Source organism: Paenibacillus sp. S-12, from assembly GCF_030363895.1.
Lineage (GTDB): Bacteria > Bacillota > Bacilli > Paenibacillales > Paenibacillaceae > Paenibacillus_B > Paenibacillus_B alvei.
Window position 1 is genome coordinate 288,357 of the sequence record NZ_JASIUF010000022.1, and the last position, 57,671, is coordinate 346,027.

A 57,671-nucleotide genomic window follows, 5' to 3' on the forward strand; every position below is an offset into this window, starting at 1 on the left:
CGCGATCCCGATTATTATTTGACCAATACAGCATTATATCGAGATTGGGTTGAATTTCGGGTCAATGCGGTGAACAGCTTCTTGAATGAGTTGATGAACGGAAAAGGCGGGGTTCGAGAAGCCAGATGCGATATTCTCGTGGCAACCTGGTCCTTAGCGATAGACGCAGGCCCTGACTCTGTTGCCAAGCTGCGCGAGCTGCAAGGTCTCGATGCCGCCGCGATGATTACAGCCGTCCATCCTGATCTGCATTTCCTGCAGACGCATTGGCCGGATTGGATGAAGCCCCAGAGCAAGCTGCCGCCGCAGTATATTCGCAGCTATCAAAATTTTGTGGATCAGATTCGAGCCGTCCACCCGGACATCCCGCTAGGAGTTCAGGCCGATATTGGCTCCACGCTCTCAATGGTGAAGGATCGGAACTGGTATCTTGAATTTGGCGAAGTAGCCCAGGATATGGGGTTCTCTACTTGGACCGCTTACGAATATCACCTCGGCAAATATATGTACGATGAAGCCCCTGTCCCTACTGCGGTCAGCAGACCCGAGCGCGACAAGGCCGTCGTATCCTTTCAAAAGCGGATTGATGAGGCTTCTGCGAAGCGTCCGGGCAGTGTGAGCATCGTGACGGGCAAGGGAGAGCTTCCTCTTCCCCCGGAAACCATTACCGTGGACGGAAATAGGCTGATTATTCACTCTGACAGGCTGCCACTGACAGAATTCTGTCTGCGGCTTCAGCATATCGCCGACACGCCTGCCTATTGGCTGTATAACAAGGATAACCCCGCCAATGTTATGAAGGGCGTTACAATTATAACAGTGCCTGAATAGAAAAAAAGCAATCAACCGGCTCCCGCGTTCTTATTGGGATAGTTGATTGCTTTTCGCATTTTTCTTGATACAATCTCTTGGGTTACAGACGAATCGCGATATTTTCTTATGTGAGAGAACGATCTGCGTGATCCCCTTCCTCTTCTACATACTCTAAAATATCGCCGGGCTGGCATTCTAAGATGCTGCATAAGGCATCCAATGTCGAGAAGCGAATCGCTTTCGCCTTGTTCGTTTTTAATATCGAAAGATTGGCCATCGTAATATCTAATCTTCTGGAGAGCTCGGTAGAGCTCATCTTTCGCTTGGCCATCATTACATCCAGATTAACTCGAATTGCCACAATGATAACCCCACTTTATATCGTTTGATCGTTTTCTTCTTTGATTCTTGTCGCCTCCTCAAATAGCTGAGCCAAGGTCAGGCTCAAAAAACCAATAGCGAGTGCAAGGAATGACACAACCACCATCGGAACGATGGTCAGTGCATCCAAAAACATGTCGTACACATACAACAAAAATATAGAACACCCATTGAACAAAAGAATTTCCTCATTGTAGAGATTGAATTATCGTTTGTCAATAAATATTAGCTTTAAAACAATAACACAAGCACGTTCGTTAACATTAAGAAGGCCCGTAATTGAAACTTGCATCGTGTCAGTGTCCGTTCAAATGAAGCGACCTCTTTAAAAAATGATATAACTTCGCGGCGGCCAAACTCATTCGATGCGGCTGCACTCTGCAAAGCATGCCGGTCAGCATATCGACCGAGGCTCCTTCCATTGTGCGCACCACTGTGCCTAATGGCGCAGAATCTATCATGATCTCCGGCACGAAGGCAATGCCTAGCCCGCTTTGCACATAATGCTTCAGTGCACCCATGCTCCCAATCTCCATCGTGTCTATGCCGATCTGCCCCATGTCCTGCAGGATAAAATCGAGCTTCTTCCGATAGGGACAAGCATCTGCGGTTATCAATAGGCGATTTCCCTCCAAGTCTGCTGGCTGAATGATGTCATGCGATGCTAGCGGATGATGTTCTGGCAGCAGCATGGCAAATGTTTCAAGAAAGAGTGGCTCAAAATGCAGATCGGTGCCTACCTCAGGCGACGAGCATATCGCAAAATCGAGATCGCTGTGAAGCAATTGCTCTACCAATGCAGGGGTGCTGGCGATCTCAACAGCGATACGAATTTGTGGATGGTCGCCCATGAATTCCGCTAATCTGTAGGGCAAGCGACTGCTTGCTGTAGGTTCTGTTACGCCGATTCGAACAGATCCGGCTTCTCCGTTACTCATATCCGCGATATTGCTTTGCAGTTGCTCTATACGGTGTACGATTTCCAGACTTTGCTCGTAGAACAGCCTGCCTGCTTCTGTCAGATGAATCGCCTTCCCGCGATCAAAAAGCTGTGCGCCGATTTCCTTCTCCAGCTTCTGTATTTGCATCGTGATCGTCGATTGTGCATAGTTCATTTCCTCTGCCGCTCGGATAAAGCTGCCTGATTTTACGATACATTGGAATGTTTTTAAGGTTTTGATGTCCACCAGGAATCCCTACTCATCAATTCATTTTAATTGAACAATATCTTTATTACATTCAATTATACAAATACATACGAGCTCAGTACAATGAATATGAACAGATAAAGAAAGGGAACGGGAGGGCGTAAGCATGGACTTGAAGCATAAGGTAGCATTGGTGACAGGCGGGGGTACTGGAATTGGCAGGGCGACCGCGATCGAATTATCAAAGCGGGGGGCATTCGTAGCGATCAACTATTCCCGATCCGCAGCCGATGCGGAAGAAACGGTACGGAGCATTCAAGCCAACGGCGGTCGCGCCATGGCTGTTCAAGCAGATATTTCACGGGATCACGAAGTTAAGATGATGGTGAACCAGATCGTGCATGCCTTCGGCACGATTGACGTGCTTGTAAACAATGCGGGCATTACGAAGCATATACCGATAGAGGATCTGGATGCCGCAACGGATGCGGTATGGGATGAGCTTTTTAACGTTAATGTAAAAGGGATGTTCTATTGTGCTCGGGCCGTTGCTCCTTACATGAAGCAGACGCAGAATGGCGCAATCGTCAACGTTGGCAGTATTGCCGGACAGACAGGGCTCGGTTCCTCGCTCCCCTACGCGGTATCCAAGTCGGCTGTCCATGGACTGACCAAATCGCTGGCACGCGCACTAGCGCCTGCCATTCGAGTCAATTGTGTCGCGCCCGGTGCAGTAGCGACCAGATGGTGGCGCGGACAGGAGGAGCGAATGCAGCAGCTCGCCCCGAATCTATTGCTGCAGCACCTCTCAACATCGGAGGATATCGCACAATTCATTTGCTCCGTCCTAGAACAGGAAGCCATGACGGGACAAATCATCACGGTAGACAGTGGGCAAACCCTATAGCCCGAAAATCGGGGCCTAAGTTCTGACGATCAAGCGAATATACTACAGTAAGGTAACCAATCCTCCTGCACCTCTTCTGCGGGAGGATATTTGTCTATCATGTCTAACTTGCGGTTATCCTCCGTCAATATCGTATAGTGTGAGTGAGTTAGGCTTTCTCATTTACAAGATGAACAGGAGTGATCACATTGGATATCCAGTGGAAAACAGCCGAAATTGGCAAATGGGCTCGTTCAGGCATCATTTATTTCACCTCCAAGATGGAGATGCTCGAGGATGTTCCCTGCAAAATGTACAAGCTGCTCAGACAGCACAGCTTAACCCACCATTGTCACGACTATTTTCAAATTTGGTATGTGGCAAAGGGGAATTTCCAACATACTGTCAGCAATCGACGATTCGATATTGGAAAGGGTGATATATTTGTAATTTCCCCATTCACCGTGCACCGGATTGAAATACCTCCCGATCAAGACATTGAAGTCTATGGCTGCGAGTTTATGCCTTCTTTTATTAACGAACGCTTTGAAGAAAAACCGGTGGCTCCTCTCTTTTTTGACGTTGCCTACCTGGAATATTTCCTTCGCCGGGATGACAGCATGCAATCGAAGATTACGCTCGGACACGTTGCGGAGATTCGCGTACTCAACGTACTCAAGGAAATGCTCGCTGAATATCAACGGCGTTCTCCTTTTTTTCAATTGGTGTTGAAATCCCATTTACTTCTTCTCCTCTCCATTCTCGTAAGAGAAATTAACAAAGACGTTGTGCAAGCAGGATTTGAGAAGGAGGAGAAATACAGATCGATTATGACAGGGGTTATTGATTATATCCATTCCGCCTATCACGAGGATTTGCATTTGAATACTCTGTGTTCCTTGTCGAATTTGTCGCGGTCTACCTTTTGCAGTGTATTCAAGACGTGGACGGGCAAGACGTTCAATCGTTACCTGGCAGACCTTCGCATGTTCCATGCTCTTACCATGCTGAAGCAGCCCGAATTGTCCGTTACGGATGTCTGCTATGCGATCGGATTCAACGAACTGTCCTACTTCTGCCGCATGTTCAAGAAATACACCGGCATTTCCCCTACCTCCTACCGCAAGCAAGCGATCCAGCAAGAGCCATGCACGCATACGATAATCCCACTTTTACACACAAATTTGAAATAAAATAAAGCGCATACATGCTACCATGGGGATACTTCACACGAATAAGGAGGGAATTGACGACTACTTTGAATACACGGTATTGCTTATCACAAGTAGACTGCCTTCGAATCTAAAACTGTATAATCGGTGTCGATAATACCCATTTCTGAGTGTTGAGGGGGAATAAGCATGAAAAGAAAGCCAATGAAGTGGTGCCTTGCACTGATTGTTGCGTTCTCCTTGCTTGCTGGCTGCTCCGGGGGAAGCACATCCGGTGAAGGAGGATCGACTGGCAATTCGGACTCCAAAGATAAGGTAGAGCTCAGCTTCTGGTATGGGTGGACCGGGCCGGAGGCCGCTGCACTGGAAAAGCTGATTGCCAAGTGGAATGCCTCCAACTCTGATATTCAGGTAAAAGGGCTGTCTCAAAGCGACTATCAGAAGCAGCTCACTGCAATTACAGGCGGCAATCCTCCCGATATCGCCTCTCAATTTGGGCAAAATGTCGTGCCTTGGGGGCTTCGTGGCGCGATGATGCCGCTTGACGATTATATTTCCAAGGACAGTGTCGATCTGAAAGACTTTGTTCCTGCCGCGCTCAGCATCTCGCAACATGAGGGCAAAACCTATGCCTTTCCCATTGCCATGCACGTCACGATGCTGTTCTATAATAAGGATATCTTAAAGGAAGCCGGCTTTAATGGCCCGCCAGAGACGATTAGTCAGCTCAAGGCGTATATTAAGGCACTCAGTATCGTGGAGAATGGAGGACGGCTGCAGCGGCTTGGACTATGGCCGGGAATGGACACGTACACCTTCGCCAATGCGTACAACGGTTCGTTCTATGATGAAGCTGCAAAGCAGGTTACACCCGACAACCCTGGTGTCAAATCAGCTCTCGAACTGTCCAAGGGCATTTGGGATCAATACGGCTCAGCTAATCTGGATCGCTTCTCTTCCGGTCTCGGACAATATATGTCCGCCCAAAATCCATTCTTCTCCGGCAAGTACGCGATGACGATCGACGGCGAATGGCTGCCGACCTTCATTAAGCAGTTCGCTCCGAATTTGAACTACGGTATTGCTCCCATTCCATATGATGAAAAGCATTCTGAGCGGAAGAACCCCGGCAATGTCACGACGAGCGTGTTCTATATTCCGAAGGGTGTAAAGCACCCAGACGCTTCATGGAAGTTCCTGAAATGGATGACGGAGCCGCAGCAGATGGCCGAGTTCACCGCTGCGATTGGGAACCTGCCAACGAGACTGTCCGCGCTGAAGGATCCGGTCTATCATGACGTACCTGGATTCAAAGAGTTCCTAGACTACTCTACAAGCAAAAACCTGCATTCCTTCCCCGCTACTTCCTTCGCCAATGAGTACATTGCCGAGTTCGCAGTACAGGTTGACGCAATTTTAAGGGGAACTGTCAGTATGGAGGAAGGTTTGAAGAAGGTGAAAGACAAGATTCAGCCACTCGTCAAATAGAAGCCGTTGGGAGGGTACTTATGATGAACATCTCCCCAGTCGTTGTCCCGCAACAAAAGAAAACAGGCTGGACGAAGAAAGAGCGGCATGTCTTCTTTCTCGGTCTGGCATTTGCGTCGCCTTGGATTATTGGTTTTCTAGCCTTTACTGTCTATCCATTCTTCGGCTCCTTGTACTTCAGTCTGACCGAGTATGATCTGTTCCGTTCCCCGCAGTGGGTTGGCCTGCGCAACTATGAGCACATTTTCGCAGACGAGAGCTTTTATCGTTCACTTGGCAATACACTGTTCATGACCTTTATATCCGTACCCATCACGCTCATTGTATCCCTAATGATCGCGCTGCTTCTGAACACGAAGGTGAAGGGAATTAATTATTACCGGACGATCTTTTACTTGCCGTCTGTCATTCCGATCGTTGCCAGCGCCCTCTTGTGGACGTGGATGCTGAACCCTGATTTCGGCTTAATGAACACGATTCTGCGCTCCCTAGGCCTTCCCGACCCCGCTTGGCTGCTGGATCCGCAATATACGAAGCCTTCTTTAATTTTAATGAGCTTATGGGGAACCGGGGCAGGGGCCCTCATCTTCCTCGCTGCCCTTCAGGGCGTTCCAAAGCAGTATTACGAAGCGGCTCAAGTCGATGGAGCCAACTGGTGGCATCGATTTTGGAACATTACGATTCCGGGACTCTCGCCGATCATCTTGTTCCAGCTCATTATGGGGTTGATAGGATCGTTTCAGATTTTTACAGAATCGTACATTCTGGCTGGGGGGAAGGTAGATGGGGGGAAATCGCTCGGCGGGCCAGATCAATCCTTGCTGTTCTATGCGGTCAATTTGTATCAGGAAGCATTCGTTTACTTGAAAATGGGCTACGCCTCTGCCCTTGCCTGGATTCTATTCATCATCGTACTGCTCATTACATTCGTACTCTTGAAGACCTCGGCACGATGGGTCTATTACGGAGGTGACTAATATAGCCTCGAAGCTTCGGAAATCCATTTTGTCGCATGCCGTGCTGATTCTGTTTTCCATTTTGTTTCTGTTTCCGTTCTTATGGCTGGTCATGACCTCGTTGAAAACGCCAGACGAGATTTTCCAGCTTCCGCCCAGTCTCTTGCCCGACACCTTTCAATGGTCCAACTATGCTGCAGCGTTGGAGACAATCCCTTTCGCCCGCTATATGACGAATACACTCCTCATCTGCGCCATTAATATTGTCGGACAATTATTCGCCGCGCCGCTCGTCGCCTATTCGATATCCAGAATTCCATGGAAAGGGCGCGGTATCATCTTCTCCATCGTTGTCGCCACCATGATTTTGCCCGCTCAGGTGCAGCTTATCCCGCAATACATCATTTTCACGAAGCTTGGGTGGGTAAACACGATATTGCCGCTGACGATCGGCGCCTTCTTCGGGGCTCCCTTCTTTATCTTCCTTCTGCGCCAATTTCTCATGGGGGTACCCACAGAGTTATCCGAGGCCGCCAAGATAGATGGTGCTTCTGAAATCCGGATTTATATCCGCATCATTTTGCCGATTTTGAAGCCTGCGCTCGTGACGGTAGCCTTATTCTCCTTCGTCTGGTCGTATGTAGATTTTATGGGGCCGCTTATTTATTTGAATGATTCAGCAAAATGGACCATTACGCTCGGCCTGCAGGGCTTCCAGCAAGACCACGGCGCACAGTGGGAGAAGCTTATGGCTGCCTCCACCATTATGACGCTGCCGATGATCGCTCTCTATTTCTTCGGACAGAAGTATTTCATGCAGTCTGGATCGGCCTTGACCGGGTTTAAATGAAAGAGGGGGAGATTGGAATGAATCGCAATCATTAACTAAATAGCAGATAGGCTGAGAGGCTGCCCTTCGAATCGTACATGAATCGTTGGGGCAGCCAATTCAGCTTGGTCTTTATTTGGTTTCATTCGCTAACAACTGATCCCTCACCTCAGTCAAGGCGAAGCCTAGCAGGTTGGTGCCCCGCCATTTCATCGGGTTCTCCACGTCAGGATGATCCTTCGCCATGCCAATCCCCCATATCCGATCAACGGGGCTCGCTTCTACCAAAATACGCTGCTTAGTGCCTTTTATAAATGCACACAGCCCCTCGTTTTGCGAAAACTTTGCAAGATTGCCCCGCTTCACGATATCATAGCATTCACGATTCCATACGTCGTTATCAAAGCGTTTTACGGCCCGCCCGAAGGCTTTCATTTGTTTCGGGTGCTTCGCATTCATAATGGCTTCCAGCATCTCGTCATCGCCGAACAGCCGCGCTTTTTCTGCCATCATGTACTGCTCAGTACAGCGATATTTATGGCCGTCTATCGTAAAGCTAGAGTTCCACCACTGGCTGAAGCAGCTCTGATTGATGCTTCCATCTGCTGGAGGCGTATGTCCCCAGAAAAATAAGTATTTGATCTTCTTCCCCGCCTGATGCGCTTTCTGCAAATCTTCCAGATTATAAATCATACTATCACCTCCATTAGTTCCTCTCCCCATTGTACTATAACGGAGTGAATTCCCCTTCCTTTCTATCCTGGTTACAATGCACCCCAAGCTTGAACTCCTTTATTTTCATTTCTACAAAACGCTGGAAGTTGTATTGTTTCTTGAGTTTAAACAGCATAATGGCTTGCTCGAAATCCTCTAATGCCGCTTGATGCTGATGTAAAAAATAGTGATTCAACCCTTTTTCATAATACAGTTCACCAAAAAGATAGAGAGAATTATATTTCAAGCATTGTTCAATTCCTTGGCTGCAATAGTGTATACAGGCGTGATAATCATGATTTCTCGATAATGAGCGTGCAAGCGCGTAGATGTTTTTGATAGGAAGTGTCCTGTCTTCGATATAGTAATGCCGATGAATGTGGCGGTATGTCCATTTCAAAATGCGGAGTGCCTTGCGATTCTGACCGGATTCAGATAATAAAATGCTGATGCTATTCATAATCGTAAGTTCCTGTTCCGAACAAAACTTCAAACATTTGCACGTTTTTCTTAACGCCGTTTTGAGCAGCATGAAGCTGAAATGAAAGTCCTTATAAGAGTAGTAATGTGATATGGCTTTTGCCCAAAGGAGGAATTGTTGATCTTCGGGTGCTTTAAAAAGATGGCTTTCTTCGTCCAGTATCTTTATGACTTGATCGAAATCATTTTCTTGAATAAACGAGTGGACAATAAATTTAATATTATTTTTATAGGGTATATTGGAATCATTGTGACTATCAAACAAATATTTCACATTGACTCTTAGTTTTTTTGACAATAAATACAAAATAAAGCCAGACGGCATTTCTCTGCCATTTTCAATGTTGCTGATATGAGGCTGCGTACAAATTCCTTTCGCCAACGCCTGTTGACTCAATCCTCGCCTTAGGCGCAATTCTTTAATAATTTTCCCGATTTCGCTTGCATTCAACGTATACACCACATGATCTCCCCTTTGCCGACTTCACTTGGTATCTAAGATGTGGAGAAGATAAGTTTGACATCCCGCCGCAAGAATTGCATTGCCCCCAATTCTATTTTCGGAAGATAGAGTCACATTTTAATGGATTTTCGGTAATGATTTTTATACTTTTCGACTGATGCAGTACAGTTTCCGGTCGGATTCACATGATTGGAACACAATATAACTATCCTTATTTATCGCTCGGATTCGAACCGTGTTATCGTTGAGTTAGCAACAGTGAATAACAAAAAGGTAGGACGAAAGGAGGAGGAGAATGCGGAAGATAGCGAGCGCCTTTTTGGTTTTTGCATTGTTTTTCGGTTATCAGCAAGCAGCTTTGTCCGGCGCCGACTCATCGCCCACGGTCGCAAAAGGGGACTTGCGGGGCGACCATCATCTGATTGGAGGGCACTAGGCACTAGACAGTAGGTACTGATCTTCTAAACAAAAAGGAGGACACATGAAATGCTTGAAAAAAACAAGAAAAAACTAATCGCTGGCGCGCTGGCCCTAAGTATGGTTCCAGCATGGGCTTTGCCGGCCATGGCTGCGGATCTCGCTCCGGTACAGAGCGTTGCCATTTCATCTTCCGAAATTGCGGTTCCGTTTGCAGAATCATATATCGATACGGTATATCTGAGAATCAAAGAGAGAGATAGACAGGCAAAGATGACGAACCAGCCTATTAATATGCAGGAACAAATATTGGATAGCTGGTTCCTGGCTAGATACTGGATTCTGAAAGATCAATCCTCCCACCAATCCAACCGGTTTATTTCCTGGTTCAAGGACAACCTGGCAAGTTCCAGAGGCTATGACAGCGTTGCCGAGCAAATGGGATTAAAAATCGAAGCGGTTAATGATATGAATGTATCCAATATTCAGTACACATCAAATACAGGGGATACGATATATCGCGGCACTTCGGAATTGACGAATTATACTTCCTCAACACAGAAAATGAAAACAGACAGCTTCCAAAAGGATTACACAAAATCCCAAGCCATTTCCGTCACGAACGGCTTGCAGCTAGGATTTAAAGTGGCTGCCAAAGGCGTAGTCGCTTTGGCAGGGGCCGATTTTGAAACGAGCGTAACCTATAACTTATCCACTACCAAGACGGAAACGTATACGGAATCGGATAAATATACCGTTCCTTCCCAAGAAGTCACGCTTCCGCCAGGTCATAAAGCGGTCGTCACGCATGATCTGAGAAAGATGGTATACTCCGGAACGCACGATCTGAAGGGTGATTTGAAAATCACCTTCGACGATAAAGAATTGGTTCAAAAATTCTATTACCCGAACTATAAAACAATCACGTTAGATGACGCACGCAATACAATCAATGCGATAAGCCAATGGAACGGCTGGCCGAAAATAGACTTATACCAAATGATGGGTCCTCGCAATTATTTAAAGAATGGAACGACGTTGTACATCGATACCCCGGTGCAGTTCACTTTTAATGGAGCTACTCCTTATTATCGAGCTGACTTCAAAGAATATGACAAGGACGGCAATTTGGTCCAATCCAAAATGATTGCGGAGTTTGAGTAATCCTTGGTGCCTCCCCCTCGTTTAAATATAACAGCACCTAGATGGCCTGACATCCACCTCTCTCGCAAAGTAAAGTGAGAGAGGATTTTCATGTTATAGAGTCGATTTCAGGCTGCTCCTTTCCCCAATGTAACTGCAACTTGTCAAGATTATCCTCTCTATACTGAACCTTCATGCCCTTTCTTCGATCTGTCCGTGTTAAAATGACATCAATTACATGCATAACTTCGTATATCTTATACAATTGGCATATTCCAGTCAGCGTATAACGCTTTAAACAGCAAAGGAGAGAAAATCATGACAGACGCAGCAACTTGGAAAAACGGGGCTGACGGACATACATTCATCGCTTCCTTCAGCGGCGGGAAGGACAGCACGTTGGCACTGTATAAAGCCATGCAAGCCGGCGAAGCGGCAGGATTGATCGTCATGCTGGAAGAAGAAGGCAAGCGCTCTCGTTCCCACGGTATGCCCCCCGAGTTGATTCGGGCTCAAGCAGAAGCCATTGGATTGCCCGTGTTAGCGGGTGCGGCGAGCTGGACAGACTATGAGACTGTCTTTATGGGTCTGTTAGCGGAAGCGAAGAGTCGCGGAGCCGAAGTATTAGTAACCGGAGACCTGGATGTGCCCGAACACGGCTGCTGGCATGACCGAGTGACGAAAAATGCAGGGCTAGGCTTAGGAATGCCGCTATGGGGGATGGATCACCTGGAAGCTGTACAGGAGTTTATTAACCTTGGCTTCGTTACCATTCTGGTGACTGTAAATCTGTCAAAGGGCATGCAGGAAGAAGATTTAGGGCGAGTGCTGACTCATGAGTTCGTGGACGAGCTTCTCGCACGCGGCATCGATCCATGCGGCGAAGGCGGAGAGTTCCATACAACGGTAATTGATGGTCCAATTTTCAAGCAACCCATTCCGGTTCGAAAATGCGAGATCGTGAGGGATGGGGATTACGCCTTCTTGCCTTTAGAGCTACAAAACACTTAGGGGCAGCTATAACTGATGAAACGCTAAAAAGCACAGTTCTTAGCCATTCACTAGGTTCTGTGCTTTTTCTATCCTTGATCACCCCTTATTCTCGAAGACCGTCTCTACAACCTGCAGCGCTGAAGCAGCTCGCGGCCAGCCTGCATAATACGCCAGATGCGTTATCGTTTCCACGATTTCCTCCTGCTGCAGTCCATTCTCTACCGATAGGCGCAAATGATAAGGAAGCTGTTCTGTCAATCCGCCCGCAACTAACGCAGAAATCGTGACTAGACTCCGATCCCGCAGCGACAATTGCTCTCGTCGCCACAAGTCCCCGAACAACACATTCTCTGAGTAATCAATAAATGCCGGTGCTAATTTCCTTAACGACTCGCTTGCATGTGGTTTAATTGCTCGATGCGCCATGCCCAGCATCCCCCTTTTTCTGACGATCCAGCATTTGAGCAATGCCGTTGCCGAACGACCAATCATCGAATTCATTATCGACAAGCACGACAAATACATCCTCTTTCCTTATGCTCACCGTATTTGACAGCTCCTTCGCCAGCATCGCATAAAAGCCTATTTTCTGCTGTTCCGTCCTCCCTGATTTAAGTGTGATTTGTATATAGAGCAAGCCTTCGCTCCGTTCAACATTCAAGTAGTTCTTGCTAAAGAAAAATTCCCCCGCCCGATGCGCATGGAAAACTTGAAAATAATCATCTTCCGGCACTTTGAAGTGTTTAATCAAAGCGTACATGATTGTCTTACTGATTTGTTCAAGTTGACAGGTGTCGTATTGCCCCTCCATGTAACTGACCCGAATGAATGGCATGTTCGATCAACTCCTTCTCTGAGATGCCTCCATTGTACGCCTGGGAAAATCATTTGTATAATTGAATAAAATCATAATCTTGTTCGATTATTTCGATAGAGGTGTCAGCCAGTGGATCTCAAAGAACTAACCGCGTTCAAAACCATACTTGAAGAAGGGACATTTTCCCGAGCAGCCGAGAAATTAAATTACGCCCAATCAACAATTACAAGTCAAATTCAACGTTTGGAAAAAGAGCTGGGCATACCCTTGTTCAACAGAGGCTGGGATGCGGAATTGACCCATGCCGGCCACATGCTGGCAGCGGAAATCGACAGTCTCATACAGCATTGGAACTATGTTGCGGAACAAGCGAAGGCATTGCAGCATGACGAAATTGGATCCATGCGGATAGGAGGCATTGACTCCATGATGGAGACGATTTTTCCGAACGCCTTGCGGAGATTCCGGGAGCATAAGCCGAACATGCACTATCATGTCGTGACGGGAAATACCGATTTCCTTTCGCATTCCATCCTGCAAAAAGAGCTGGACTTTGCCATCTGCGGCGAGCCGTCGGACGCATCTCCCTTCTATTTTCAGCCGCTGTATCACGAGAAGATCACTTTCATAGCAGATAAAAGGCATCCATTGTGTACACAGCAAACCATTCCATTGGATGAGCTTCTTCATTACCCGATCATAGCTGGGGGGCCAACCTGCTTGTATTCTTTGCGTCTAGCAAAGCATTTTGCCAGATTCGAATCGTCGCCCAACCTAAACACCATAAGTCAAATATCCTCGATTCCTCACTTTGTGAAGAACACTTCTTCCGTGGGGGTTGTATTGGATACGACATCGCTGATAAAGGAAGTCGCAGCAATTGACGTCAACATGGCCGAGCCCCTCATTCAAATCGGTATCCTGCAAAAAAGAGGCGGCCAGGAGTATACGCAGAGATCCTCTGTTCATTTGCTCATGAAAATCATCAGAGAAGAAATTGAAGGAAGAAGTAAGAAAGGGTAGGTTATTTCATTGGAATAAAAAAAGCACCCGCTGTTGACCATGCAGATGCTCTCGTTTCACAATTATTGGTTATCCTTGAGCGAGCAGCTCTTTGAGCTGCTTGATTTGTTTGCGCTCTCCTGCAATCACAAGCGTCATATTGGGCGTAAGCCGTACCTCAGGATCAGGATTGATATACTGCTTTCCTTTTTCTATAGCAGCCAGGATCGTCGCTCCCGTGCGCTGACGGATTTGCAGCTCAGCAATGGATTTATTAATGCATGGAAAGGACTGTCCCACCTTGCACCATTCAATGACCAGTTCATCAAGCTCCACCTGGATGGTATCCAACGCCTTGGGCTTATAGCTCATGCCGCCGATAATAGAAGCAAGCTGCCTTGCTTCTTCGTCCTCCAGTGTCACTTGGGAAATGCTCATCTCTGGATCATTATCTTCAAAATGATAGACTTCCCTTCTGCCATCATCATGAATAACGACGACTACCTTATCTCCCGAAACGGTCTCCATCTGATACTTTTTTCCGATTCCCGGCAGTTCGGATTCCCTTATCGTTGCCATATGGCCATCTCCCTTCAATCCTATTTATTTTCGATGTTTGCTTTCTCTTTGGTGCTGCTCCATTTAAATATCCGGTTCAGTCCACCATACACGGATTTCGACTCTTTTGCCAGTAGCGGTCCAACAATCGCCAGCACGAGAACATACAGAGCGGAAAAGGGCTTCAACAAGGGCATCAATCCAGCTGAAATACCGAGGTTCGCGACAATAATCGTGAACTCTCCGCGAGCCATGATCGTAAGTCCAATATTCGTTGATGCTTTATAGGTTAGTCCTGCCTGACGCCCTGCCATCCAGCCTGCAACCATATTGGATACCACCGTGAGCAGCACAGCTCCTATCGCCATCCAAGCAGCATCGCCCAGCGTCAGCGGATCAATGCTAAGACCGAAGCTGAAGAAAAAAATGGCGCCAAAGAAGTCACGGAATGGCACAACCAGATGCTCAATTCGCTTGCTGTGCTCGGTCTCGGACAAAGCAAGTCCAAATAAGAGCGCGCCGATCGCTTCGGCTACATGTAGCGTCTCCGAGAACCCCGCAATGAAAAATAGCAAGGAAAACACAACTATAATAAATATTTCACTTGAGGTGATGTTCAACAGCTTATTTAATAAAGGCGGTCCTACTCTTGCGATAATGAAAAATACAAGCATATACCCCATTGAAATACCTACGGAAAGCAGCACTCCCCCAACAGAAGTTGCCCCTCCAAGCAGAAGGCCCGACATGACGGATAGAAACACGGCCAAGAAGAGATCGTCGAACAAAATCATGCCCAATATTAACTCTGTCTCGGAGTTGCCTGTGCGCCTGAGATCAACCAACACCTTGGCTACGATGGCAGTGGAGGATACAGACATCATTCCTGCAACGATTAACGTTTCATACAGCGGAAAATGAACCAAGAAGCCGTATACCATTGCCAGCAAAAAATTCAATACAACATATACGGTACCGCCAAATACAATATTGCGGCCTGACTTAATCAGCTTCGAGACCGAGAACTCCAGCCCAATGTAGAAGAGTAGGAACAGAACCCCCATGCGTCCGAGAAAGGATATAATGGACTGACTTTCCACAAAGGTTAAGTCGAACAAGCCGATCACGGGAGCGTGCGGGCCGACTAACATACCGAGAACGATGAGAAATGGAATGATCGAGAATTTGAGTTTACCCGCAAGCAGCGAAGCGGCGGTAACTAACAGCAAGGCGGTTCCAACCTGAAAAATCATATGATCCATATGGCGGCTATCTCCCTCTTTCAAGATCCTGTAGTCTTATCCTGCGCAACAATATTCCTTGCTATCCAAATCCAAACAATATGACACCTGTCATCTCGATTTCTTTACAGCTGTGAATGTTCCGCCGCCCCTCTTCCCCACTACAATAAAGCTGCATGATGATATGAGGGAAGGATGAGTACATGTGGAACAACGTCAGGAGAGAATCCGTCTGCTCGATATATTGCGGGGATTCGCGATTCTGGGCACATTGGGGACAAATATTTGGATATTTGCACATCTAGGAGATTTATCTTATCTCACTACGTATGCTTATACGGGCTGGTGGAAGCTTGATGATCTGCTCCGTATGATCGTATTATTTTTCGTAAATGGCAAGATGCTCGGCTTATTAACGATCATGTTCGGAGTAGGCATGGAAATGAAATACCGGCAAGCGAAGCGTACAGGCAAGGCCTGGCCGGGCGTGTATATGTGGGTTCTTCTTATTTTGCTATTGGAGGGCTTGCTTCATTTCGTGCTCGTCATGGAGTATGACATCTTAATGAGCTACGGCATAACAGGCATGATTGCCGCCTTCATTATTCGAGGTGGAGATCGCGCCATATCCATCACGATGAAAGTGATTGGCAGCGTACATGTCATCGTAATATTAGGCATGCTTCTGCTTGGGTTAATGGGCGCCAATATGTCACTGGGGAACTTTGACCAGGTGGTCGCCCTTTACCGAGACGGTTCATGGCTGGATCAAGTCCAATACCGACTGTCTCATTTTGTACAGCTTCGATTTGAACCCCTTTTTGTCATCCCATTGAATGTATTTCTATTTTTGCTTGGCGTTCGCCTTATGCGCTCCGGAGTGTTCGCTCCAGATGGGAATGGGCAGCGTCAACGTAACAAGCTTCTGAAGCTGAGCCTCTACGCCGGGGTGCCATTGAACCTGCTTATCTTCATACCCGGCGGCATTTTCGATATGCCTGTCCGCTATTTATTTGCCCCATTTCTATCACTTGGGTATATAGCCATTATTGGTAAAATGATACAATATAATAAATGGGATCGGCTGTGGCGTCTGTTTGAGAACACAGGGAAGATGTCGTTAAGCTGCTATGTGATGCAAAATGTGATTGCATCTATGCTCTGTTATGGCTGGGGCCTAGCATTTGGCGGCAAGTTGAATTCTTTCATCATTATCGCAATTTGGATTGAGATTTCCGTATTCCAGCTATGGTTTGCTTCAAGGTGGCTGCGGGTCTTCAAGCTTGGCCCTATGGAGTCTGTCCGCAAGCGTGCGGTAGGCACTTTTCAATCCAGGTGAATCTGGAGGCTATCGATGAAGATCTACCCAAGAGATCAGATCAAACATTTTCTGCTCATAGATGTAATTGCGATCGTATATTTGTGCTACTTCGTCCTAAGCACGCGTTCCGATCTTGGTCTCTTGGGATCCCTTATGATCCTAAGCGTATTTTTGATTTCCTTCTATATTGCATTATGGCATCGGAATATATATCTGCTAGCAGCTGTTGTATCTGGTCTCGGTACGATTGCGGTACTCAGTATCTATATTGACCCCAATCTTCTCATGTTCGGATTTATATTTGCCGATCTGCTGGGCAGATCGAAGTCCAAATGGCAAATCGGCGTCGGAACTGCAGCCATAGCCCTTGCGCTAGTTGCAGGATGGGGAGGAATAGGTAATTTTATTGCCAATCATATCATGTATCTCCCCATTATGATTATCCAGATGCTCCTGCCCTCTATTTTATACATAAGAGCGAGAGCCGCCAGCCTACAAGGTCAACTGGACGCTGCCAATGAACAGCTTGAACACTATGTCCTGCAGGAGGAAAGACACCGCATCGCGCGCGATCTCCATGATACGCTGGGGCAAACCTTAACGATGATCAAATTGAAAAGCGAACTTGCTGCCAGATGGGTAGATAAAGACCCTGTGCAGGCCAAGGAAGAGCTGAAGGACATCATGGACACATCGCGAATTGCCTTGAAGCAAGTGCGGGAACTCGTTTCCGAAATGAAGTTCATATCACTATCGAGCGAACTGGCGCACTCGCGCAAGCTGCTGCATACGGCTGGCATTGAGCTTGAAATTGTAGAGCAGGGGACTCCCCCACTGCTGTCCAGTGTCGAGGAGACGATGATGGCTCTCTCTGTGCGGGAAGCAGTTACAAATATGATTAAGCATAGCCAGGCTCAGCACTGCACGATACGGCTTCAGGCAGCAGATAGCAGATATACCATATGCATAACGGATGACGGTATCGGGCTGAATCAAAAAGAAGGCGGGAATGGCATTCTGTCAATGAAGGAGCGAATGCAGGCGCTGAACGGCACTCTTACTGTAGAATGCTCGTCTACCGGAGGGACTGCGGTTACAATGATGCTCCCCCTTTATCAACTTAGAAAGGAGAGTGCTGCTACATGATCCGTGTTGTGATTGCTGAGGATCAGCAGATGCTGCGTGGTGCCTTTGCCTCATTGCTGAAGTTTGAAGACGATATTGAAGTATTGGCGGAAGTGGCGGACGGAAAGCAGGCATGGGAAGCCATTCAGCAGCATAAGCCAGACGTATGCGTGGTGGATATTGAAATGCCGCACATGAACGGCTTAGAGTTGGCAATGCAGATCAGAAACGCCAACCTTCCCTGCAAAATCATGATCGTTACGACCTTTGCCCGGCCTGGTTATTTGCAAAAGGCAATGAATGCCCAAGTGAATGCCTATCTGCTTAAAGATGAACCGATCGACTATCTGATTGAGTCCATTCGCAGAGTGATGGCCGGAGAACGGGTAATCAGTACTGATCTGGCTGCGGTACTCTTTATGAACAATGAGAATCCATTAAGCGAGAGAGAAGCTGAGATGCTGCGGCTTACGAAGGAAGGCATGACGACTAGTGAAATCAGCAAATCCCTCTTCCTGACGATTGGAACGGTACGAAATTATCTGTCTTCTGCTATTCAAAAGCTGGATGCCGAGTCGAGGCAGCAGGCCGCGGCCATTGCCGAGGAGAAGGGATGGCTTTGAACCATCCCTACAGAAATTGTCCGACAGGGAGATCAAGATTGATCGTTGTGTGGCGCAGCATCTTCTTGTGGGCAATTGCCTTTGCTGAAAACAGGCGCATCAGCACGACGACCTGCAACGAGTCGCTTGTTAACGCCCCTTCATCACGAGAGCCAATGAGGCTCACGTCGGGCACAGCCGGCCAGGAGCCGGCACGATGGTAGAAATCTGTCAGCGATGGATTGCAGGTAAATATGCCGAGATCCACGCCGCTCTGCTCCATCCACCGGGTGGCGGCAGCGACCGTTTTGAGCCCACATCCCAGACCGCGATAATCAGGGTCAGTCGCTACGCAGCTAAGCCCTGATAGAACGAACCTCTCTCCCTTATGCTCGATCGCTTTGGTGATAACTCCTGTATAGCTGACTAATTTTCCATCTGCATAGGCATAGAAGGAACGCGCATTCAGCGCTTCATCATGGGCGGTCGGAATCGTATCCTCCGGCAATCCATCCTCCTCCGGCCATACGCGATTAAGTAAGACGGCAATCTCTTGCCGCAGGGTTGCAGGTGCCAGATTATAATTTATTGATAGTACGGTAATAGTCAATATCAGTTCTCTCTTTCACGTTTCGACGCAGGAAACGAAAATTAGGAGCAACCCGTTTCTGTCACTTCTACTGTTATTTATAGAATCATTTTTACTCAATCTATCAATATGATAGATATTATTTTAGTTTTTTGATTACTTTATAAACAATAAAAACAAATAACGCTGCTGCTAAATACGGCAGAACTAGAGTAATTATCCCCATTAGACAACCTTCTCCTCTGACCATAACGATGCACTTACCAGTCTCTTTCGAGAATTTCATCCTAAAGATCACACCCATGCTGGGCGTACAATTAAAAAGGGATATCCTCTTTTTATGGAAGCTATTCCCTTTTGTTTACTTTATATCTTGACTCCACTCTTGATAGTGAGTAGGCTCTTTATAGGTACCAGTATACGAACCATATGAGTCTCCAGAAGGCCAGCCAACCCCGGTTATTTTAAAACTACCATAATCTCTAAATCCTGTGAAATAATAGTTTCTAGTGATGTAAGGAGAACCTTCAGATGGGCCAGTCCAAGTTTCTTCTTTGGAATATGTTCTCGATTCTTCTTCGGTTACGCTAGCATCTAATTTGCTAGAAGCTCCTGATGGTATAGATACTCCTCCACTCCAAGATACACTTCTTGTTGTCTTTTTTGTAACTGAACTTGATAATTTTTTTGATGCTCCACGTGCTACATAAATAATTAATTGCGCCTGATCGGGATTATTATGTGTTATTACTCTTAACAACTGATCAGTCAAAGCTTGTGTCATACCAAGCGGAAGGTGTAAATCTTTCTGTTTGTGGAGAAGCATATACAACATTGTGAATCGTTACGTCTCCACCCCCGTTTGCTTGTGCTTGTCTAGCAATCGTTTTCAATTCTTCTTGAGAAACCTTACCGACCACATTATCAGACAACTTGATGCTTACTCCATCAACCTGAACACTGTAAGCAACATGATTTTTTGGTGTACTTTCTTGAGCGGATGAGACTGCAGCAAACAAAGAAAATACTAGACATAAAGACAATGAGAGACCCAAAAATCTTTTTCACATACCTACCTTCATAGGTGTTTTTTCTTAAATACGTAACATAACACATTAAAGGGGATTATTATTTTATTTTTTCATAGTTCATACTATTTTTAGGAAGGAGGTAAAATGATATGAAGTATTCAACGATAGGATTAGTTTTATTTTTGTGTAGTGCTACTTTATTTACTCTGGAACGAATTGCAGCAAAAATCGCTGCTTCAATTGCAGTAATAGGACAGGTAAACGGCTATGATACTACTCCAACTTATGCAGATATTACAGATAACAAGCTGGTTCTGAGTTCATTAATACTGTCTATTATCTTCTTTGCTTTATCCTTTAAAGAAAAAAAATGATGTTTGGGCTTGCTATTATGCAATTACACTGTCGCGGAAGAAATTGATGCAACTGCAGGTGTTTGACAAAGTTCCGCTAGCAAAATATCATTTGCTGTGTATACTTAAACACATTCGCTATAAGTTTATTCGTTAGGCGGTAGGAGATCCCATATCCTGCCGTTTTTTCATTAATGGAGAACTAATCGGCTCAAAATTTGATTCGTTTACCTCAAGCCTTGCTTTGCCTACAGTTTCCGTAAGATTCTACTTCACGATGAGCACCCTTACTCTTGGCTAATGGAGGTGCTTGTCAGTCCATTTGAGACTTTCACTCTAAAGAAAAACGCCCAAGATGGGTGTACAACAAATGACCCACACAAAGAATGTGTGAGCCACCATCACATATACGATTTACAACTTCACTGCAAATACCTCATATGGCTTCATCGTAAACGCAGTAACGTCTATTTCAGCGCGGTCGTAGTTGCTCATAATGATCTCGGATACCTTACCATCTACAGCGATTCCATGCTCCTGCTTGGACATGTTCGCTGCCACGAGCCATTTCTCGCCTTCATAGATGCGGTAGTATGCAAATACCTCTTCCGGTGTATGCTCGATCAGTTCGAAGTCGCCCCATACGATAATCGGGTTCTCTTGGCGCAGCTTGATTAAGCGCTGATACGTATAGAAGATCGAATTCGGATTCTCCAGATTACGCTTCACGTTGATCGTCTTGTAGTTGTCATTCACGTGCAGCCAAGGCGTACCCGTTGTAAAGCCTCCGTTCGCACTGTCATCCCATTGGATTGGCGTACGGGCATTGTCTCTTCCTTTTGCATTGATCGAGGCGATAATGTCCTCTGCCGCGTATCCCTTGGACAAACGGTCATTGTACATATTGATGGATTCAATATCCTCTACCTCGTCGATGCTCGACACAGGGCGGTTCGTCATGCCAATCTCTTCCCCTTGATAAATGTATGGCGTACCCTTCATCATATGGAGAAGAACAGCGAACATTTTCGCGCTTTGCTCATGGTATTCCTTGTCATTGCCCCATCTGGACACGATGCGCGGCAAGTCATGATTGTTCCAGAACAAGCTGTTCCAGCCTTGATCGCCAAGCGAGGTCTGCCACTTCGCAAGAACCCGTTTTAAGTCTGCAATTTTCAACGGCTTCAGATCCCATTTATCCTTGCCTTCCTGCTGATCCAATCCCACGTGCTCGAATTGGAACACCATAGACAGCTCGTTCCGTGCCGGATCGGAATACAGCTTCGCGATTTCCGGCGTCGCCCCCCATGTTTCCCCTACCGTCAGAACGTCGTGGGAGCCGAACGTTTTCTGGTTCATTTCCTGCAAATACTCATGCAGCTTCGGTCCGTTGCCCGTAATTTCTTGATCCGGAATTTTGCCGATGAGGTCGATAACGTCCATGCGGAAGCCGCCGACGCCCTTATCCAGCCAGAAGTTCATCATGTCGTACACTTCCTGGCGAACCTTCGGATTCTCCCAGTTCAGGTCTGGCTGACGCTTGCTGAATAGATGCAAGAAATACTGTCCGCTTGCTTCATCAAACTCCCATGCCGGGCCGCTAAAGGTAGAGCCTAGTCCATTCGGCACGCCGCCGTTCACTGGATCGCGCCAAATATAGTAATCGCGGTACTCATTGTCTTTGCCTTTTTTCGCTTCAACGAACCATTTATGCTCGTCAGAGGTATGGTTCACGACAAGATCCATAATGATCTTGATGCCGGCCTCATTGGCCTTGGCAATTAACTCGTCCATATCATCCATTGTACCGAACTCATCCATAATATCTTGATAATCGCTAATGTCATAGCCATTGTCATCGTTCGGCGATTTATATACAGGAGACAGCCAGATTGCGGTAATGCCGAGCAGCTTCAAATAATCGATTCGATTAATGATCCCTCTCAAATCGCCAATTCCATCTCCATCACTGTCCTGAAAGCTGCGCGGATAAATTTGATAGATAACGGCCGTCTGCCACCATTTCACGTCTTTTTCTTGTTTCATTGTTTCACTCATCGGATACCTATCCTTTCGGGTTCTAATGTGAAGCTGTCAGATTCTAACGTAAACGTTTACGTAATGCGTAAAAATCATCTATATTACGTCCGTGTGCAAATACATATATTTTAAAATGCTTACTTTTGTTCCAACGACTTGACTGATTTGCGTACCACTAACTCATGCGGTATCACTTCGGACTCAATCTTAATCCTATGCTGAATCGCATCAATTAATTTCCGGCAGCCTTCTCTCCCCATGTCATACAAGGGCTGCGCGACTGTCGTAAGCGGAGGAATTGACATACGCGACACCTTAGAGTTATCGTATCCGACCACGGATACCTTCTCTGGAACCTCAATACCATGCTCAAAGCATGTCGATATAATTCCTAGTGCAGCCTCGTCGCTTGCGCAGAACACTGCGGTAATATCCGCTTCCTCTTCTAGGAACTCCTGCATGGCCTTTTTGCCGGATTCGAAGCTAAAGTTCCCGGGCTTAATCAGGTTCAAATCCACCTTGATCCCCTGATCTCGCAATGCTTGCGTATACCCATCGATTCTCGGCGCTCCGGATATCGGATCTCTAGGATTTGCCCCGGCCATCCCGATCTTCCGGTGTCCATGCTCAATCAGATACTGAACCGCGGTATATGCCGCTCGGAAATCATCCACTTTAAGATATGGCGCATCATCCCGATCCGTCTTGGTAGAAAGCAAAACAAAAGGAATTTCGAGTGATGTCATAGCGTCGATTGCAGCCTCTTGCAGCTCGATGGAAACGATAATGAGCCCGTCTACTCTGCGCTCTCCCATCAATTTCAAGCAATCCTGAATTCGGGAACCATTGCTGCCGGCATGGGTCAGGATTACGCTGTAACCATGCGCATACGAAATATCCTCAATCCCTCTGATAATATCGCCATAAAAAGAGGTTGCTACATCTGGCATAATGATACCTATCGTATTGGTCGACTTCTGCACCAAGCTTCTCGCATTTTCATTTTTCCGATATCCCAATTCCTTGGCAACGGCGATAACCTTCTTCTCCGTCTCTTCGTTATATCCGCCAAGATTATTGATGACTCTCGATACGGTCGCGGTAGAGACACCGGCAACTCGTGCAATATCTTTAATCGTAGCTGCCATCTAACCACCTCTCGTAAGTAAACGTTTTTGAATAATTTGCTTAAACAGGAGCAGTGCTGATCCTGTTTGTTAGTTAAACGTTTACGTAATCAATATTAGATCCTAGTTATTGCTATGTCAATGTATTTTTGAAGCGTTTTCAATTGTTGTCGACTAGATACTTCTATATGGCACAGTGGTCGTGTGTCGATCTTGATAATTAAGCGCACTTTCTCATACGGCAAACATCGTCCTTGCTACCGGAAAAGTTCGCAAAATGTTCACTTATGTGAAGATGTCTGCTTTTTCTATAATGATGAGGTCGAAAAGAAAGGATGATCACATTGCCGATAACAAAAAAAGAACAAGTCTACTTTGGGCTGATGATGTGCTCCGGGATGGTTGTATGCATGACCTTTTATAACCTATACCTGCACGGCTTGCTCAATACATTATCTTGGCGAAGCATACTAGCCCAACTTATTTTGGCCCTCTTCATTGCGTTCACATTGGAATCCTTTATTGTGGGACCTGTAGCGAAGAAAATTGCTTTTTCCTTCCCCTATGACAAGTCCAAGAAACTGAACGTAGTCGTATCCGTTGCCTTCTTTATGGTGAGTGGAATGGTTCTTTGCATGTCCTTGTACGGGTTGATAACAGCCTATCTTGCGAGCAGCCGCATGGAAGGATCCTTGCTTGAAAATTACTTCTCATTTGTCGTGAAAAATTTCATTTTCGCGTTTCCGCTTCAGCTCCTAATCATAGGGCCGATCGTTCGGTTCCTCTTTCAGCGTTTCGTCAAACATAAAGGACTGCCGGAAATGGTAAAAGGCTAATTAACAGGTTCAAGCGGTGAACTAAGGCGTTATTACAACCCTCTTCGTTCACCGCTGATGATCTTGCATCCGCTTGTTCATCTATACAAGGAATTCAGCCATGATCTGCTCGATATCGAATGGAGTGACTCCTTCGTCTACAGAGAAAATCGTATCTGCTTGATCTGCCGTTGCAACAAGTTCCCCTCTTGCTTGGGCATGGAGCATGAACAGATCGTACAGATTCGGCTTTTGCAACGTAGTCATCGCTTTGCCCATCAAGACCATTCCGCTTTGATTCCCTTCTACATTGTTATAGTAGCTCGGGTGTCTTGTCAGCGAGAGATCGGTCCAAATGACGGTGCGCTCTATCAAATCCAAGATGACAGGGATTGCAATCTGTGTATCGGCGGTGACGTCGATTTTATTGGAGACTGTCGCCGGCTCGAAAATCTCGCCGGAACCGGGCTTTTTGCGCATCATCCAGCCTACGAAGCACTCCGGCAAGTCGCAATACGGCTGCATCGTAAAGGAATGAAGTGAAGCGACAATATAACGACCGCCATAATCCACAATGGATGGAATATGCAGATCGATAAATTCACAGGCTCCCTGTGGAGCGGCTACGATGTCGCCGCTGTGCACAGCTCGGTACTTTGACGATCGCAAATTCGTGTATGAAATATGCTCAACATACTGCCAATTGCGATCGTACATGACAGCAGAGAGATCAATATCTACACGGCCTGTAGGATTTCCATTCACCGTACCTTCCTTCCACCAGTTGAAGAAGCGAACGGTATCCCCTGCTTCCATCGGCACACGGCTTCCCCGAATGATCGTACGCAGCGCCTTGCTTGCCGAACGCTGGGAGAACGGCACGTTATAGCGCTTCATGCGTTCATCAACATATGTTTTTCCGAGCACTGGAAGTGCCGAGAATCGCTCCCTAAGCGTCTGATCGCACAGTCGCACAATGTCTTGGCATATCGCCTCGCCAATCTCCGGCAGCGTATTGGGAATCGCTACAGCCTTGGCAACATTCCCTTTCGGGAAAAAGGTACGGAGCTCCTTAGGCTCGTTACGATGAGTAAAATGGGACTTTACTTGCATAAGCACGGGCGTTGATACCTGATTGGCGATTTCACCGAATGCCAGCACTACGTACTCCGCCTGCTCCGCAATGCGAAGCATGTGATCCAGTCTTCTGGCAAACTCGCCTGGGCGCTTCATCAACAGATCGATCAGCGTCCACATATTCTGATATTGGAAAGCGAGCTCCACGCTCCCGTTAAAGGTGGTGAAGGGCTTGTTATTGCGCAAAATATCAAAGGCATCCTTGCATTTTGTAAACTGCTGCTTATATTCAGATGGATGCAAAATCTCGCCTAATCGAATCCAGCGCTGCTTATATTTCAGCATATCCTCGGTAATCGCTCCACATTGTTCCAGCAGGCCAAGCAACAGCCGTCTCTCCGGCCGCTTGAACTTGCGGAAGCGCGTAGGCTCAGCAAGGCTAACGTCGCCAGCCGACCAAGCAACAGCGAGGCGCAGGACATCGGTAGCGGTCTTGAAGTACGGTCGGATCAGATTCATGTTTGCCTTATCATGCTTCATTAAGGAGGCGGCTACAAAGCCCACGTTTTCCTTACATGGAATCTCGGCAGGCAGAATGTCCTCCAGTTCATCGATATCCGCATGTTCGACAACTGCATCGATATCTTCTTTATCCGTCTCGGAAATTGACCCCTTGACCTGAATAAGATGGCGTAGCATCGTATGGAAGTCCGACTTGTTGCCTAAATCAATCATCTTAAGATTGACCTTATCCAGCATTGGCGGGCGATCTGCTGCCTTATTCTCCGGCACTTCCAAGGTCAGATAATGATAAATGGCATTCAGGTACAACTCCACGTCATCTTCCTGCATCACCTGCTCTGGAAAATCCGGATACATTGGTTTGTATGTTACGTGAGCACCTACCATCACCTTAAGATCTGTGATCAGCCCCTGATAAAACGCATGGAACTGCTCCTTGGACAAGGTACGGACGGCGTTTATTAATGGCTTCGATAACGTATATCCAAGCTGCTCTATGTTCTTCAATGCCGTAGCCAAATGGGCTTTAGAGATTCGATTACCTCCCTGCCCATGGTTCACAATCAGCTTATTCGCTCTACGCAGATAGATGGTGTTCATCATCATAAAGACTCCAGGAAAGCCATACCCCTAGTTTCAATGGAAGATTCAATAGAAGGAAGGAATATGATAGCCTGGATGCCCCCTCTCCTAATTAGCGTCTTCAGGAAAGCTGCGACCCTAATTCGCCAATGAAGTAGAAGGAAGGATCGCAATAGCCTGAAGATCAAAAGCCCAAAGCCGAGCGGCTTCAAACCTTTGATGTATCCATCTTCACATACTTCACATCACGCGAACAGGGTGAAAGTATTACGACTGCTGAAGTTTCCATTAAAGGAATAGGGACGCCGACCTCAGTTCTTCCTTTCCATAACTGCTTCCCAATTGGCAAGACAACTAACGATTGGGTTTATTGAACAAGTGAGTAAATTTTGGTAAAGTAACACCGTATAGAAAGTCGTTGTTACTTTACCAAAGGAGAATGAAAACAATGAAAACAATGAAATCAAAAATCACGTTATTTATTGCTTTCATTTGTTCGCTTATCCTCTTTATTATTGGCTTTCGGTTTATCTCCCAAAGTACTGATATGGGTATGGATAAAGCCATGTTAGTTCTGGTAAATTACCAGAATGTACAATCAGATACTACTGATATTTTTGGCTCTTTTATTCACTCTGCGATATGGTCATACAAGATTGAAGGGATTTTGTTGTTTCTTTTAGGAGTTGTAATTTTGTTCTTAGTCAACCCTTTTCGGAATAAGTGAAAGCATTTCCCTTTTTCTAACCGAACCTTAACTAAATGCCACGTACTTACCTAAAAAAGTCGCCAGCTCTCTCCATGATGTGAAAGAGCTGGCGTTTTAGATTCTAGAAAAGAACTAGAATTATTTTTTACGACTTGCACGTATTTCTTCGTTTTGGATCTAACTCGAGCACTCCATCTTCCAACTCTGATAATTTGTCTATTAATGCATCCATCCCGTGCTCTAACTTATAATCCATTTCCTCTTTGTACAGAGGAATCAGGAAATAGGTATGAACCTTATTTCCGTCCTTGGTCGGAATGACGCTGATTTCTTCTTTTAACTGATAAAATACAACCCCATTCAAGCCTGTCCCATCGGCATAAGGCTCATAGTCCTGATAATTCGGGATCGTGTGCCCATATCCCAACCAGGTATTATACTGGTGTGGAAAACGAGCCATCTGCTTCATTAATCGAATCGGCCAATAATTGTTGTCGTCCTTGAAAGCTTCTTCGGATAGCTCCCACGAAGCTGGAAGGAACATCATCACTTCCGCCCGATCGTAATTCCCATCCATTTCCGCTCGTATCTCATCTGGAATCGTCATCGGCAAATCACTCATACCGGTCGTATATAACACCCAGAATGGCTCTTCTTCCGTAGGCTCCATAACATTGACATCAATATGTACGATATCAGATATAATCTCATGAAAAACGCTACTGTTTCTCCCCGGAAATACATTTTCGAAATGGGCAACGATATCTTCCACGTATTCCATCGGTGCAGGCGGCTCATAACCACCATCATTGGCACTTTCGTCATATGTGTAAATTGTAGTGCCGTCCTTCGCTTTCTCCCCATCATTCTTGCCGCCGAATATCTTTTTTAGAAACCCCATCTTATCCCCTCGTCTCATTCGTAAATGGTAAATATTAATAACACTAGTCTACCATAGGACAGGCCCCGTCTTCATTCATCTACTCCCTGATCGCAGCTTCATTTTGGCACTTTGTAACAATCTCGACCCATATAAACGCATATAATCAAAGCCTGTTATGTTCGATAATCTCCACAAACTTCGTCGAAGCTGGAGATAAAGATACGCTTTTCAAAAAACATATACCAATGCTCCTCTTCGGGATTTCCTCCACCAATTGAACCTCATGCAGAAGACCTTTATCTAAATACTCTTGTGAAAATTCTCTCGTCACGCAAGCGATGCCTAAATTGATTTTAGCGAACTCCAGCAGCAAATGATGCGAACCCAATTCAAAATCGGGCGCGATCCGTACACCTTTCGACCCCATATAATCCTCGACATACTTTCTGGAATTGGATTTCGATTCAAGGAAAATCAACGGCAGCTTGGCGATTGTCTCAAGGCTGACAGGCCCAGATAACATTGTTTTGAATTTATCCCCGTATACGAAAATATCTTGAATGTCTGTGCACGGTCTCAACTCCAATGCAGGATCCTCCAGCGGAAAATTGCAAATGCCAATATCGACTCCGCCTGACTTAATCAGCGCACATATTTCGAGGGTCGTTCCGTTTATGATTTTAAACTTAATATTGGGATATCGATTATGGAATTCCTCCAAATAGGGAAGTAAAAAATATCTGGAGATTGTATCGCCAACACCGATTTTCAACTCGCCAGTCGTTAAATTTTTTAGCTCCAGCATCTTTTCTTCACCAACATGAATCAAATTCATGGCTGAATCTGCATACTCATATAAAAGTCTGCCTTCATTCGTTAGAAATACCCCCTTCGATGTTCGAGTGAACAACCGAGTATCTAACTCCCGTTCTAGCTGCATGATTGCTTGGCTGACGGCTGGCTGAGTCATGTAAAGATCTTGTGCTGCTTTTGAAAAACTGTTGCGTTTCGCCACCGTACAAAACACTTTATATAGATCTAACTTACTCACAGCATAAGCACTCCTTATATCTAATATTCAATATATTAATTTCACTTATATCATTAGACAGGTGTATAGTACAAATAGGAACGCCAAATCATGCAATTCACTATACGCGTCCCAAGGAGCGATTATATTGGAAAGAATGGTTGGAACAGTCGTTAGAGGCCTCCGCTGCCCTATCATTAATCAAGGGGACAGCATCGAGGATATTGTTGTAGATAGCGTGTTGAAAGCTTCCGAAGCGGAAGGCTTCCACATTCAAGATAAAGATATCGTTACCGTTACGGAATCCATCGTTGCTCGTGCGCAAGGCAACTATGCGACAATCGATCATATTGCGCAGGATGTACGCGCCAAATTCGGAGATGCAACGGTTGGGGTCATTTTCCCGATCTTGAGCCGCAATCGCTTTGCGATCTGCCTTCGCGGTATTGCAAAGGGCGCTAAAAAAGTTGTGCTCATGCTCAGCTATCCATCGGATGAGGTAGGCAACCACTTGGTGGATCTCGACCTGCTCGACGAAAAAGGAATCAACCCTTGGACGGATGTGCTGACAGAGCAGCAATTCCGTGATCTGTTTGGTTATAACAAGCATACCTTTACCGGCGTTGATTATATCGACTACTATAAATCACTGATCGAAGAGTACGGCGTGGAATGCGAAGTCATTTTCTCGAATCATCCAAAGACGATTCTGGAGTATACGAAAAACGTGCTGACTTGCGATATCCATACCCGTTTCAGAACGAAAAAGATTTTGAAGGCAAACGGCGGAGAAAACGTATATGGCCTCGACGATATCATGACTGCATCGATTGACGGCAGCGGTTGCAACGAAGCATATGGCCTGTTAGGCTCCAACAAATCCACAGAGAACAGCGTGAAGCTGTTCCCGCGCAACTGCCAGCCGATCGTGGACAATATCCAGCGCAGGCTCCAAGAAAAAACGGGCAAGCAAGTTGAAGTCATGATTTATGGCGATGGAGCGTTCAAGGATCCTGTGGGCAAGATTTGGGAGCTTGCTGACCCGGTTGTATCGCCAGCCTACACAGCAGGCCTTAACGGTACACCCAATGAAGTGAAGCTGAAATACCTTGCCGACAATAACTTTGCTCATTTAAAAGGCGAAGAGTTGAAGCAAGCGATCTCTCAATACATCAGCAACAAAGACGCGGATCTCGTAGGCGCGATGGAGGCGCAAGGCACAACCCCTCGCAGATTGACCGATCTCATCGGCTCTTTGTCCGATTTGACCTCCGGCAGCGGAGATAAAGGTACACCGATTATCTTTATTCAAGGGTATTTCGATAACTATACGAATTAAGTGGATTTGGGAATACACATATTAGAAAAAAGCCTCTCCGCCGAACTGGTGAGAGGCTTTTTTCTAAAAAAGCATAATTTATAGAAAATTTCCCTTTTTGAGTATTATGAGTAAATATTTTTTAATACACCTAAATTACTAGATACCTTATAAATTGTGGCTTAGCTCCATACTTATTCCCCTTAGCTTCTTCTAGCTAACTTTCCTTATCAACACGTATGGTGTGGTTAGCTTAACGGATTTTTCTCTACAAATTATACTTGGTATTTTTCACATATTACATTTACTACTACTCAAGGAATTTTTTCACCGATTCTTTTCCTTTTCTGTTCCCCCCCATATTCTTAATGCTAAATGTTTTTACATAAAATGCGTATGCAAATATTATAACAATGATTAAGATTCCTCTAAACCATGGACCAACAAAAATTAAAATACTACTCAAAATAATAAAAGCTCCGAATACAATCCAATTTTCCGCAGAGTGTACAAATCTACTTTTTGCTAAAATCTCGGTTACTATAATATCAATTACGAGAATAAATAGTATACTCGCAGCGAACAATGATATAAGTAAAACTTTATCAGTAATTTCTTGTGCCGTTGCAAACATTGGAATAATTAGTAATAATATCATTAAAATAAAAATACCTACCACAGTATGAATTATCGGCTCTACAATTAAGTATAATTTTGTTTTATAATATACCCTGATAAATTCTGCAAGTCCTCCGTTGCTTTTATAAGTAATTGGATCTACTTGGGTAAGCTTTAACCTTTTTATCTCTTCTCTAATTTCATTCTGTAATTTTGTTAACTGTATAATATTCGCGTCCCATTCAAATTTTCCAACCCACCCTTGTAAATCGACTAAGATTGTTACAGGTAAGTAAGGACTAGCTTTAATGACTTTAGCCTCCACTACGGATATGTCAGACCTATTATTTAAAAATCTCCTTATCTCAAAATCCAGCTCAGTATAAGCCTCAATTGCCTTATCGGTTTTCGCAATGCTATTCTTTTCATTACCGGTGATCCGTGTTTGTAAATGTTTATACAACCACAATGTAATCACTGTTAGTATGATAAGAAAGATAGCAGTTTCCGTATTGGGAAACATCAATTTTATTAAATCAATTATGTAATTCATTAAACCTCCCCCATTTAAAGGTATACCAATCGTTACGATTTTAAGTAGTCTTTGTTTCAAAATTATCCATACGACAGTTACGCTACTGTAAAAACCAAATTTCACCACGATATACCTGATTCAAACAGAAAATAAGGGCGGTTGAAATAGATTCTTACGTATTTACAGAAGAAATATAAGTTCAGGAACTTCTCCGCGTCATTATCATCAGTGATGACGGAGAGTACATGAGCAGCTATACGGTACAGGGAATATGTACGGCATTAGTCGATGATCTCAGAGTTATGCTAGGAATCAAGGGGAGTGCTCGCTCGATAATGAGTATTATGTGAAATATCTGCAGCTGCTGAAGCAACGAGGATATGTATAGATTAGTATTGAAAATGAGGATGGTACTTAGGTGCTATCCTTTTTTATGTGCCCGAGGATATCGTCGTGATCGCTAATTCAAGACAGTTGACGCATATTCTGCTGTATGAGCTGACTCACTATAAGCGCAAGGACTTATGATTCAACGCTTTGTGGATGCTGTCAGTCGGAATGCATTGGTACAATCCCATGGTGTGGTTAGCGGTAAGAAAGATGAAGGCCGACGGAAGAGGTGGCATGCGATGCGAGTGTACTTGAATCTCTGGATGAGCCCGAGGCTTCTTCCTATGGCATGACCCTGCTCATGCTGTCGCGTTTATTTTCCCGCCAAGGTACCTCATACGGGGTTAACCTATCGCATTTCGGAAACAACAAGAATGAAACGAAAGAGAATCATCATGATCGCCAAGTACAAAAAAGGATCGTACAAACTATCCGCCGTCGCAATTCTTTTAGTTGTAGCCTTGGGCGCCGTTTTGCTTACTAATGTATCGGAGAACGGGAAGAGCTCTGAGCCAGACGTTCAAGACCAAGCAGGAAGCACCAAGATCGAAATCCCCTCCATCTATCACGGACATGAATGGACGAATAGTCTGTATCGAGCACTCGATTTTAGAAAATTTGACTTTAAGGTACCTGACTATCTCCCTGAAGGTAATCAGCTTGATAATGTGTCCATAAATGAAAGTTCCTTGAAGCCTGACGATCCAGAACGTTATCTGAAATCTGTAACTATTTCTTTTGTATCTAACCCTCGTACAAAAAATGAACGCACGATGGAAGTAGAGGTGGCTGCCGCCGGCAGAGAAAATATGCTGGAGCATAACCATTTATGGGGAGCCTCTTATTCCAGACTATCAGAAAAGCTCCCTGAATACAGACAGGAACCCGCTAAGATCGGTAATGTGAAAGGCGTTTTATTCACAGATAAACGTCCATATAAGAATAGTTCAGAAACAGGAAAAAGTTTTTATTGGAATGATGATGGTGTATGGTACGCCATCAATTACTATAAAGAGTATTTGTCACAAGAAGAGCTGGCAAACTCTGGTGCAATCCTTTGTCCCCCCGCAGCAGGTTCAGCATGTACGTTATGACGGCGAGGGGAATTCATTTCCACTCTATGATGAGAAGGACTTGGCAGCAGCAAAGGACATTCTCGGCATTAAGGTGAAGCTGCCCATCCACTTCCAAGGTACTGAGTTCGAATACAGCAATACCTATTTGATGAGGGCGAATGATCGGAACATGTAAATCGGAATTCGATTTGCCGCGGACAGAATGTGGATGAATATAGGAGTGCCAATGGATAAAACAATCTATGATGGCAGTAGTGGACTCGATTTTTACCTAAGCAAAGTTCCGCTTTTCGATACGACCAAGCTCTCATTCGTTCGCAATTTTACCATTAACAATGTCGAAATTTCAGCTTATTCTGACAACGACCATGTCTACGATGAACCTCGTTTATCTAAAGACAAGTTCAAAGAAACTAAGTCAAATTCTTTACTTGTGGAAGCAGGACAATGTTCATTATTCTGCTGTTTTCAATGGCATAGACAAGGATCCAGAAGGATTCCTGAAAACATTAGTTATGGCTCCATTGCATTAAGTATATGGCTGCAATCCAAAGCCTCCCTGACCATTGATCAGGGAGGCTTCTTAATGATTTTATATTGGCGGAAAATATACTGTGATAAACCTCAAACTTACTCTCCATCGAACACGCTCAACTCTTGCTCTGATTTTTGCAAAAATACCGCCATCTTTACCCCATCTTGAACACCCTTCGCATAAAACCAGCCTTGTTGAAGAGATTGGAGTTGCTTGTGAACATCCATCCATTCCCGATGCATCTCTTCCTCCCCTATATTCCATAACTTATACGAAAAAAATTGTTCTAATTGATTTATCTTATTCTTTAACAGAAGGACATCATCTAGTTTCTCCGCATTCTCTGTAAGCATTTCAAGGCGCTGACATAGCGTGTCCTTAATCCAATCGGACATGATTTCCCCTCCATCTTAACTCAATATGTATACGCATATACGTACCACCACAAAAATAATTATATGGTACGTTGATGCGTATAGTCAAACCACATGTTTCAGCAAATAGGGAGGATAAGAAATGGGGAGAAAAGTCGTTGTAAAAATTAGTGAGCTAACTAAAAAACACGGTATATCCTTGCGCGAGTTATCTAGATTGGCAGACGTCCGCCATGCTGCGCTAAGCGAATTGTCTAATGGGAAACGATCCAATATTCATTTTGCACATATCGAAAAAATCGCCGATGCGCTGGGCATCGACGATATTCGGGAGATTATCGACTTTATTGTAGATAATGACCAGAACGAACGATAAGACAATTCCCCTCCCCCACTGATCAGTTGTTGATTCATTGCCACCTACTTCTTCTCTGTAGCAAAATAAAGTAAGGCAACGATCGGGAAAGACATTCCGATCCATAACACGGCACTCCATCCTCCCGTGGCGTATATCCATCCCCCAATTGCAGATCCGATAGCACCTCCAAAGAAGAAAATAGCCATGAAAAGCCCATTCAGGCGACTACGGAATTCTGGATTCAACGAAAAGATCGCTCGTTGTCCAAGCACCAGATTTGCGGATACACCGGCATCCAATAATATGGCTGAAATGACGAGAACGGCTACTCCGATAGGTGAACCCGTCCGAATCAGAAGCGGTAACAGAACCGAAATGACGACAGTGACAAGGGCAACCCCAGTCGCGGGTCTAGTCCAGCCGCGATCAGCCAAACGCCCTGCCACAGGCGCAGCTACTGCACCCGCAACTCCAACAAGCGCGAACAATGCGATTTCTTTTTGAGAAAAACCAAAGATCGGGCTGGATAGAAGCATTGGAGCCGTTGTCCAAAATAAGCTAAACGTCGCAAACACACATGCATGATAGGCAGCCCGACGACGTAAGATCGGGGTTGTTCGCAGCAAATGCCACATCGAACCGAGTAGAGCGGTATAGGGAGTGTCTGACGAAGGCTTTCTGGTAGGCAATACCTTCGACAGTACGATCCCCAAAATAAGAATAGCTGCAGCAGACAAAGCGAATACGGCATGCCAGCCAAAGAAGTCAGCTGCCAGACTCGATAAAGGGCGCGCGAGCATGATTCCCAGCAACAAACCACTCATGACATTGCCGACAACACGACCGCGCGAAGATTCGGATGCAAGGTATGACGCAAAAGGTACGAGCACTTGCGCAGCGACTGACCCTAAACCGATTACAAACGAAGCAGCTAAAAACGGAAACGCTTGCTTCGACACTGCCGTAATGACAAGGGCAACCGCTGTAAGAAGTAAAGATACGACAATCAACCTTTTATTCTCAACAATATCCCCCATAGGTACAACAAATAGCAACCCGACTACGTAACCAATCTGCGTTAGCGTCACGATAAAGCCAGAACTGTTTGCAGACAGCCCGATTGAAGAACTGATTACCCCGACCAAGGGCTGCGCATAGTACAGATTGGCAACAATGATACCGCATGCGGCAGCCAGAAGTACGGTTAGCCATGTCGGAATATTTTTTTGGATTGTTTGTATGTTTGAAGCAGTCATTTTAGATTCCTCCTTTTTTATAAATACTGAACGTATAGTTTATAAATTGGATAACCAAATAATATACTGAACGTATAGTTTTGTAAATAGGCGAACCCAACTTTATTTTTTATTCATAATTGATATACTGAACGTATCGTTTGTTTTTCTCGGACAAGATATATATGGATGAAAGGTGATGATTAGATGACCGGAAAAAGAGGCCGGCCGCGTAATGTAGAAGCGCAAAAGTCTATCCTTTCCGCATCTTACGATTTATTGTTGGAAAATGGCTTTGAAGCCGTAACCGTCGATAAAATTGCTGATCGCGCCCAAGTCAGCAAAGCCACGATTTATAAATGGTGGCCTAACAAGGCTGCCGTAGTTATGGATGGTTTTCTGTATGCCGCTACGGCCAGATTGCCCGTGCCTGATACGGGTTCAACATTTCAAGATATTCAAATTCACGCCACGAATTTAGCCCGGTTCTTGACGAGTCGGGAGGGAACCATCATAACGGAGTTATTAGGCGAAGGTCAGTTTGATTCAGGATTGGCGGAGGCCTATCGAGCTCGGTTTTTCCGTCCCCGTCGACTTGAGGCAAGAGGTATTTTGGAGAAAGGGGTTCAGCGCGGGGAACTGAAAAAAAATCTCGACATTGATATATGCATCGATCTCCTTTATGGGCCGATTTTCTATCGTTTGCTTGTGACAGGCGATACATTGAACGAATCCTATGTTCAGAGTTTGGTGGCTAACGCATTTGAAGGCATCCGTTCTACTTGAATCCGGCCAAAGCGCCCTACGTTCCGGCTCTGTACGCATTCCTTTAATACAAAATAGCATCTCGTGGGAACATCTTCTTATCTAAGGAGACTGTTCCTTTTTTATTGAGCACTTACCTCCCCCCTATCCATCGTGATACGATAAGTAGGCCATAATACGATGTTGCAGACGTTAAGCAAGCTGGATAACCTCCCAGGTTAAAACTAGGGACATCCTTTAGTAAAACTAGTAACTCTATTGATACAGGAGAATTGTTTTCTATTGAAGATGGAGGTTGATAGAAAATGAAGATCGTGCAAATCTCTGAGCATATCTGGGGCCTAAAAATGTGGGTACTGATCCCGTTCCATGTGTGGGTCGTTGTAGAAAAAGAAGGGGTCACCTTAGTAGATGCAGGGATGCCGACGATGGCGGACGGAATTATGAAGTTCATTGAACAGTTACATGCCGGTCCGCTGCAACGAGTCGTGCTAACGCATGGTCATCCTGATCATGTAGGATCCCTTAAGCACATTTTACGTACAAATCAGATCCCCATATTCGCTCACCGCAATGAGATCCCTTATATCGAAGGCGAACTCCCTTACCGTCCCGGGAAAAAGCCAGTCTCCACCATGGAGAAGGGAACGATGAAAATGCTGCCCGAAGATGAACACGGACAATTACAATCGATAGGAAGCTTAACGCCTTACTATACACCCGGACATTCCCCCGGGCATGTCGTATATTATCATGAACAAGATCAAGTACTGCTCGCGGGAGATTTATTTTCTTCTAAAAGCGGAAAGCTGCGCAAGCCTTTCTTTACCCCTAATATGGAGGAAGTTTTGCGAAGCAGTTCCATCGTCGGCAGGCTGCGCCCTGCTAGATTGGAAGTGTGTCATGGCAACTCCGTGTTCCATGCAGCGGATCAGTTAGAGGCATACATCGCTAAGGAATCCAAATCCATCGCTCGTGCGAAGGCGCGTCTCTAGCACGGTTCAGCTAAACACTGTCTTTCAGCAAAAAACGCGAGAGGAACTGGCGGTGACAGCCAGTTCACCGCGCTATCTAAGCGGCATGTATTAAACGTTTTAATTTGCCAAGACACCTGGAACGAAAAGCAGCACGAGTGACTGCCACTGCGTGCTGCTCTCTTCACGAAATCCGCTCCGAATGGATTAACACCTTACATATTTTCGTTTGAAGCCGATCTGTCCTTTCTCTACCGCCTTTTGAATATTCACGGATGCATTCAAGAACTTACTTTTTCCGGTATCGCGATTGACCTCCACCTGACCTACTTCCTTCGCAATCTCCACTGCCTTATCATGAAGCGGCTGGTAGGATACTCCCACAGTGTAGATAAAATTATTCATCGCATACTTCGTACGTTCCGGAGCATCATGAATCGTGTTTTTTACAAGTTCCAACATATCCGCGATTTTCGCCTCAGAGAACTCACTGTCCGGACGATTCCCGAGCATCCAGCAATAGCAGCTCCAACCTGCCGACATTTTAAGCTCCATATTGCTTGCAATCCATTTATCGGCGACTTCTTGTGCAATATCCGTTTCTGCTAAAGTTACTGCCACTACATAATCCGATAGCATATAAAAATAAGCTTGATCGATCCACCGCTCAAAATCCGCCTCAGACATTGCCTCAGGATCCGCAATCACTCCGGCAAAGTACATTGCATCGTAATTTCCTGTAGCATAGAGCTCCTCAGCTAATGGCTGATTGCGTTTTATTTTTCTATATATGGGCTTCATCTGACCCGTAGCTACTCCAAAAAGCGGCTCGTGCGCGCCATTGGATAGGTATACTTTCTTCGTGCGTTCCTTGCCAAGAGCTTCAAGCTCTTGCATGACCGTTTCTAGATTCATGAATCATACTTCCTTTGCAATGGTATGTCTTACGGAGTAAGCTCGTCTTTATTTCAATATATCATAAAGCGGCGTGGATCCAATGAGATCAGAATTAAGGCCACCTATTTGCACGAAGTTCTTCAATCTAGTCGATGAATCGTTCAGAGACGATTATATCGCCGGGATACGTGATACGATTGAAGCCTGCAAAATTCAAAATGTCACCTCCATCATCTCTCAGATGGGCAACAAGCTGGAGGGCGTGGCTCGCGAGGATCAGCGATCCGCAATGGTGGAGACACTCAAACGCTGCGCGCCGCTGCTCGAGGAAGCCGGAATCGTCTTGGAGGTGGAACCGCTCAACGGACTTGTGGATCATTACGGACATTTTCTTCAGCGCTCGGATGAATCGGTGGAAGTGATCGATCGGGTAGACAGGCCGAACGTCAAGCTCGTCTTCGACGTCTACCATCAGCAGATCACGGAAGGCAACGTCATTCGGAACGCAATCGATTATATCGACCGAATCAACCATTTCCACATCGCTGACAATCCCGGCCGCAATCAGCCAGGCACAGGCGAGCTAAATTACGTGAATATTCTGCGCGCAATTAAAGAAACCGGCTTCTCCGGATTTGTCGGGCTGAAAGGCGGCTATACGATCGACACCGACGAAGCGGTGGAGCAATTTAAGCAGAACATTGTTACACCCGTGTTCGGAAGCTTGCAGTCATAAGCATATCGGAATCGATATCGAGATTAGCAAGAATTATCGCCCGCATTAGCAATAAAAATAGGCGAATCGCTCCTTTTTCCTCCTCCTCGCTGTCTGTAACAGCAAGTTTTAGGGCCACCCTTAGCGGATGGCCCTTTACTCTGTTTATTTCTTATGACTCAAAACTTATCCTGCCGCCTTAGGTTCTATCAACATGATATGGCATTCCTTTTCGGCGAAAGGCTTATGTTCGGCTCCCCCCGGGACAATAAACATCTCGCCCTTAGAGATTTTTACCTGACCATCACGAAAAGCAATGAACATTTCCCCTTCGAGCACAATAAATACCTTATCGGCACCTTGATGCTCGTGCCATATAAAATCCCCATCAATTTTAACAAGCTTGATTTGATAGTCATTTAATTCACCAACAACTTTTGGAGACCAAAGATCGTTGAATGCAGATAGCTTCTCATTTAGATTAATAGCCTCGTAATGCATATGAATTCCTCCTTGATTTCAATGATAATCTCTCGACTTTTTAGAGTTTATGTAAGGCATTGGTTATATTTCGCAAAGCGTATTCGATAGCTAATGGGCCACCAGTAATCGCGGAACTATCCATTAAATAGACATTGCCCTTCTCTACAGCATTCAGTTTATTCCATACATTACTTTGTTTTAATTCATTCATTAATGTTTCCTTTTTTGTAATGTCACCTATAAGGAAGATATGGTCTGCTTGAACCGTTGAAATTCCTTCAAACGTATTAAATTTATTAATAGCACCTTTGAATGTATCATCTGGTGTAAGTCCCAGTCCCCTTTCTTTATCAAACGCAAGTGTATAGACAGGATTCCCTTCACCTAGAACATTAAAAGTTTTTCCATCCCAAGACAATATAAGTGCTACTGACTCTCCTTGAATCGACTTTAATGCTTCGCGCCCAGTTGTGATTTCTTTCATCATTTTATCAATTACTTTTTCCGCCTCTTCTTCTCTACCAATAATCTCGGCTACTGTACGGAGTCCATATTGCCAATTTTCATAGATGTCCTTGTATTTTAACGTAATGACTGGCGCGATTTTTTCTAGTGATTCATACATTTGTTCATGTTGTTCGGTTGCTAAAATGTAATCCGGCTCAAGAGCTAAAATTTTCTCAATACTAGGAGACACCTTATCCCCTAACTCCTCTGCTGCATCGAGCTTCCCTTGTAAATATGTTAAAGTCGATAGATACTCTTTCTCCGTAGTAGCAGCAGGCGGCTCACCTAATGCAGCTAATATTTCAGGATAAAAATACCACAACGAGGCTATTTTTTCTGGTTTTTTCTCGATAACAATTTCTTTGCCTAAGGCATCCTTAAATGTTCTTGGCCAATCCGTTGCATCTGCATGAACTGCTGATGCAGATGCACCTTCTGCAGTCGAACCTTTATTTTCAGCAGATGTTGCATTACAAGCCGCAAGTATGACTACTACTAATAGCATGGAGAGTAATAGTCCTATCCTCTTTTGCATACGAAAAGCCTCCACCAATATGTATTCTTTCGTTTGCCATTAGTATAGTAAAGTCATCTGTAGATAAGAATGGATGCCTGTTGAAATTAGCATAGATTATTGATGAACTTCGCTCGATATTCAGTAGGAGAAACACCAAATTGTTTCTTGAACACTCGACTAAAATAAAAGGGATCCGCAATCCCAACCGTCTGCGCAATTTGTTGAACAGGCGCATCACTTGTAAATAGCATTTCTTGCGCCATGTTTATACGGTATTTTAATAAATACTCTGCCGGCCCCATGCCTGCATGTCGTCTAAATACGTAAGAAAGTCGATTTCGATTAACGTTATTATGTTCTGCAAGCGATTCTATTGTCAGGCTTTGATCATAGTATTCATGAATATAATTCGATACCCGTTCAAATAAAGTAAGTGATTCACAGCTATTCTGCCTATTAATAACACATAACAAAGCTTCATTCAGTACATCGCGAAACAGCATTTCGGTCTGAAACATCGGAATGCCTCCGCGTTGATTATACACTTGCCACAGGCGCATAATTAATTCGATAAGACGAGGGGATTGTCCCGTTGATAATTCAAAATGCTGATGGGAAAAGCTTGACTCTTCTAGTTCTGAGTGACATATCCGGTATTGAACAAGGATATACTCCCAGTTGGTGTTGCCAAACAACTTTTGAGCTAGTTTCATGTTGGCACCCCCATGCACAACTTTTCCTGGCGACAGGATATAAGGCGTTCCATTAAATTGAAATTGTGTCTTCCCGGTAAGTGGAAACACGAATCCAGGAAAAGAATCTGTATAGTCAGCGTGAGGCACACCTGGACTTTTAGCATATCGATATACGCCTTCTACTTGAAAAGGAGTGTGAGCAAGATACTCTGCTAACTGATTAACGTCGATTTTCACATTGCATCCCTCATTTCAAATAGTAGTCTTTTCAGTAAATAGGGGGGTATCATTTCTATCTCCACATTATTGATAACGATTATCATTGTCAACCTGTTTGGATAATAAAAATGCCGCTACCCGGCAAACGTTCAAACAGCCGGGTAACGGCTTCCGATATGGATGTTCTCAAAAATAGGTGGACGTAAGGATCCAAAATCTCCTCTCTTACCTTCCCTCACTTCAATTTTCCGACGTCATTTATATACGGTTCCCAGCGCGGATTGTTTAAAGCGTTCAACCTACATCCTCAGGGCGCGCCACTTCGACAACTGCTTGCCACTGAATACGTTCGCGATGCTGCCCGCAATAAACAACTGTGCGGCGAAGTACGTCAGCATAATCCAAAAGCCTGACGCCGGCACGGCGCTGACGAACTTATTCCAGGCCAGAATCGAGTCCGACACGGCGAACAAAATCGCCCCGACCGACGCATGCCAGTTCCGACTCATGATCGCGGTCCAGCACATGACCGAGATGACGCCGACGTAAACGGCGACCGGCAGCCATAAATCGCTTTGACCGCTGTCCGCCATGATCCCATTGTGCAGCTGCCAACCAATAAGCCACGAGTATACGCCGATCGGCGCTACGCACAACAACGCTAACAGTGAAAATTCCCACCGCCGTATCATAGCCGCTACGTAAAGCAGATGCCCCACCATAAAAGACGACAAACCGAACATAAACCACTGATTTCCGTTCTTCAGCAGGAATGCATCCCCAGCTATGCTAAAAATCAATCCGATCACGACCAAAATCTTATACATCCTAAACTTGTCCGCAGGCTGCGAGCTGACAGCGAGCACGATGATCAGCGCCATCGGCAGCAGCTTGAAGATCCAGTTTAGTATGGTACTGTCCAAGGACAGCGTCGCCAAGTGAATCACACCCGTTACGATAATTGCAAGAACCAGCCATTTCCGAAGCATAAATCAAGTCCTCCCCATCATTGGGTATTTGCTTGCTTGAACTTCCGATTCTGACTGATACGTATGCCCTTTTTCACGCTCACATTACAGAACTAGCCTTCTAATGCGACTGTGCGCTATTGGTTTACAATCGCATGAAAAAGCCCCTGCAAGACAAAACTCACATAGGGCTTTTAAAGCGTCTGGTTCGAATTGTATCCAGCCCATCCCATGTGTCCAGAGATCCGCTAGGTTATACATATGCCAACCGAAACAAGAATTATCGAAATCATATACGGTGATTTGTCGAACTGCTACTAGTGAAATTATACCATGATTCGGAAATTATTGTCGTCGCTTGCATATATAAAAAGAAGCAGACCCTAAGGCCTGCTTCTCTGCTTTTATTTATTTTTGAAACGTAATGGTCTCACTTATACTGCCCAGCTTCACGCTGGTCTCGCTCGGTTTTGTCTCAGCAATAATCTTACCGTTACGGAAAGAATATCGTACCGCAGCCTGCTTGCGAATGGCCTCATACTCATTCTCCGCATTCAATACGATAAAGTTGGCCGGCTTGCCTGCCTCAATCCCGTATTTATCCTCAATTTGCAGCGTCGTCGCGCTGTTCTTCGTAATCATATCGATGCTGTTCACGATCTGCTCATAGCCCATAAGTTGTGAAGCATGAATACCCATATGCAGAACTTGAAGCATATTGCCTGTCCCCAGCGGATACCATGGGTCAAAAATATCATCATGACCAAAGCACACATTAAGTCCTGCTTCTTGAAGCTCTTTTACCCGTGTTAGGCCTCTACGTTTCGGATACGTATCAAATCGTCCTTGCAAATGGATGTTCACCAGTGGATTGGATACGAAATTGATCTTCGACATTTTCAGCAGACGGAACAGCTTGTACGCATATGCATCATTATAGGAGCCCATCGCCGTTGTATGGCTGGCCGTTGTACGTGCGCCGATGCCGCGTTCGTAAGCTTCCTTGGCTACTACCTCAACGAATCTCGACTGCTCATCGTCAATCTCATCGCAGTGGATATCAACGAGACGATTATATTTTTCCGCCAGATCAAATACGATTCTCATCGAATCTACGCCATACTCGCGTGTAAACTCAAAATGCGGAATGCCGCCAACCACATCGGCCCCCATTTTCATGGCTTCTTCAAGCAGTTCTACTCCATTTGGATAGGAGAGAATCCCTTCCTGTGGAAAGGCAACGAGCTGAAGATCCACATAAGAAGACATCTCTTCCTTCACTTCCAGCAGCGCCTTAAGCGCTACTAGAGTAGGGTCTGTCACATCCACATGGGTTCTCACATGCTGAATGCCCTGAGCGATTTGCCACTTAAGCGCGGTCTTTGCTCTTGTTTTGACGTCCTCTATTGAAAGAGTTTCCTTTCGCTGCGACCAGCGCTGGATGCCTTCAAATAGCGTACCGCTCTGATTCCACTCCGGCTCCCCTGCTGTTAAGGTTGTGTCCAAATGAATATGCGGCTCAATAAAAGGAGGAAGCACCAAGCTCCCGTTCACATCAATGACCTCATGTCCTTCTGTGGGAAGCGGACTTTGGGTAATCGTCTTGAATGCCCCATCCACAATCTCGATATTCCATAAACCTTCACGACCTCTAAGCTTCGCTTGTTGTATAATCACGGTTCATTCCCCTTTTCTCGTTTACGTTAAACTGTTTTTCCGGGAAACACTTCATACCTATAACATACAGCACAGCTGTACCGATCAAGCCATTAATAGGCGGGATGCCAGGGACGAACTGAGCAATCAGAATGCCGCCGAGCCAGGCCAATATCGCAATCCAATTCACGGATTTGAAGCTCATTTCTTCGAATTTCTTATAGGAGCCGCGATTCAAGATATAGAAATCCGCTAGCAGAATCGCGCCAATCGATGGCAAAATCGAGCCAAGTACCGTCAAGAAGCCTACGAAGTTATTGTACAGCCACATTGCCATAATCGTACCTACTGCTCCATTAAAGACAACAATGATATTCTTAGGCAGCTTCGTAATATTGGCAAAGCCCAGACTGGATGCATATAGCGCATTTTCATTCGTCGTCCAAATATTTAGCCCTAGCACAATAATAGCCGGTATAATCAAGCCTTGCAGAAACATGACATCTGAGATATCCGCTTTGCCATACACAATCGCGCCTACTGCTCCAAATAGAAACATCAACGAATTTCCAAGGAAAAAGGCAATGACCGTCGACACAACCGCTGAACGAGTTGTTTTTGCAAACCGTGCAAAGTCCGGTGTTAGCGTACCTCCACTAATGAAGGAACCGATACAGACGGTCAATGCTGTAGCAAGACCCATCATTTCCTTCGGCTGATAATTCATTAATCCTTGCAATCCGCCTGCTGTTGAAGTCGCTTCGAAGACCGAATAGCTTCCTAATATCGCAATTGACGGTACAGCTACGATGCCGAGTATCGCCAATGCTTTAATTCCATAAATCGCAGTCACCGTCATTAGGATTCCTGCAATCGCAATCAAGACATACACGTTCATTCCCGTTACTTTCTGAACCGGGACTGCGAACATCGCCACCCCTACACCAAACCAGCCTACCTGCGTAAAGCCTAGCAATCCTGAAGATAAATAGGAACCTTTCGTGCCAAATGCATATTTCGTTAGCAAGTGAGTCGATAACCCCGTCTTTGCCGCAATATAAGCAAGCGCTCCTGTATAGATGCCCAAGATCAGATTCCCTGCCAGTACAATTCCGATAAAAGCGCTGAACGTTAAGCCATTTCCTAACGCTCCGCCTGACCACATGCTTGCCGAGAAGAACGTAAATCCGAGCATCACGGCGAGTATTTTCCAAAATCCATTCCGATGTGCTTGTGGTACAGGTTGCAACGAGAATTCCAAGTCTACTTTTTCCATTATCCATCCTCCAGATCGTCTAGATACCGAGTATGCTCAAGCAGATGGAACAGGCGGGAATGATCGATCGCTTTCAGGAGCAATAAAAAAGGCTTATTGCCCAGTTGCCCTGACAATAAGCCGTTTACGATCACAGGTAAATAATAGGTACACGCGCATATACACACGTATCCCTATAAAGATCATACATTCCGCTGTCCTTGTCAGCCTCACGGGACTGAATTAAAGGTATCTTATTAAATTGTCACTATTATAAATCGATATATCGGTATCAACAAGTGTAAATATTGGAAGTTGCTTGAGCTGCGACGGGCAAGTCATCGATGATTGGGCAGTTCACCAGATGTACATTCGTGAATCTAAACCGTTCATTTCACGGTTTCATCAGAGGATTGTCCCGTCACTAAGTCATAGATTTTGCGAATTTTTTCGTCCAGCAGATCCAGATGCACGATTCTTGCTTCACGTATATATTCTCTCCCCTCTACATAAAGCAATAGAACAGGCGTGGTAAAAACAGAAAAGCTCCCGGCAACCGCTGGAACTTCTTCTGCATTGATCGTCGCCAGATGGATATCCGGGTATTTCATCATTAATTTCTGTACCTGCGGCTGCAATGCATGACACACACTGCACCCTGTCATGGTGATATAGAGAAACGATAATCGATGGCTCCTTATAAATTCATTTGCCGATTCGACACTCGTTAATTGCTCAAATTCTCTCATGGGTACCTCCAAGTATAGGAATCCATCATATCGCAAGGAGTGGGATGTATTGAAATCCCCTTACTTGTAATACGGTTATCCGTGATATCTATAGTACAAAATATAAGGACACCCGTTTAGGTGCCCTTTATAGTTGACAGAGGTTCAGGATGGCAAAATGCGACAGTGTAAATTCGCAATTCACCATCTCAAGGCCTTAATCCAAACTTCAGCGTTATTAGGGTTTTCCCTTTCAATCCAGCTGATCGTCCAGCATAGCCTCAATGACTTTCAATACCCTCTTTTGCTCATTTAAACTTCTGCTTCGGAGCCTATCCACAATTTCTGCAAGTGTAGAATCATTCCCCTCTCCACTCACAGGCTGGATGTAACTAAAGAACTCCGCCATCGAGAGGTTGAGCGCACTCGTAATTCTAGCCAGTACTACGACGGAACATACCTTCTCAGAACGTTCCAACTTACCAATATAAGTCTCGTGTAGCTCAGCCTTGCTTGCAAGTTCCTCCTGGCTTAGTCCGCGTAGTTTCCGAAAGTGTCGAATGCCTTCCCCTACCATCTTCATAAAATCACTCACAGCGATCACCCTAAGCAAACCATAGACTAGCCATTTGCGCGCTCCAAGATACTATAGGGTTTATTTTTAAATTATATACCCTATAGGGATTTAATTTTGATATAATAAGATTGCCCTGTTTTTTAAAAAATAAACTAAAAGGCATAAAAAGAACGCTACTTGGAACTTTACAAACTTAATCATATCAACAAGTCCCCGTATCGAATCGGATATGTGATATAAAAACAAGGAAGGAATGCGTCCTATTAGAGTGCAATGCATATTTCCCGACAGCTCAACTGCGGATGTCTATGTTTCCGAAATTGGAGAATTTCTTCGTCTCACAAAATTAGTAAACGGGATAACAATGGGAGGAATCAATTATAATGTAGTTCATACAGAGCTAATTGTAGAAAAAGAAACTTTCTATATTTCAGTGCTATTGAAGCATAGGCATGTACAATAACAAGCTCAATCTGGGGCATGCAGAGGATAAAATTAACACTTATGATGCGCCTCAGCCTACCGGATCTATCGTCAAAACGAAAAAAGAGCTGGCGTCGCCAGTTCTATCCGACAAAAGTAAATTCTGATTCTTTCCAGTCAGCCATTACATCTATTAATCTTCTAATTCGTCCTCAAAATCATCATCATCCAGCACGTAAGAACAAGAATTATTTTGAATAAAGCGTACGGCATTTAATCCTATCATTTGAGCAGCTAGGCTAGTATTGCCGTCCGGTAAAATAGGTGCGATCGAAAGATCAGCAACTTTAAGATTGGTTGTACCGAATACATCCAGCTGTCCGTTGACAACTCCATCTTGCACGCACTTCCCCATCTTGCACTGCCCGCCATAATGATAAAAATTTGAATACGATGCTCTTACGAAATCACTAAGCTGCCGTCTTTTTTCTGCCTCATCGGGTATTTGGAAAACTTCCTCCGGCGGGTACACCACAGCTTTTATCCCGCTATTATTTAATCTAGCCTCTTGAATAATGTTGTACATATTAATATATTGATCCACCAAGAAATCCAGATCGTTTGTTGCCTGTTGCAATGGGTTAAAGGAAAAGGACGGCAGTGCTTCGGGATCGCTGTGGGAGGCCATAATTGTGCCCTTACTCTGTGGGTTAAGGTCTATAAGTCCAAAACTCATGACATTGATTTGCTTATTTACATCCAGCTCCCACCCATTGCTTGCTATGTCTGAAGCTGGAACAAAGAGTGCTACGGGAGCCCCTAGAATCTGAAGGCGGCGGCCCTCCAATACATTATTCTTATTCTCAGCTGTAAATGCGCCTAAAATAATTGGTTGATTAGGGTCAGCACCGAGTACCGGTAATATTTGGGATGTTTCTACCTCGACTGCAAGTCCTGCATAGGCTTGCGTTTGCAGATTGTATCCTACATTCGGATTTTCAATTAATGGTTTAATTCCTGCGCTAAGCAAATCACTGGATTTGCCAATTCCTGATCGCTGTAAGATAAGGGAGGAGGAGAATCCTGCCGAGACGATCACGCCTTTTCGGGCAAACGCTGTTTGTGAAATACCATCTCTAACGTACTGAACCCCGCTGGCAATCATTTGACAATTCTTGTTCTTGAATAATATCTTGTTCGCTGTTGTTTTGCCAAAAATAGTCAGCTTTCTCTTTCCAATCCCAAACTCATCAGGATGAAACTCATTACCCTGCGTAACTATGCTCTCATTTAAATACCCTGTTGCAGTAGAGGAACGGGTAATTGTATTACCATCCTCCTTCTGAAGAAATTGAGATTTATAAAATGTACAGTCTCGAACTCCTGTGTTATAGTCCTCAACACGTTCTATTCCCAGTACATTAGCTGTTGCATCTGCTAGCGATTGGATAAGCCCATTAGGAGGTATATGCTGCTGTCTGACAAATATAGGCCCCCGTCTTCCTCTCTCATTCGGACTTTGTGTTAGGCCCGTATAGGTTTCATTTTGAATAAACAGGGAACGGACTTGGTCGTAGCTCCATCGGGGTTCACCTGAAAGGGCAACCCATTCATCATACAACTCTTTACTTCCCCGGACAGCATACATTTCGTTCACTTCCGAGCTTCCCCCAATAACCCTTCCATTGACCGTAACAAGCTGTCGGCCCACAGAAGATTCTAATTTAGATAGTAAATTGAAGGCAAACTTATTATCGCTAGCCTGAATAATGGCATTTAACACGCTTGGATCACTTAACTGATCCGTGCTATTTATTCCAGGCTCAAGCACAAGTACGGAAGTTTTTTTGTCATCCGTTAATTCCTTAGCGATTACCCCACCTGCTGTTCCAGCACCAATAACAATATAATCAAAAACGTCCTTTTTGCCTTTTTTCTTTTTATGTTTTTTATGCCCCATTCATTTATCCCCCCTCTTCTTGAAGTAGTATCCTTCTAGTTATTAAGATATGTGGATAAACTCTGATTGATATAGATAGAGCTCTTAATGAATGCGAACATTTTGTCTTTCGTCTTTAACTTTTTAGAAGCTTTATGCCGAAAATTACTTTGGGGGTCGAATTCTGACAGAGAACTGTCGAATAAAGAGGATTTTTAAGTCGTATCATGGCAGAAGAACTTCAAGAGAAAATAAAGCAGTTTAAGTTGTAACAGGAGCAGAATGCTTAACTAGCGGTCTGACTGACCAGATAAAATGAGGCTGTCCCAAAAGTAGATCAATCTACTTGAGGGACGGCCTCTTTGATTAGCATAATCTGCCGAATTGAACAAATTACCATTCATAAAAATTCTCTTCGATCATTTCCTCGAATGAATTGGCTAATAACTTGATCTCCCCGGTATCGTGATACCCGATGAAAACCTCTCCTGTCTGATTCATGAAAATCGGATCGCCGGATCCATCTATGGAAATGACATAACTGGTTCGTAAAACCTCTGCAAAGGGATGTCCCTTGAATTGCTCTCGGAACCCCAACGTCAAATCGACAACCGTTTCATTGCCGAGACTAGAGCCATTAGAGAATGCATGTATCGTAAGACCCGCATATGCTCCTCCAAACGTCTTGATAAAGTGTACGTAGTCCTCATGAAAGTTTACATTCAGCCGTTGCTCCGCACTAACAATTTCCTCTTGGCTTGCCGGAATGCCTACTAGTGTTTCATTATCTTCCTGATGAAGAAAAATCTTTAATCTCTCCATTAACGCATCCTTCATAGGTAATCCCCTTCTCAATAATTCCCCAGTTTAGTTCAGCAGTTGTTCCCCGTTTACAATCTCCTTTCAATCAGTAATCGCGAGCTGCATCGAACCAGCGCCCAGCCATCTCCTCCGTTATAGGCTGGCCGATCAGGTGATCGGACTGGCTAAGTTGCCATACTGCTTCGCCAAGGTCTTCTCTTTCGGTGGTTTCGATACCTTTGAGGGTATTGAAGCGCACGGTGAAAGCAGTAATGGCTGCCTCGGCATCGGCGAGGCTGCGGGCCTGCGCCAAGGATGCCTGTGCAGCATTGTAAGCTTCGTTAGCCAGTTTGGCCAGACGTTTAGGCCAAGACGAGAACGGGCGGCCATATTCGCTCTCCCACCACTCAGGCTTTCGCAATTGGCTCACTGAAGCATAGCCGGCCCATGGGCGTGTCTTGGCGCGTGTTTTCACTTGCTGCCTTAAGCGCTTGCCCGCGGCCTCTTCCACATTGTAGGCGATAAATCCTTCAAGCAACGGCCACGTGTCCAAGGAGGGCATGTCCTCTAAATCAGGCATGAAGCGCAGCTCCAAATTCGTTAACCGGGCATGACGAGCCAACAAGCCCATGTCGCAGAAGTTCCCCCACAAACTCAGTGAGTCAAGGTTGGGGAACCGGTCTAGACAGTCCAGCGAGATGGGCTGTCCCAGCGGCGTGTTTTGCAGCGTCAGGCTCGTCACCCGGTGCAATTCACCGATGTCGGGCAGGGTGAAAGGAGGATCATTCTTGCGTCGACCGGTGCGCGGCGCTAGTGTCAGAGAATACGGCATATTTCCAGTGGCCGATAAGCGTAATAGATCGCCAGACACGTTCAGGCGGAAAGATCCCTTCGGAAGCTTCAAGCTCAAGCACCCTCCGGACTGGCTCAACTCGATATGCAAGCTATGCAAAATGGACTGGCTGGCGTCCACCACCGTATCTGCAGACAGGATCGGAGCCCACGTCATCTCTTCAATGGGACGTGTCTGTGCCCAGTCCAAGAAGCCCGTGTCACTGCCTGAATAGTACAGAAATCGCGGCCAAGGCGAGCCTGCCGGCGTGGAGAAGGCATCGAATACGGTCCAATCAATTCTCGCATCTGATGCGACGTGAAGGTCTACCCTTTGCCCTAATTCCGGCGGTCCAATAGATAGGCTCCCCACACCGGGCCGAATGACAAGGTTGTGGCTGCGAGGGCCCGTCAAGTCAATGGGATAACAACCGTCTTCTCTAACAGAATCAGAAGGGTGAGCTTGGTTATGAATTGGCACTTCCGTCATCCTCTCTTCTACCCTTGATTACAAGACAACTTTGGTCTCTTGAGTTCATTTTTACCTTGTATCTTAATTTCATTATAATGATCGCTTGTCCTGAATCTACCTACTTTTTACCTGGATTCTGGAAATACAAACGATTCAATTTGCATTTCTGCCTACCGATCCGGGTTCTCTCGATCCTGAACAATAAGGTGCAAAGCGGAGTACGGTATCTTCTGCAGATGGACAAAACGGTACATAAATCAATCTGCTCTTTTTTTCATGTACCGATCTTTCTCTTTGCGTCCTTCCAAGTTACCTGAGCATTGGACAAGAACTTATATCCATAAATCAAAAAGTCCGCTAGTTAGGCGGACTTCAATGCTCCAAATCTATTTATTCTTCAATTCAATTTTAAATACATCACCCGCTTTTCCGCCAAAAACGATCATCCCACCTTCAGGCAGTACTACCGAATGATTGTTAGTAACCTTTGAGAAGTTCACAGCCATTCCATTCTTGTCGTAAACGGCAAATCCCCCACTTGCCGGAGTCTTAACGTTCATGACTCGATTGGCTGATTTTTCATCGATTTTATACCATTTCGCCTGACCACTCGATGGTATGATGATGCTTAATGAATCCTTGCCATCATAAAGGATTGGAACAGCATCTTCATTGATATAAGAGAATCCATCAATCTTTAAATACTCCGTCTGTCCTTCTTTATAAAAGTTGAGATCAAATACATCTCTTCCGGCCATAATCGGAATTTGGATAGCATTTACTGCTTGATTCTCATTAACAATTTTAGTCCCATTTGCGTATCCATGATCCATATCAACGGATATTGTCTTTGCTATCATTGGCGTGGCCAGATAAAATGCAGAAGTTATCTTTTCATCCACCCTATAATAACTTTTTCCGTTTCTATTTTCCCATACCTTTTTAGTTGTTTGTTGGAGTGGATTGGAATCCAGCTTTTGATAGGCATAGAACACCATCATGGACTGACCTAATCCTTGGTTATTCGTATAAGCGTTAAGCTTCACATATGTTCTTCCATTTGTTTGTTTGTCAAAGCTTAATGTTACACTGCCATCTTTGCTTTTGAATTGTCCATCGCCCGTATACACATATGTTTGTGCGGGTATCAACCCTCCGTTTTGTGCAGGTAAATCAATCACTCCGTTCTTAATCTCCATATTTATGGTTGAATCCCTTGTACCATACAATCCAGCATAAGAAAGCATTTCAGACGGCATGTTCACCTTCAAGGAAGGTTTAAATGTTTTCTCGGGTAGAATTTCCTTAATATGCCCCTTGTCTTTTAAGTATTCTAATAAAACTTTCGTTTCAAATGCAAGATTGAATACGGAAGACCCTCCTGAAGAAAGCACAGCCATAGAAATATTATGTTCTGGTATTGTAATCAAGGAACCGTGATAAGTAGCGACGTCTCCACCTTTGGATAATGCCGTTATTCCGTAATCATCAAACGCTGGCAAGCGAACAGTGTCCCAACCAAGACCATAGTTAAAGGCGTTCGCTTTTTCAGAAACCCATATTCCTCTTTTATATTCAGGACCTTGCATGGCTTTGGCTGATTGTTTAGATAGAACGTCCGTTCGATTACCTATTAACATATCTGCAAACTTAGTTAAGTCTTCTGCAGTTGAGTAGAGCCCGCCTGACCCAAGGGTGTTAGCATTCTCGATGGGTAAAGCCTGATCCATCGTAGGAAAGTAAGCTTTGGCTACCCTTTCTCTATCAAATTGATCAAGTGGTGTTTTCGTTGAGCTTAAATTCAGAGGCGTGCTTACATATTTCGCAAGGAATTCGGTATAGCTCATACCGCTCACTCGTTCAATCATGATTTCAAGCAGATCAAACCCATCGTTTACATAAACGGAGAATTCACCTGGATTTGAATTTAAATGTTCCGATTGTAACTTGTTCAATAATTCATCGTGGACTATTGTATCATTGTCACCTAATAAAGAACTATTCGGAAGGTGAGTACCGTAAAGCCCTGACGAATGATTCATTAACATACGAGGGGTAATCTTTTTATATCTTTCATCTGCCATTTTGAAGTCTTTGATATACGTTGTAAGTGGCTTATCAATATCAATTTTATTAGCATCAGCTAGTATCATCGCTGCAGCAGACACATGCATTTTACTTATCGAGCCTATACCAAACATAGTGTCTTTGGTGATCGGAGTTTTGGAAGCTTTATCGTTTACACCGGCGTTATCTGATAAAACAATGGATCCCTTATCCATAATGGCATACTGCACACCACTTGCACCAGAGACGGAAAGGAGCTTCGAAGCTTGCACCTTTGCCCTTTCTTTTACAGTAGCCGGATTCGTTTCAGCAAAAGCTGGGCTGACCGGAATGGCAATAAGCAAAGCGGCCATCCCTACAGAAACCATTCTCTTCATTATTCATTCCTCCTTGTAATTCGTTCTAGATTATACTTTCTGAATTCATCATACATGGAGGAAGGCTGCTGTATTCAAATACGCCCTCAAACGAAAAAAACAATCCCTAAACAACATGTTGTCTAAGGATTGTTCGTTTAAAATGGCAGGAGGACCATATTATTAAATACTTTATGTTTCGTTTCAATGGTCATATGACCACCGTACTTGTCGCAGATTCTAGCGATATTGGTTAATCCAATACCATGAAATTCAGGAGATGGTTTTTGGCTATGTAAGTGGGCAACTTCATTCTCCATATAATTCAAGATGTGAATGAGTAGAGTAGACTCGGTAGAATGTATTTTTATAAGAATGTACCTATCTTCTGCGATCGTTAACTTTTTAGAAGCTTCTATTGCGTTATCTAGCATATTTCCAATGACAACACATAAGTCATAACGGTCTATATGGATTTCTTGCGACCATAAATTAAGCTTTATATCTATTCTAATGCCATTGGCATGTCCAATATTAAGCGTATTTGTAATAAGAGCATCTATAACCAGATTCCCCGTATTAACCCGCTGATACGCTCCTTCGACTTTATTTAATGTTGTCTTAATATGTTCCATTGCAGCTGCTAACTCATTTCGCTTTATACATTCTTCAATATATAAAAACTGTTGATTCGTATCATGAATAATTCTTTTAATGGATTTGAAGCTGTGAACGACCTTTTCGTAATTCGCATCTTGATAATCCATCTGATGTTGCAGCTGAGTATGTTCTTGCATGAATTTATATTTATCAATAATCGAATCAAAAATATAGATAATCATAACGTTTAAGAAAAGAAAGCCAATAGCGGAAATAAAATAATAGACGGTCTTATAATTTAGAATATATAGGTGATATATACTCATAAGTGGAATAGCCGAAATTAATACGTAGTAACGATAATGCAAAGAGTAACTACTATGTCTTGCAAGTGGTCGTATGATCTGAATGATGGCAAACATGATGATGAAAGAGAGTAAAATAGCTTTCATGTAGACAATTTTATTAGTTTCATTTACAGGGTCAAAGCTAAACTCAACTGAATCTAGGGTATAAAAAATATAAAGAGATATACAAGTAACGAGAGACATTAAAACGCTGTAAAGCATAGAGAAAATGATCTTCGTTTTCATCTCTACTTGATAAGATTGTACGATACTAAATATCATAAGCAAGGCTAGAATCGAAGATAAAATTGGTGAGACGGGAATAACAAGATATAGGAAATCGAGCAGCCCAAAGATAATAAAGTAAATGAATCGGTTATGCTTTTTAGCTGATTTACCAAAAACCGAGTTGAAGAAAAAATTAAGTTGAACGCCCATCACAAGTACAATTGTAAAAACAACAAGTAAATTATTTTGAATCATATTATTCGATCTTCCTAATCATATATTTGGTATAAACATCTTTAACCTCTTTGATTTTAGAACGGCCTATGGGTAATTCCAATCCATTGGACATGAGAACAACTCCGCTAGCAAACTTTCTCACATGAAGTAGATTAATGATAATGGAACGGTGGATTTGCAGGAAGTTACTGTCTTTTAAAGCTAAAGCATAATCTGCAATAATTCCTTTGCTTTTATAGGTTTGATCAGTAGTAATAAAATGTAGTTTGCTCTTTATCGTTAAGCTTTTGGCAGCTTCAATACTAATAAGGTCGTCATATTTAATCATGATTGATTCATAGGCTGACTTGATGACCATAAACTTTTTATCAAGTGTTTGAAAGTACTGGCATAGTTTGATGATTTTCTCCTCCAAAATCGAGGGGGCAACAGGTTTTATCAAATACTGGAATGTCATGACATCAAAACTTTCTACCATATATTCAGGGTAGCTTGTCAGAAAAATAATTTGTTCATCCAAGTTATGTAACGCTCTTATTCTACGAGCTGTCTGAATCCCGTTCAGACCACCTATTTCGATATCCAAAATTAGAATATGGAACGGGGGTTCATTGGTCTCATAATGAGATACCAATTGCTCTCCCGAGCCGAATAATTCGATTTCAAATTCTATATTTGTCTTTATCGACAAAGTAATCAGGATGCCTTTAACAATCTCTCTTTGTTTTTCCTCATCATCGCAAATAGCCACTCTATACATAAATGATGCACTCCTCGACTATTTGAATTTTATAGTAATAGATTTTAGACGAAATGCAGATTTGAATCCCTTGAATCACTTCTAACCCGGCAACAACTTTATTCCACTAGACCAAAAAAAGCCGCGATTTACGCGGCTCTTAATGAGATAAAGTTCAGACAACCGATATGACTGTGACAAGTCAGGATAAGAGATTCTGAGCTCTTTTCGTTCATACAATTAAAACGTATTATATATATCTTCACATTCTGCCGCGGTCGGTTCATAAAAACAGTGCTTCTTCCATCTTCCTGCGAGCGGCTGATTATACCAGGTTTCCGGACATGGTCCGGGATTTTCGAACGTTCCTGGACGGAAATACCACAGGGCGAATTTGGCTGGCCAACTTCGCTCCCCGTTCACAGCACGTCGCGCCAGACGGCGTTCCCTCTCTCTTGCGTTTTGATAGTACATACCATGTTGTAACGCTTCGAACGCATGCGGCTGGTTGATCATTTGGGGAATTGTCCGGATGTCTTTAAAGTCGGAGCAATTCACTCTTATTCGGTTAATGCCAACACTTCCAACATGGAGCATGCCCGTTTCGCCTTCGGTCTCAGCTTCAGCTCGAAGCAACCTTGCCAACATATCAATATCCTGTTGCCTGGCTTTTACGACTGCCATTTGCTCACCTCTTTAGATTTCTCTAGACTCATCATATTGTAGGCGAAGCGGATATGTTACTATGGCAAAAATAAAGAGCGATAACATCAAACATCATTGTACAATACAATCCGCAGGTAACTGCACGGTCAGCGCCATCTCGGTAACCATCCCACTGTTCGAAAGCCGCTTGTGCCCAGTATTGCAGCAAGGTGTAGACCGTAAACTTACGCACGGTCTCATGGTAGCCTACCAGTTCGGCCAAATGTATTTTTGTATTTTATTGGATAATCGACAGGCGTGCATTTAGAAAATTTTTCGAAATAAAATTGGATAATGAAGTAGTATCATACCTGTAAATGAACAAACTAAATAAAAAACAGCCTCGTATTTTACGACTAAAGAGGAAATATCAGGTTTTATTTCACCTCTTTTATATATCATTTTAAATAAAGCTCTATATATTAAATACCCAATAATCGCGCCTAGGGTGTTCATAAGTAAATCATCAATATCTGTAATCCTATGATTTAGCAATTGACTTAGCTCAATAGCAATTGAGAAAAATAATCCAGTATATGCAACATTTTTGATTGTTCTAAACTGCGGCCAAATAGTTGGCAATAAAAATCCTAACGGCATAAATAAAATAATGTTCAAAATATATGTAGTAATACCTTCAGAAGCAAAGGGGAGTAAGTTGATTTCACTTATACGAATTAATGTTTCATATTTTCCTATCACCCATATATTTCCTACCCCCGTCACCATATACACTAGCGCAAGGTAGAAAAGAAAAACATACACCCATAGAAAATGCTTAATAGATAATTTTTTTTGCGCCTTTAATAAAAATCCAGTTTGAAACACAATACAAAAAATAATAGTACAAAAATAAGTATACAAAACTGTAGCTGCAAGCATATTAGAATACGTCTCCTAACTTTACATTTAAACCAATGACTTTATCATTTTAGAACCTAATTCAAGAAAATGAGGTCACAATCACTCCATCTATATTATTACCGGATATTTCATGATGTTCATTCGCTGGTACTTCAACTTCAATTGTCTCATTTTGAGAAATGGGGTAATATGAAATTGTATATTTTGTCCCATCAACACTAACAGAAATGCTCTTTTCTTCTTTTAAATAATCCAAATATTCTTCCAAAGCTAAATTCATTTCCTGCATAATCACACTGTGAGGCAAGCCGACATAACGAATATGCCAAGGTTCATAATGAATTCCTGTAACAACCGTTT

The 57,671-nt window shown here is 44.3% G+C and carries 60 protein-coding genes (2 of these 60 cut by a window edge); 23 read left to right on the plus strand and 37 right to left on the minus strand.

The features are described 5' to 3' along the window. Positions 1-831 carry the 3' portion of a hypothetical protein gene (locus NO352_RS21290; RefSeq protein ID WP_005545264.1) on the plus strand. It extends 660 nt beyond the left edge of the window, so only the last 831 of its 1,491 coding nucleotides appear in the window; its start codon lies off the left edge, out of view; it ends in the stop codon at positions 829-831. 106 nt (positions 832-937) lie between these two features. On the opposite strand, the gene NO352_RS21295 is transcribed toward NO352_RS21290, so the two are convergent. The 3 genes from NO352_RS21295 to NO352_RS21300 form a co-directional block, all read right to left on the minus strand. Continuing rightward, positions 938-1,147 (minus strand): helix-turn-helix domain-containing protein, encoded by a 210-nt coding sequence (locus NO352_RS21295; protein WP_206703677.1) that lies wholly within the window; start codon positions 1,145-1,147, stop codon positions 938-940. 42 nt (positions 1,148-1,189) lie between these two features. Beyond that, on the minus strand, positions 1,190-1,372 hold the full coding sequence (locus NO352_RS25215; protein WP_353961276.1) for a DUF2975 domain-containing protein: 183 nt from the start codon (positions 1,370-1,372) through the stop codon (positions 1,190-1,192). 118 nt (positions 1,373-1,490) lie between these two features. Next, the gene (locus NO352_RS21300; protein WP_289356721.1) at positions 1,491-2,381 is read right to left on the minus strand and encodes a LysR family transcriptional regulator; all 891 of its coding nucleotides are present in this window, start codon (positions 2,379-2,381) and stop codon (positions 1,491-1,493) included. Between the two features lie 127 nt (positions 2,382-2,508). Between NO352_RS21300 and NO352_RS21305 the strand changes: the two genes are divergently transcribed. The 5 genes from NO352_RS21305 (at position 2,509) to NO352_RS21325 (ending at position 7,694) form a co-directional block, all read left to right on the plus strand. Next, entirely contained in the window at positions 2,509-3,249 is a 741-nt protein-coding gene (locus NO352_RS21305) for an SDR family NAD(P)-dependent oxidoreductase (protein ID WP_289356722.1), read from the plus strand. A gap of 179 nt (positions 3,250-3,428) precedes the next feature. Continuing rightward, complete coding sequence (locus NO352_RS21310; RefSeq protein ID WP_289356723.1) at positions 3,429-4,421, plus strand: helix-turn-helix domain-containing protein; 993 nt, start codon at positions 3,429-3,431, stop codon at positions 4,419-4,421. A 168-nt stretch (positions 4,422-4,589) separates the two neighbouring features. Further along, positions 4,590-5,888, plus strand: a complete 1,299-nt coding sequence (locus NO352_RS21315; protein ID WP_289356724.1) for an ABC transporter substrate-binding protein — start codon at positions 4,590-4,592, stop codon at positions 5,886-5,888. A gap of 20 nt (positions 5,889-5,908) precedes the next feature. Next, the gene (locus tag NO352_RS21320) at positions 5,909-6,865 is read left to right on the plus strand and encodes a carbohydrate ABC transporter permease (RefSeq protein ID WP_289356725.1); all 957 of its coding nucleotides are present in this window, start codon (positions 5,909-5,911) and stop codon (positions 6,863-6,865) included. Position 6,866: 1 nt separating this feature from the next. Beyond that, positions 6,867-7,694: a carbohydrate ABC transporter permease gene (locus NO352_RS21325; RefSeq protein ID WP_268599201.1), complete on the plus strand. Its 828-nt coding sequence runs from the start codon at positions 6,867-6,869 to the stop codon at positions 7,692-7,694. 111 nt (positions 7,695-7,805) lie between these two features. Here the strand turns inward: NO352_RS21325 and NO352_RS21330 are convergent, their stop codons facing one another. Next, on the minus strand, positions 7,806-8,366 hold the full coding sequence (locus NO352_RS21330; RefSeq protein ID WP_005545279.1) for a riboflavin biosynthesis intermediates N-glycosidase: 561 nt from the start codon (positions 8,364-8,366) through the stop codon (positions 7,806-7,808). 34 nt (positions 8,367-8,400) lie between these two features. Continuing rightward, positions 8,401-9,327 carry a helix-turn-helix domain-containing protein gene (locus NO352_RS21335; RefSeq protein ID WP_268623082.1) on the minus strand — a complete coding sequence of 309 codons (927 nt, stop codon included), beginning with the start codon at positions 9,325-9,327 and terminating at the stop codon, positions 8,401-8,403. Between the two features lie 298 nt (positions 9,328-9,625). Between NO352_RS21335 and NO352_RS21340 the strand changes: the two genes are divergently transcribed. The 3 genes from NO352_RS21340 to NO352_RS21350 all read left to right on the plus strand — a co-directional run bounded on the left by NO352_RS21340 (position 9,626) and on the right by NO352_RS21350 (position 11,901). Continuing rightward, positions 9,626-9,766, plus strand: a complete 141-nt coding sequence (locus NO352_RS21340) for a hypothetical protein (RefSeq protein WP_163979549.1) — start codon at positions 9,626-9,628, stop codon at positions 9,764-9,766. A gap of 50 nt (positions 9,767-9,816) precedes the next feature. After that, positions 9,817-10,911, plus strand: coding sequence for an ETX/MTX2 family pore-forming toxin (locus NO352_RS21345; RefSeq protein ID WP_005545285.1), 1,095 nt, complete (start codon positions 9,817-9,819; stop codon positions 10,909-10,911). 297 nt (positions 10,912-11,208) lie between these two features. Then, entirely contained in the window at positions 11,209-11,901 is a 693-nt protein-coding gene (locus NO352_RS21350) for a Dph6-related ATP pyrophosphatase (RefSeq protein WP_289356726.1), read from the plus strand. A 78-nt stretch (positions 11,902-11,979) separates the two neighbouring features. Here the strand turns inward: NO352_RS21350 and NO352_RS21355 are convergent, their stop codons facing one another. Then, positions 11,980-12,309, minus strand: coding sequence for a carboxymuconolactone decarboxylase family protein (locus NO352_RS21355; RefSeq protein WP_005545288.1), 330 nt, complete (start codon positions 12,307-12,309; stop codon positions 11,980-11,982). Beyond that, positions 12,290-12,718 carry a tautomerase family protein gene (locus NO352_RS21360; RefSeq protein WP_005545290.1) on the minus strand — a complete coding sequence of 143 codons (429 nt, stop codon included), beginning with the start codon at positions 12,716-12,718 and terminating at the stop codon, positions 12,290-12,292. The genes NO352_RS21355 and NO352_RS21360 overlap by 20 nt, the downstream gene beginning before the upstream one ends. Positions 12,719-12,829: 111 nt before the next feature. Here NO352_RS21360 and NO352_RS21365 point away from each other — a divergent pair, with 111 nt between their 5' ends. Then, positions 12,830-13,723 carry a LysR family transcriptional regulator gene (locus NO352_RS21365; RefSeq protein ID WP_268599198.1) on the plus strand — a complete coding sequence of 298 codons (894 nt, stop codon included), beginning with the start codon at positions 12,830-12,832 and terminating at the stop codon, positions 13,721-13,723. Positions 13,724-13,792: 69 nt separating this feature from the next. Here NO352_RS21365 and NO352_RS21370 read toward each other — a convergent pair whose 3' ends face one another. Together NO352_RS21370 and NO352_RS21375 are read right to left on the minus strand one after the other, a co-directional pair. Continuing rightward, a complete protein-coding gene (locus NO352_RS21370; RefSeq protein WP_005545294.1) occupies positions 13,793-14,281 on the minus strand; it encodes a cation:proton antiporter regulatory subunit in 489 nt (162 codons plus the stop codon). Between the two features lie 20 nt (positions 14,282-14,301). Then, positions 14,302-15,522 (minus strand): cation:proton antiporter, encoded by a 1,221-nt coding sequence (locus tag NO352_RS21375; RefSeq protein ID WP_197267168.1) that lies wholly within the window; start codon positions 15,520-15,522, stop codon positions 14,302-14,304. Positions 15,523-15,706: 184 nt separating this feature from the next. Between NO352_RS21375 and NO352_RS21380 the strand changes: the two genes are divergently transcribed. From NO352_RS21380 to NO352_RS21390, 3 genes are read left to right on the plus strand one after another with little or no spacing between them, the layout of a single operon-like run. After that, positions 15,707-16,840 carry a DUF418 domain-containing protein gene (locus NO352_RS21380; protein ID WP_289356727.1) on the plus strand — a complete coding sequence of 378 codons (1,134 nt, stop codon included), beginning with the start codon at positions 15,707-15,709 and terminating at the stop codon, positions 16,838-16,840. A gap of 15 nt (positions 16,841-16,855) precedes the next feature. Beyond that, a complete protein-coding gene (locus NO352_RS21385; protein ID WP_005545301.1) occupies positions 16,856-17,968 on the plus strand; it encodes a sensor histidine kinase in 1,113 nt (370 codons plus the stop codon). Further along, positions 17,965-18,570 carry a response regulator transcription factor gene (locus tag NO352_RS21390; protein ID WP_197267122.1) on the plus strand — a complete coding sequence of 202 codons (606 nt, stop codon included), beginning with the start codon at positions 17,965-17,967 and terminating at the stop codon, positions 18,568-18,570. The genes NO352_RS21385 and NO352_RS21390 overlap by 4 nt, the downstream gene beginning before the upstream one ends. A gap of 7 nt (positions 18,571-18,577) precedes the next feature. Here the strand turns inward: NO352_RS21390 and NO352_RS21395 are convergent, their stop codons facing one another. Together NO352_RS21395 and NO352_RS21400 are read right to left on the minus strand one after the other, a co-directional pair. After that, positions 18,578-19,162: a GNAT family N-acetyltransferase gene (locus NO352_RS21395; RefSeq protein ID WP_289356767.1), complete on the minus strand. Its 585-nt coding sequence runs from the start codon at positions 19,160-19,162 to the stop codon at positions 18,578-18,580. Between the two features lie 337 nt (positions 19,163-19,499). After that, a complete protein-coding gene (locus tag NO352_RS21400; RefSeq protein WP_289356728.1) occupies positions 19,500-19,973 on the minus strand; it encodes a hypothetical protein in 474 nt (157 codons plus the stop codon). Positions 19,974-20,318: 345 nt separating this feature from the next. On the opposite strand from NO352_RS21400, the gene NO352_RS21405 reads away from it, so the two are divergent. Continuing rightward, positions 20,319-20,543, plus strand: coding sequence for a hypothetical protein (locus tag NO352_RS21405; RefSeq protein WP_005545306.1), 225 nt, complete (start codon positions 20,319-20,321; stop codon positions 20,541-20,543). A gap of 393 nt (positions 20,544-20,936) precedes the next feature. Here NO352_RS21405 and NO352_RS21410 read toward each other — a convergent pair whose 3' ends face one another. Further along, the gene (locus tag NO352_RS21410; RefSeq protein ID WP_005545307.1) at positions 20,937-22,580 is read right to left on the minus strand and encodes a glycoside hydrolase family 13 protein; all 1,644 of its coding nucleotides are present in this window, start codon (positions 22,578-22,580) and stop codon (positions 20,937-20,939) included. Positions 22,581-22,699: 119 nt separating this feature from the next. Then, entirely contained in the window at positions 22,700-23,710 is a 1,011-nt protein-coding gene (locus NO352_RS21415) for a LacI family DNA-binding transcriptional regulator (RefSeq protein WP_005545308.1), read from the minus strand. A gap of 323 nt (positions 23,711-24,033) precedes the next feature. On the opposite strand from NO352_RS21415, the gene NO352_RS21420 reads away from it, so the two are divergent. Next, positions 24,034-24,525 carry a DUF2798 domain-containing protein gene (locus NO352_RS21420; RefSeq protein ID WP_262866511.1) on the plus strand — a complete coding sequence of 164 codons (492 nt, stop codon included), beginning with the start codon at positions 24,034-24,036 and terminating at the stop codon, positions 24,523-24,525. A gap of 81 nt (positions 24,526-24,606) precedes the next feature. Here NO352_RS21420 and NO352_RS21425 read toward each other — a convergent pair whose 3' ends face one another. Next, a complete protein-coding gene (locus tag NO352_RS21425; protein ID WP_289356729.1) occupies positions 24,607-26,709 on the minus strand; it encodes a TerD family protein in 2,103 nt (700 codons plus the stop codon). A gap of 424 nt (positions 26,710-27,133) precedes the next feature. Here NO352_RS21425 and NO352_RS21430 point away from each other — a divergent pair, with 424 nt between their 5' ends. Beyond that, complete coding sequence (locus NO352_RS21430; RefSeq protein ID WP_289356730.1) at positions 27,134-27,412, plus strand: hypothetical protein; 279 nt, start codon at positions 27,134-27,136, stop codon at positions 27,410-27,412. Between the two features lie 127 nt (positions 27,413-27,539). Here NO352_RS21430 and NO352_RS21435 read toward each other — a convergent pair whose 3' ends face one another. Further along, positions 27,540-28,295, minus strand: coding sequence for a suppressor of fused domain protein (locus tag NO352_RS21435; RefSeq protein ID WP_289356731.1), 756 nt, complete (start codon positions 28,293-28,295; stop codon positions 27,540-27,542). A 145-nt stretch (positions 28,296-28,440) separates the two neighbouring features. After that, positions 28,441-29,328 carry a LysR family transcriptional regulator gene (locus tag NO352_RS21440; RefSeq protein WP_268623091.1) on the minus strand — a complete coding sequence of 296 codons (888 nt, stop codon included), beginning with the start codon at positions 29,326-29,328 and terminating at the stop codon, positions 28,441-28,443. 127 nt (positions 29,329-29,455) lie between these two features. On the opposite strand from NO352_RS21440, the gene NO352_RS21445 reads away from it, so the two are divergent. Next, positions 29,456-30,646: a coenzyme F420-0:L-glutamate ligase gene (locus tag NO352_RS21445; protein WP_163979562.1), complete on the plus strand. Its 1,191-nt coding sequence runs from the start codon at positions 29,456-29,458 to the stop codon at positions 30,644-30,646. Positions 30,647-30,935: 289 nt separating this feature from the next. On the opposite strand, the gene NO352_RS21450 is transcribed toward NO352_RS21445, so the two are convergent. Then, complete coding sequence (locus NO352_RS21450) at positions 30,936-31,796, minus strand: hypothetical protein (RefSeq protein WP_289356732.1); 861 nt, start codon at positions 31,794-31,796, stop codon at positions 30,936-30,938. Positions 31,797-32,542: 746 nt separating this feature from the next. Between NO352_RS21450 and NO352_RS21455 the strand changes: the two genes are divergently transcribed. Then, positions 32,543-33,262, plus strand: a complete 720-nt coding sequence (locus NO352_RS21455) for a hypothetical protein (RefSeq protein ID WP_289356733.1) — start codon at positions 32,543-32,545, stop codon at positions 33,260-33,262. 612 nt (positions 33,263-33,874) lie between these two features. On the opposite strand, the gene NO352_RS21460 is transcribed toward NO352_RS21455, so the two are convergent. Beyond that, positions 33,875-34,174 carry a hypothetical protein gene (locus NO352_RS21460; RefSeq protein WP_289356734.1) on the minus strand — a complete coding sequence of 100 codons (300 nt, stop codon included), beginning with the start codon at positions 34,172-34,174 and terminating at the stop codon, positions 33,875-33,877. 121 nt (positions 34,175-34,295) lie between these two features. Here NO352_RS21460 and NO352_RS21465 point away from each other — a divergent pair, with 121 nt between their 5' ends. Beyond that, positions 34,296-34,529 (plus strand): helix-turn-helix domain-containing protein, encoded by a 234-nt coding sequence (locus NO352_RS21465; RefSeq protein WP_289356735.1) that lies wholly within the window; start codon positions 34,296-34,298, stop codon positions 34,527-34,529. 44 nt (positions 34,530-34,573) lie between these two features. On the opposite strand, the gene NO352_RS21470 is transcribed toward NO352_RS21465, so the two are convergent. Then, positions 34,574-35,767: an MFS transporter gene (locus NO352_RS21470; RefSeq protein WP_289356736.1), complete on the minus strand. Its 1,194-nt coding sequence runs from the start codon at positions 35,765-35,767 to the stop codon at positions 34,574-34,576. A gap of 186 nt (positions 35,768-35,953) precedes the next feature. Between NO352_RS21470 and NO352_RS21475 the strand changes: the two genes are divergently transcribed. Then, positions 35,954-36,532, plus strand: a complete 579-nt coding sequence (locus NO352_RS21475) for a TetR/AcrR family transcriptional regulator (protein ID WP_268623102.1) — start codon at positions 35,954-35,956, stop codon at positions 36,530-36,532. Between the two features lie 284 nt (positions 36,533-36,816). Then, positions 36,817-37,506 carry an MBL fold metallo-hydrolase gene (locus NO352_RS21480; protein ID WP_289356737.1) on the plus strand — a complete coding sequence of 230 codons (690 nt, stop codon included), beginning with the start codon at positions 36,817-36,819 and terminating at the stop codon, positions 37,504-37,506. 186 nt (positions 37,507-37,692) lie between these two features. On the opposite strand, the gene NO352_RS21485 is transcribed toward NO352_RS21480, so the two are convergent. Further along, on the minus strand, positions 37,693-38,400 hold the full coding sequence (locus NO352_RS21485) for a DNA alkylation repair protein (protein ID WP_289356738.1): 708 nt from the start codon (positions 38,398-38,400) through the stop codon (positions 37,693-37,695). A gap of 82 nt (positions 38,401-38,482) precedes the next feature. Here NO352_RS21485 and NO352_RS21490 point away from each other — a divergent pair, with 82 nt between their 5' ends. Beyond that, positions 38,483-39,118, plus strand: a complete 636-nt coding sequence (locus NO352_RS21490; RefSeq protein WP_289356739.1) for a TIM barrel protein — start codon at positions 38,483-38,485, stop codon at positions 39,116-39,118. Positions 39,119-39,283: 165 nt separating this feature from the next. On the opposite strand, the gene NO352_RS21495 is transcribed toward NO352_RS21490, so the two are convergent. The 15 genes from NO352_RS21495 to NO352_RS21565 form a co-directional block, all read right to left on the minus strand. After that, on the minus strand, positions 39,284-39,598 hold the full coding sequence (locus NO352_RS21495; protein WP_268599187.1) for a cupin domain-containing protein: 315 nt from the start codon (positions 39,596-39,598) through the stop codon (positions 39,284-39,286). A gap of 40 nt (positions 39,599-39,638) precedes the next feature. Beyond that, positions 39,639-40,622 carry an ABC transporter substrate-binding protein gene (locus NO352_RS21500; protein ID WP_289356740.1) on the minus strand — a complete coding sequence of 328 codons (984 nt, stop codon included), beginning with the start codon at positions 40,620-40,622 and terminating at the stop codon, positions 39,639-39,641. 86 nt (positions 40,623-40,708) lie between these two features. Further along, positions 40,709-41,536, minus strand: coding sequence for a helix-turn-helix transcriptional regulator (locus tag NO352_RS21505; RefSeq protein ID WP_289356741.1), 828 nt, complete (start codon positions 41,534-41,536; stop codon positions 40,709-40,711). A 281-nt stretch (positions 41,537-41,817) separates the two neighbouring features. Next, positions 41,818-42,507: a lysoplasmalogenase gene (locus NO352_RS21510; protein WP_289356742.1), complete on the minus strand. Its 690-nt coding sequence runs from the start codon at positions 42,505-42,507 to the stop codon at positions 41,818-41,820. 387 nt (positions 42,508-42,894) lie between these two features. After that, positions 42,895-44,163, minus strand: a complete 1,269-nt coding sequence (locus NO352_RS21515; protein ID WP_268623108.1) for a cytosine deaminase — start codon at positions 44,161-44,163, stop codon at positions 42,895-42,897. Continuing rightward, positions 44,138-45,418: a cytosine permease gene (gene codB, locus NO352_RS21520; RefSeq protein ID WP_289356743.1), complete on the minus strand. Its 1,281-nt coding sequence runs from the start codon at positions 45,416-45,418 to the stop codon at positions 44,138-44,140. Before codB ends, NO352_RS21515 begins: the two co-directional genes overlap by 26 nt. Positions 45,419-45,786: 368 nt before the next feature. Beyond that, entirely contained in the window at positions 45,787-46,146 is a 360-nt protein-coding gene (locus NO352_RS21525) for a thioredoxin family protein (protein WP_289356744.1), read from the minus strand. Positions 46,147-46,378: 232 nt separating this feature from the next. Beyond that, positions 46,379-46,720: a helix-turn-helix domain-containing protein gene (locus tag NO352_RS21530; protein WP_040735635.1), complete on the minus strand. Its 342-nt coding sequence runs from the start codon at positions 46,718-46,720 to the stop codon at positions 46,379-46,381. Between the two features lie 598 nt (positions 46,721-47,318). Continuing rightward, entirely contained in the window at positions 47,319-49,085 is a 1,767-nt protein-coding gene (locus tag NO352_RS21535) for a GMC family oxidoreductase (protein WP_289356745.1), read from the minus strand. A gap of 372 nt (positions 49,086-49,457) precedes the next feature. Continuing rightward, entirely contained in the window at positions 49,458-49,901 is a 444-nt protein-coding gene (locus NO352_RS21540; protein ID WP_005545356.1) for an SMI1/KNR4 family protein, read from the minus strand. Positions 49,902-49,971: 70 nt separating this feature from the next. Then, the gene (locus tag NO352_RS21545; protein WP_005545358.1) at positions 49,972-51,177 is read right to left on the minus strand and encodes a hypothetical protein; all 1,206 of its coding nucleotides are present in this window, start codon (positions 51,175-51,177) and stop codon (positions 49,972-49,974) included. Positions 51,178-51,554: 377 nt separating this feature from the next. After that, positions 51,555-53,612, minus strand: coding sequence for a serine hydrolase domain-containing protein (locus NO352_RS21550; RefSeq protein ID WP_289356746.1), 2,058 nt, complete (start codon positions 53,610-53,612; stop codon positions 51,555-51,557). A 137-nt stretch (positions 53,613-53,749) separates the two neighbouring features. Further along, positions 53,750-55,021: an ATP-binding protein gene (locus tag NO352_RS21555; RefSeq protein ID WP_268599178.1), complete on the minus strand. Its 1,272-nt coding sequence runs from the start codon at positions 55,019-55,021 to the stop codon at positions 53,750-53,752. A gap of 1 nt (position 55,022) precedes the next feature. Beyond that, entirely contained in the window at positions 55,023-55,763 is a 741-nt protein-coding gene (locus NO352_RS21560; protein WP_005545364.1) for a LytR/AlgR family response regulator transcription factor, read from the minus strand. Between the two features lie 219 nt (positions 55,764-55,982). Beyond that, complete coding sequence (locus NO352_RS21565; protein ID WP_005545366.1) at positions 55,983-56,426, minus strand: cell wall hydrolase; 444 nt, start codon at positions 56,424-56,426, stop codon at positions 55,983-55,985. 61 nt (positions 56,427-56,487) lie between these two features. Here NO352_RS21565 and NO352_RS21570 point away from each other — a divergent pair, with 61 nt between their 5' ends. Beyond that, positions 56,488-56,715: a hypothetical protein gene (locus tag NO352_RS21570; RefSeq protein ID WP_289356747.1), complete on the plus strand. Its 228-nt coding sequence runs from the start codon at positions 56,488-56,490 to the stop codon at positions 56,713-56,715. On the opposite strand, the gene NO352_RS21575 is transcribed toward NO352_RS21570, so the two are convergent. Beyond that, positions 56,712-57,329 carry a VanZ family protein gene (locus NO352_RS21575; RefSeq protein WP_289356748.1) on the minus strand — a complete coding sequence of 206 codons (618 nt, stop codon included), beginning with the start codon at positions 57,327-57,329 and terminating at the stop codon, positions 56,712-56,714. The genes NO352_RS21570 and NO352_RS21575 overlap by 4 nt on opposite strands. A gap of 61 nt (positions 57,330-57,390) precedes the next feature. Further along, positions 57,391-57,671, minus strand: the end of a protein-coding gene (gene vanY, locus NO352_RS21580) for a VanY-A/VanY-F/VanY-M family D-Ala-D-Ala carboxypeptidase (RefSeq protein ID WP_005545369.1). The gene runs 583 nt beyond the window's last position; 281 of the gene's 864 nt are visible here — the last part of the coding sequence; its start codon lies off the right edge, out of view — the gene reads right to left on this strand; its stop codon occupies positions 57,391-57,393.

Bases quoted from the DNA above. Each gene is read 5' to 3' on its own strand.
- NO352_RS21295 (WP_206703677.1), bottom strand. From the start codon at position 1,147: ATGATGGCCAAGCGAAAGATGAGCTCTACCGAGCTCTCCAGAAGATTA.
- NO352_RS21305 (WP_289356722.1), top strand. From the start codon at position 2,509: ATGGACTTGAAGCATAAGGTAGCATTGGTGACAGGCGGGGGTACTGGA.
- NO352_RS21315 (WP_289356724.1), top strand. From the start codon at position 4,590: ATGAAAAGAAAGCCAATGAAGTGGTGCCTTGCACTGATTGTTGCGTTC.
- NO352_RS21320 (WP_289356725.1), top strand. From the start codon at position 5,909: ATGATGAACATCTCCCCAGTCGTTGTCCCGCAACAAAAGAAAACAGGC.
- NO352_RS21330 (WP_005545279.1), bottom strand. From the start codon at position 8,366: ATGATTTATAATCTGGAAGATTTGCAGAAAGCGCATCAGGCGGGGAAG.
- NO352_RS21340 (WP_163979549.1), top strand. From the start codon at position 9,626: ATGCGGAAGATAGCGAGCGCCTTTTTGGTTTTTGCATTGTTTTTCGGT.
- NO352_RS21345 (WP_005545285.1), top strand. From the start codon at position 9,817: ATGCTTGAAAAAAACAAGAAAAAACTAATCGCTGGCGCGCTGGCCCTA.
- NO352_RS21350 (WP_289356726.1), top strand. From the start codon at position 11,209: ATGACAGACGCAGCAACTTGGAAAAACGGGGCTGACGGACATACATTC.
- NO352_RS21355 (WP_005545288.1), bottom strand. From the start codon at position 12,309: ATGGCGCATCGAGCAATTAAACCACATGCAAGCGAGTCGTTAAGGAAA.
- NO352_RS21360 (WP_005545290.1), bottom strand. From the start codon at position 12,718: ATGCCATTCATTCGGGTCAGTTACATGGAGGGGCAATACGACACCTGT.
- NO352_RS21370 (WP_005545294.1), bottom strand. From the start codon at position 14,281: ATGGCAACGATAAGGGAATCCGAACTGCCGGGAATCGGAAAAAAGTAT.
- NO352_RS21375 (WP_197267168.1), bottom strand. From the start codon at position 15,522: ATGGATCATATGATTTTTCAGGTTGGAACCGCCTTGCTGTTAGTTACC.
- NO352_RS21385 (WP_005545301.1), top strand. From the start codon at position 16,856: ATGAAGATCTACCCAAGAGATCAGATCAAACATTTTCTGCTCATAGAT.
- NO352_RS21390 (WP_197267122.1), top strand. From the start codon at position 17,965: ATGATCCGTGTTGTGATTGCTGAGGATCAGCAGATGCTGCGTGGTGCC.
- NO352_RS21400 (WP_289356728.1), bottom strand. From the start codon at position 19,973: ATGTTGTATATGCTTCTCCACAAACAGAAAGATTTACACCTTCCGCTT.
- NO352_RS21405 (WP_005545306.1), top strand. From the start codon at position 20,319: ATGAAGTATTCAACGATAGGATTAGTTTTATTTTTGTGTAGTGCTACT.
- NO352_RS21410 (WP_005545307.1), bottom strand. From the start codon at position 22,580: ATGAGTGAAACAATGAAACAAGAAAAAGACGTGAAATGGTGGCAGACG.
- NO352_RS21415 (WP_005545308.1), bottom strand. From the start codon at position 23,710: ATGGCAGCTACGATTAAAGATATTGCACGAGTTGCCGGTGTCTCTACC.
- NO352_RS21425 (WP_289356729.1), bottom strand. From the start codon at position 26,709: ATGATGATGAACACCATCTATCTGCGTAGAGCGAATAAGCTGATTGTG.
- NO352_RS21430 (WP_289356730.1), top strand. From the start codon at position 27,134: ATGAAAACAATGAAATCAAAAATCACGTTATTTATTGCTTTCATTTGT.
- NO352_RS21435 (WP_289356731.1), bottom strand. From the start codon at position 28,295: ATGGGGTTTCTAAAAAAGATATTCGGCGGCAAGAATGATGGGGAGAAA.
- NO352_RS21450 (WP_289356732.1), bottom strand. From the start codon at position 31,796: ATGAATTACATAATTGATTTAATAAAATTGATGTTTCCCAATACGGAA.
- NO352_RS21455 (WP_289356733.1), top strand. From the start codon at position 32,543: ATGAAACGAAAGAGAATCATCATGATCGCCAAGTACAAAAAAGGATCG.
- NO352_RS21460 (WP_289356734.1), bottom strand. From the start codon at position 34,174: ATGTCCGATTGGATTAAGGACACGCTATGTCAGCGCCTTGAAATGCTT.
- NO352_RS21465 (WP_289356735.1), top strand. From the start codon at position 34,296: ATGGGGAGAAAAGTCGTTGTAAAAATTAGTGAGCTAACTAAAAAACAC.
- NO352_RS21470 (WP_289356736.1), bottom strand. From the start codon at position 35,767: ATGACTGCTTCAAACATACAAACAATCCAAAAAAATATTCCGACATGG.
- NO352_RS21475 (WP_268623102.1), top strand. From the start codon at position 35,954: ATGACCGGAAAAAGAGGCCGGCCGCGTAATGTAGAAGCGCAAAAGTCT.
- NO352_RS21480 (WP_289356737.1), top strand. From the start codon at position 36,817: ATGAAGATCGTGCAAATCTCTGAGCATATCTGGGGCCTAAAAATGTGG.
- NO352_RS21485 (WP_289356738.1), bottom strand. From the start codon at position 38,400: ATGAATCTAGAAACGGTCATGCAAGAGCTTGAAGCTCTTGGCAAGGAA.
- NO352_RS21490 (WP_289356739.1), top strand. From the start codon at position 38,483: ATGAGATCAGAATTAAGGCCACCTATTTGCACGAAGTTCTTCAATCTA.
- NO352_RS21495 (WP_268599187.1), bottom strand. From the start codon at position 39,598: ATGCATTACGAGGCTATTAATCTAAATGAGAAGCTATCTGCATTCAAC.
- NO352_RS21500 (WP_289356740.1), bottom strand. From the start codon at position 40,622: ATGCAAAAGAGGATAGGACTATTACTCTCCATGCTATTAGTAGTAGTC.
- NO352_RS21510 (WP_289356742.1), bottom strand. From the start codon at position 42,507: ATGCTTCGGAAATGGCTGGTTCTTGCAATTATCGTAACGGGTGTGATT.
- codB (WP_289356743.1), bottom strand. From the start codon at position 45,418: ATGGAAAAAGTAGACTTGGAATTCTCGTTGCAACCTGTACCACAAGCA.
- NO352_RS21525 (WP_289356744.1), bottom strand. From the start codon at position 46,146: ATGAGAGAATTTGAGCAATTAACGAGTGTCGAATCGGCAAATGAATTT.
- NO352_RS21535 (WP_289356745.1), bottom strand. From the start codon at position 49,085: ATGGGGCATAAAAAACATAAAAAGAAAAAAGGCAAAAAGGACGTTTTT.
- NO352_RS21540 (WP_005545356.1), bottom strand. From the start codon at position 49,901: ATGAAGGATGCGTTAATGGAGAGATTAAAGATTTTTCTTCATCAGGAA.
- NO352_RS21550 (WP_289356746.1), bottom strand. From the start codon at position 53,612: ATGAAGAGAATGGTTTCTGTAGGGATGGCCGCTTTGCTTATTGCCATT.
- NO352_RS21555 (WP_268599178.1), bottom strand. From the start codon at position 55,021: ATGATTCAAAATAATTTACTTGTTGTTTTTACAATTGTACTTGTGATG.
- NO352_RS21560 (WP_005545364.1), bottom strand. From the start codon at position 55,763: ATGTATAGAGTGGCTATTTGCGATGATGAGGAAAAACAAAGAGAGATT.
- NO352_RS21565 (WP_005545366.1), bottom strand. From the start codon at position 56,426: ATGGCAGTCGTAAAAGCCAGGCAACAGGATATTGATATGTTGGCAAGG.
- NO352_RS21570 (WP_289356747.1), top strand. From the start codon at position 56,488: ATGGCAAAAATAAAGAGCGATAACATCAAACATCATTGTACAATACAA.
- NO352_RS21575 (WP_289356748.1), bottom strand. From the start codon at position 57,329: ATGCTTGCAGCTACAGTTTTGTATACTTATTTTTGTACTATTATTTTT.